Origin of the sequence: Streptomyces sp. 1114.5 (assembly GCF_003635085.1) — a bacterium.
Classification (GTDB): domain Bacteria; phylum Actinomycetota; class Actinomycetes; order Streptomycetales; family Streptomycetaceae; genus Kitasatospora.
In genome coordinates this window covers 1,143,866-1,200,985 of sequence record NZ_RBXE01000001.1, presented here as the reverse complement: position 1 = coordinate 1,200,985, position 57,120 = coordinate 1,143,866, and the positions used below count along the sequence as shown (strand labels likewise).

General features: G+C 73.2%; 52 protein-coding genes (2 of these 52 only partly in view). 33 read left to right on the top strand and 19 right to left on the bottom strand.

Translation table 11 applies throughout. From position 1 onward, the window contains the following. Positions 1-700 carry the start of a metallophosphoesterase gene (locus BX285_RS39115; RefSeq protein WP_310794178.1) on the bottom strand. 734 nt of this gene lie to the left of the window's left edge, so 700 of the gene's 1,434 nt are visible here — the first part of the coding sequence; its start codon is at positions 698-700; the stop codon falls past the left edge of the window. A gap of 196 nt (positions 701-896) precedes the next feature. Then, on the bottom strand, positions 897-2,054 hold the full coding sequence (locus tag BX285_RS05145) for a LacI family DNA-binding transcriptional regulator (RefSeq protein ID WP_097236877.1): 1,158 nt from the start codon (positions 2,052-2,054) through the stop codon (positions 897-899). A gap of 347 nt (positions 2,055-2,401) precedes the next feature. Between BX285_RS05145 and hisC the strand changes: the two genes are divergently transcribed. The 5 genes from hisC (at position 2,402) to BX285_RS05120 (ending at position 7,906) form a co-directional block, all read left to right on the top strand. Further along, a complete protein-coding gene (gene hisC, locus BX285_RS05140; protein WP_097236876.1) occupies positions 2,402-3,481 on the top strand; it encodes a histidinol-phosphate transaminase in 1,080 nt (359 codons plus the stop codon). Positions 3,482-3,768: 287 nt separating this feature from the next. Then, complete coding sequence (locus BX285_RS05135; RefSeq protein ID WP_183107004.1) at positions 3,769-5,229, top strand: efflux RND transporter periplasmic adaptor subunit; 1,461 nt, start codon at positions 3,769-3,771, stop codon at positions 5,227-5,229. Between the two features lie 2 nt (positions 5,230-5,231). Beyond that, the gene (locus BX285_RS05130; protein ID WP_097236874.1) at positions 5,232-6,035 is read left to right on the top strand and encodes an ABC transporter ATP-binding protein; all 804 of its coding nucleotides are present in this window, start codon (positions 5,232-5,234) and stop codon (positions 6,033-6,035) included. Further along, positions 6,032-7,246 (top strand): ABC transporter permease, encoded by a 1,215-nt coding sequence (locus BX285_RS05125; protein ID WP_097236873.1) that lies wholly within the window; start codon positions 6,032-6,034, stop codon positions 7,244-7,246. The genes BX285_RS05130 and BX285_RS05125 overlap by 4 nt, the downstream gene beginning before the upstream one ends. 15 nt (positions 7,247-7,261) lie before the next feature. Further along, entirely contained in the window at positions 7,262-7,906 is a 645-nt protein-coding gene (locus BX285_RS05120; protein WP_097236872.1) for a DUF5666 domain-containing protein, read from the top strand. Positions 7,907-7,962: 56 nt separating this feature from the next. Here the strand turns inward: BX285_RS05120 and BX285_RS05115 are convergent, their stop codons facing one another. From BX285_RS05115 to BX285_RS05100, 4 genes are all read right to left on the bottom strand, one after another. Further along, complete coding sequence (locus BX285_RS05115) at positions 7,963-8,967, bottom strand: NADPH:quinone oxidoreductase family protein (protein ID WP_121174569.1); 1,005 nt, start codon at positions 8,965-8,967, stop codon at positions 7,963-7,965. A gap of 29 nt (positions 8,968-8,996) precedes the next feature. Continuing rightward, the gene (locus tag BX285_RS05110) at positions 8,997-9,356 is read right to left on the bottom strand and encodes a MerR family transcriptional regulator (RefSeq protein ID WP_097236870.1); all 360 of its coding nucleotides are present in this window, start codon (positions 9,354-9,356) and stop codon (positions 8,997-8,999) included. A gap of 93 nt (positions 9,357-9,449) precedes the next feature. Continuing rightward, positions 9,450-10,019, bottom strand: coding sequence for a DUF6529 family protein (locus BX285_RS05105; protein WP_121174568.1), 570 nt, complete (start codon positions 10,017-10,019; stop codon positions 9,450-9,452). Between the two features lie 5 nt (positions 10,020-10,024). Then, entirely contained in the window at positions 10,025-10,624 is a 600-nt protein-coding gene (locus BX285_RS05100) for a hypothetical protein (protein WP_121174567.1), read from the bottom strand. 139 nt (positions 10,625-10,763) lie between these two features. Between BX285_RS05100 and BX285_RS37105 the strand changes: the two genes are divergently transcribed. Next, positions 10,764-11,297, top strand: coding sequence for a hypothetical protein (locus tag BX285_RS37105; protein ID WP_259470437.1), 534 nt, complete (start codon positions 10,764-10,766; stop codon positions 11,295-11,297). Positions 11,298-11,399: 102 nt separating this feature from the next. After that, positions 11,400-11,792, top strand: coding sequence for a hypothetical protein (locus tag BX285_RS05095; protein WP_097236867.1), 393 nt, complete (start codon positions 11,400-11,402; stop codon positions 11,790-11,792). A gap of 90 nt (positions 11,793-11,882) precedes the next feature. Here the strand turns inward: BX285_RS05095 and dmpI are convergent, their stop codons facing one another. Continuing rightward, positions 11,883-12,065 (bottom strand): 4-oxalocrotonate tautomerase DmpI, encoded by a 183-nt coding sequence (gene dmpI / locus BX285_RS05090; RefSeq protein WP_097236866.1) that lies wholly within the window; start codon positions 12,063-12,065, stop codon positions 11,883-11,885. A 108-nt stretch (positions 12,066-12,173) separates the two neighbouring features. Then, complete coding sequence (locus BX285_RS05085) at positions 12,174-13,073, bottom strand: LysR substrate-binding domain-containing protein (RefSeq protein WP_121174566.1); 900 nt, start codon at positions 13,071-13,073, stop codon at positions 12,174-12,176. 241 nt (positions 13,074-13,314) lie between these two features. Here BX285_RS05085 and BX285_RS05080 point away from each other — a divergent pair, with 241 nt between their 5' ends. From BX285_RS05080 to BX285_RS04975, 22 genes are all read left to right on the top strand, one after another. Then, positions 13,315-14,133: a hypothetical protein gene (locus BX285_RS05080; RefSeq protein WP_183107003.1), complete on the top strand. Its 819-nt coding sequence runs from the start codon at positions 13,315-13,317 to the stop codon at positions 14,131-14,133. Between the two features lie 163 nt (positions 14,134-14,296). Further along, positions 14,297-15,604: an aspartate--tRNA(Asn) ligase gene (gene aspS / locus BX285_RS05075; RefSeq protein WP_097236863.1), complete on the top strand. Its 1,308-nt coding sequence runs from the start codon at positions 14,297-14,299 to the stop codon at positions 15,602-15,604. A 22-nt stretch (positions 15,605-15,626) separates the two neighbouring features. Then, the gene (locus tag BX285_RS05070) at positions 15,627-15,899 is read left to right on the top strand and encodes a hypothetical protein (RefSeq protein ID WP_097236862.1); all 273 of its coding nucleotides are present in this window, start codon (positions 15,627-15,629) and stop codon (positions 15,897-15,899) included. Positions 15,900-16,211: 312 nt separating this feature from the next. Beyond that, positions 16,212-17,000 carry a response regulator transcription factor gene (locus BX285_RS05065; RefSeq protein WP_257032498.1) on the top strand — a complete coding sequence of 263 codons (789 nt, stop codon included), beginning with the start codon at positions 16,212-16,214 and terminating at the stop codon, positions 16,998-17,000. 12 nt (positions 17,001-17,012) lie between these two features. Next, positions 17,013-18,527 (top strand): cell wall metabolism sensor histidine kinase WalK, encoded by a 1,515-nt coding sequence (locus tag BX285_RS05060; RefSeq protein ID WP_220783897.1) that lies wholly within the window; start codon positions 17,013-17,015, stop codon positions 18,525-18,527. A 198-nt stretch (positions 18,528-18,725) separates the two neighbouring features. After that, the gene (locus tag BX285_RS05055; RefSeq protein WP_121174564.1) at positions 18,726-19,682 is read left to right on the top strand and encodes an LAETG motif-containing sortase-dependent surface protein; all 957 of its coding nucleotides are present in this window, start codon (positions 18,726-18,728) and stop codon (positions 19,680-19,682) included. Positions 19,683-19,920: 238 nt separating this feature from the next. Next, positions 19,921-20,310 (top strand): Uma2 family endonuclease, encoded by a 390-nt coding sequence (locus BX285_RS05050; protein ID WP_121174563.1) that lies wholly within the window; start codon positions 19,921-19,923, stop codon positions 20,308-20,310. After that, the gene (locus BX285_RS05045; protein ID WP_259470436.1) at positions 20,303-21,667 is read left to right on the top strand and encodes an EF-hand domain-containing protein; all 1,365 of its coding nucleotides are present in this window, start codon (positions 20,303-20,305) and stop codon (positions 21,665-21,667) included. Before BX285_RS05050 ends, BX285_RS05045 begins: the two co-directional genes overlap by 8 nt. A gap of 437 nt (positions 21,668-22,104) precedes the next feature. Beyond that, positions 22,105-23,649 carry a cytochrome ubiquinol oxidase subunit I gene (locus BX285_RS05040; RefSeq protein WP_121174562.1) on the top strand — a complete coding sequence of 515 codons (1,545 nt, stop codon included), beginning with the start codon at positions 22,105-22,107 and terminating at the stop codon, positions 23,647-23,649. A 42-nt stretch (positions 23,650-23,691) separates the two neighbouring features. Then, on the top strand, positions 23,692-24,726 hold the full coding sequence (gene cydB, locus BX285_RS05035; protein ID WP_121174561.1) for a cytochrome d ubiquinol oxidase subunit II: 1,035 nt from the start codon (positions 23,692-23,694) through the stop codon (positions 24,724-24,726). Positions 24,727-24,730: 4 nt separating this feature from the next. After that, a complete protein-coding gene (cydD, locus tag BX285_RS05030; protein WP_121174560.1) occupies positions 24,731-28,249 on the top strand; it encodes a thiol reductant ABC exporter subunit CydD in 3,519 nt (1,172 codons plus the stop codon). Between the two features lie 228 nt (positions 28,250-28,477). Then, positions 28,478-30,145, top strand: a complete 1,668-nt coding sequence (locus tag BX285_RS05025) for a GAF domain-containing protein (RefSeq protein ID WP_259470673.1) — start codon at positions 28,478-28,480, stop codon at positions 30,143-30,145. Positions 30,146-30,383: 238 nt separating this feature from the next. Further along, positions 30,384-30,797, top strand: coding sequence for a DUF1508 domain-containing protein (locus BX285_RS05020; protein ID WP_121174558.1), 414 nt, complete (start codon positions 30,384-30,386; stop codon positions 30,795-30,797). Beyond that, positions 30,787-31,191 carry a hypothetical protein gene (locus BX285_RS05015; RefSeq protein ID WP_097236853.1) on the top strand — a complete coding sequence of 135 codons (405 nt, stop codon included), beginning with the start codon at positions 30,787-30,789 and terminating at the stop codon, positions 31,189-31,191. The genes BX285_RS05020 and BX285_RS05015 overlap by 11 nt, the downstream gene beginning before the upstream one ends. A 340-nt stretch (positions 31,192-31,531) precedes the next feature. Further along, a complete protein-coding gene (locus tag BX285_RS05010) occupies positions 31,532-32,566 on the top strand; it encodes a PstS family phosphate ABC transporter substrate-binding protein (protein WP_097236852.1) in 1,035 nt (344 codons plus the stop codon). A gap of 136 nt (positions 32,567-32,702) precedes the next feature. Further along, positions 32,703-33,299 carry a hypothetical protein gene (locus tag BX285_RS05005; RefSeq protein WP_147465115.1) on the top strand — a complete coding sequence of 199 codons (597 nt, stop codon included), beginning with the start codon at positions 32,703-32,705 and terminating at the stop codon, positions 33,297-33,299. A gap of 218 nt (positions 33,300-33,517) precedes the next feature. Beyond that, positions 33,518-36,166: a hypothetical protein gene (locus BX285_RS05000; protein WP_147465114.1), complete on the top strand. Its 2,649-nt coding sequence runs from the start codon at positions 33,518-33,520 to the stop codon at positions 36,164-36,166. Between the two features lie 154 nt (positions 36,167-36,320). After that, complete coding sequence (gene pstC, locus BX285_RS04995) at positions 36,321-37,352, top strand: phosphate ABC transporter permease subunit PstC (protein WP_121174555.1); 1,032 nt, start codon at positions 36,321-36,323, stop codon at positions 37,350-37,352. Positions 37,353-37,417: 65 nt separating this feature from the next. Then, on the top strand, positions 37,418-38,671 hold the full coding sequence (gene pstA / locus BX285_RS04990; protein ID WP_097236848.1) for a phosphate ABC transporter permease PstA: 1,254 nt from the start codon (positions 37,418-37,420) through the stop codon (positions 38,669-38,671). 38 nt (positions 38,672-38,709) lie between these two features. Continuing rightward, the gene (locus tag BX285_RS04985; RefSeq protein ID WP_257032495.1) at positions 38,710-40,530 is read left to right on the top strand and encodes a phosphate ABC transporter substrate-binding protein PstS; all 1,821 of its coding nucleotides are present in this window, start codon (positions 38,710-38,712) and stop codon (positions 40,528-40,530) included. A 38-nt stretch (positions 40,531-40,568) separates the two neighbouring features. After that, positions 40,569-41,462 (top strand): class E sortase, encoded by an 894-nt coding sequence (locus BX285_RS04980; RefSeq protein WP_257032494.1) that lies wholly within the window; start codon positions 40,569-40,571, stop codon positions 41,460-41,462. 23 nt (positions 41,463-41,485) lie between these two features. Continuing rightward, a complete protein-coding gene (locus BX285_RS04975; protein WP_097236845.1) occupies positions 41,486-42,400 on the top strand; it encodes a phosphate ABC transporter ATP-binding protein in 915 nt (304 codons plus the stop codon). 19 nt (positions 42,401-42,419) lie between these two features. On the opposite strand, the gene BX285_RS04970 is transcribed toward BX285_RS04975, so the two are convergent. After that, positions 42,420-43,265: an HAD family hydrolase gene (locus BX285_RS04970; RefSeq protein WP_097236844.1), complete on the bottom strand. Its 846-nt coding sequence runs from the start codon at positions 43,263-43,265 to the stop codon at positions 42,420-42,422. 146 nt (positions 43,266-43,411) lie between these two features. On the opposite strand from BX285_RS04970, the gene BX285_RS04965 reads away from it, so the two are divergent. Continuing rightward, positions 43,412-43,609, top strand: coding sequence for a hypothetical protein (locus BX285_RS04965; RefSeq protein ID WP_097236843.1), 198 nt, complete (start codon positions 43,412-43,414; stop codon positions 43,607-43,609). 5 nt (positions 43,610-43,614) lie between these two features. Here BX285_RS04965 and BX285_RS04960 read toward each other — a convergent pair whose 3' ends face one another. Both BX285_RS04960 and BX285_RS04955 read right to left on the bottom strand, forming a co-directional pair. Beyond that, on the bottom strand, positions 43,615-43,869 hold the full coding sequence (locus BX285_RS04960; protein WP_097236842.1) for a response regulator transcription factor: 255 nt from the start codon (positions 43,867-43,869) through the stop codon (positions 43,615-43,617). Between the two features lie 69 nt (positions 43,870-43,938). Beyond that, on the bottom strand, positions 43,939-44,172 hold the full coding sequence (locus BX285_RS04955; protein WP_147465113.1) for a hypothetical protein: 234 nt from the start codon (positions 44,170-44,172) through the stop codon (positions 43,939-43,941). Positions 44,173-44,473: 301 nt separating this feature from the next. Here BX285_RS04955 and BX285_RS04950 point away from each other — a divergent pair, with 301 nt between their 5' ends. Both BX285_RS04950 and BX285_RS04945 read left to right on the top strand, forming a co-directional pair. After that, complete coding sequence (locus tag BX285_RS04950; protein ID WP_257032493.1) at positions 44,474-45,532, top strand: helix-turn-helix transcriptional regulator; 1,059 nt, start codon at positions 44,474-44,476, stop codon at positions 45,530-45,532. A gap of 136 nt (positions 45,533-45,668) precedes the next feature. Next, positions 45,669-46,136: a hypothetical protein gene (locus tag BX285_RS04945; RefSeq protein WP_097236840.1), complete on the top strand. Its 468-nt coding sequence runs from the start codon at positions 45,669-45,671 to the stop codon at positions 46,134-46,136. Here BX285_RS04945 and BX285_RS04940 read toward each other — a convergent pair. The 8 genes from BX285_RS04940 to BX285_RS04910 form a co-directional block, all read right to left on the bottom strand. Beyond that, positions 46,078-47,178, bottom strand: coding sequence for a GNAT family N-acetyltransferase (locus tag BX285_RS04940; protein WP_121174553.1), 1,101 nt, complete (start codon positions 47,176-47,178; stop codon positions 46,078-46,080). The two genes, BX285_RS04945 and BX285_RS04940, sit on opposite strands and share 59 nt — an antisense overlap. A 34-nt stretch (positions 47,179-47,212) precedes the next feature. Further along, positions 47,213-48,421, bottom strand: coding sequence for an insulinase family protein (locus tag BX285_RS04935; RefSeq protein ID WP_121174552.1), 1,209 nt, complete (start codon positions 48,419-48,421; stop codon positions 47,213-47,215). Beyond that, entirely contained in the window at positions 48,418-49,620 is a 1,203-nt protein-coding gene (locus BX285_RS04930) for an insulinase family protein (protein WP_183107002.1), read from the bottom strand. Before BX285_RS04930 ends, BX285_RS04935 begins: the two co-directional genes overlap by 4 nt. Next, complete coding sequence (locus tag BX285_RS04925; protein WP_121174550.1) at positions 49,617-50,885, bottom strand: MFS transporter; 1,269 nt, start codon at positions 50,883-50,885, stop codon at positions 49,617-49,619. The genes BX285_RS04930 and BX285_RS04925 overlap by 4 nt, the downstream gene beginning before the upstream one ends. Continuing rightward, entirely contained in the window at positions 50,878-51,666 is a 789-nt protein-coding gene (locus BX285_RS04920) for a hypothetical protein (RefSeq protein WP_121174549.1), read from the bottom strand. The genes BX285_RS04925 and BX285_RS04920 overlap by 8 nt, the downstream gene beginning before the upstream one ends. A gap of 15 nt (positions 51,667-51,681) precedes the next feature. After that, entirely contained in the window at positions 51,682-52,434 is a 753-nt protein-coding gene (locus BX285_RS04915; protein ID WP_097236835.1) for a hypothetical protein, read from the bottom strand. Between the two features lie 163 nt (positions 52,435-52,597). Further along, positions 52,598-52,729 (bottom strand): hypothetical protein, encoded by a 132-nt coding sequence (locus tag BX285_RS38125; protein ID WP_257032492.1) that lies wholly within the window; start codon positions 52,727-52,729, stop codon positions 52,598-52,600. Positions 52,730-52,976: 247 nt separating this feature from the next. Then, a complete protein-coding gene (locus BX285_RS04910; RefSeq protein WP_121174548.1) occupies positions 52,977-55,598 on the bottom strand; it encodes an RICIN domain-containing protein in 2,622 nt (873 codons plus the stop codon). 238 nt (positions 55,599-55,836) lie between these two features. On the opposite strand from BX285_RS04910, the gene BX285_RS04905 reads away from it, so the two are divergent. Further along, a protein-coding gene (locus BX285_RS04905; RefSeq protein ID WP_259470435.1) for a non-reducing end alpha-L-arabinofuranosidase family hydrolase crosses the window boundary here: on the top strand, positions 55,837-57,120 show its 5' portion. Its footprint extends 1,143 nt past the window's final position; 1,284 of the gene's 2,427 nt are visible here — the first part of the coding sequence; the start codon lies at positions 55,837-55,839; its stop codon lies beyond the right edge, outside the window.

Below are 57,120 nucleotides of genomic sequence, written 5' to 3'. Positions count from 1 at the left end.
CCTGGTGGTGCAGTTCGGCGCGCAGTTCTTCGAGGTAGCCGTGCACGTCGCCGACGACGTAGACCGGGCCGGGCGGCTCGCCGGGGCCGGGGGCCGGGTACGGGTAGGTCGGGGCGGTGGGGTCGGGCAGCGGCGGGCCGAGTTCGATGGTCGGCGGGTCGTCCCGGTCGGTGGGGGCGGTGTGCGCGGCGTGGTCGCCCAGGTCCGCGGGGTCGCCGAGGTCGGCGAGCTGGAGGGCCGGGGAGGGCTGGTCGGGCAGGGTCGGTTCGTATCCGCCCTGTCCCCGGTTCTCGTACCCGCCCTGCTCCTGGTTCTCGTACCCGCCCTGCTCCTGGTTCTCGTACCCGCCCTGCTCCTGGCCTTCGTAACCGGCCCGGTTCTCGTACCCGGGGTGTTCCTGCCCGTCGTAGCCGCCCTGCCCCTGGTGCGAGAAGGCCGGGGTGTGGTCGGCGTTGATCCCCTGGGCGTGGACGGTGTGGCCCTGGCCGTCGGCGCTCCAGTGCTGTTCGAGGTAGCGGGCGCCGCCGTAGCCGCTGTAGGTCTCGGCGTCGTAGGAGTCGGGGTCGTACGGGGGGCCGGGGTAGCCCGCGGCGGGCTCGGGTTCGTAATAGGTGCCGTACGGCAGCACATCGAGGTCCGGCTGGTGGCGGGGGCCTGAGTGGGGGTGCTCGGGCCCGGGGAAGCGGTCCTCGGGTGTCATTCGCCCATCATAGGAAGACCACTCTCCCGCCGTCGTCACCTGGTGGGCATCCAATCCTCCGGAGCGTCAGCCGGGCGTCCGCTCAAGGTCCGTTTTGTCCCGGCTCGGTAGGTTCTCGGCAGGTCTTGCCGGGTCTCGGCCTGCGTCGTCGGTCCTCAGCAGTCCTCGGCCCGCCTCCGCGGTGCGGCCGCGCGGTCTAGACCTCGCCCGGGGGTCGGGGCGGGCTGACGGTGGTGCGCGGGCTGCGGCGCTGGGAGGAGGCGCGGACGATCAGCTCGGTCGGCATCAGGGTGCCCGGCGGAGGCCCGTTGCCGGCGGTGCGGAAGCGGGGCGGGAAGAGCCGGGCGATGTCGACGCCGGTGCCGGAGTCCACGCCCTCGATCGCGTCGATCAGCAGGTTGACCACGGTGGTGCCGATCTTGCGCGGCTTGAGCGAGAGGGTGGTGATCGGCGGTTCGGTGGACGCGTAGACGTCGCTCTCGCTGCAGCAGACCAGCAGCAGGTCGTCGGGCACCCGCAGGCCGTACCGGCGGGCGGCGGCGAGCAGGTCGGTGCCGTTGGGGTCGAAGAGGCCGTAGACGGCGTCGGGCCGGTCGGGCCGGGCGAGCAGCCGGTCGGCGGCGACGGCGCCGGCGGCCGGGTCGTGCGCGGGGTAGGCCTCGTAGACCGGCTCCTGGCCGACCTTGGCGCACCAGCCGAGGTAGGCCTCGGTGGAGAGCCGGGTGTAGGTGTCGGTGCTGGTGCCGGTGAGCAGGCCGATCCGGCGGGCGCCGGCCTCGGAGAGGTGGTCGAGGATGCCGAGGACGGCGGCCTCGTGGTCGTTGTCGACCCAGGCGGTGACCGGGCAGTTGCCGGGCTTGCCGTCGCTGACGACCGGGACGCCGGACCGGTAGAGCTCGCTGACCAGCGGGTCCTGGTCGGGCGGGTCGATGACCACGGTGCCGTCGAGGGCGATGTTGCCCCAGACGTCGTGGCGGGAGGAGGCGGGCAGCACCACCAGCGCGTAGCCGCGGCCGAGGGCGGCGCTGGTGGCGGCCCGGGCCATCTCGGCGAAGTACGCGAACTCGGTGAAGGTGAAGGGCTCTTCGCCGTAGGTCGTGACGGTCAGCCCGATCAGGCCGGACCGTCCGGTGCGCAGGGTGCGGGCCGCGGCGGAGGGGCGGTAGCCGAGGCGTTCGGCGACCTCGCGCACCCGGCTGCGGGTCTCGTCGGGCAGGCGGCCCTTACCGTTCAGCGCGTCGGAGACGGTAGTGATCGACACTCCGGCGGCTGCCGCCACATCCCGGATGCCGGCCCGCTCCAGACGCCGTGAGGCGGTGGGTCGCCGACCGCTCTGGTTGGCTGCTGCTGTCATGGCGGACCGATCGTATGGCTCCTGACAAGGGTCTGTGACCGGCGCATCGGGAGCCTTCGGAGATACGTTTCTCCAAGAGTGAGCCGGGGTGCGCCCCTTCGATACCCGTCCGAAACCTGGCCTCTTACCTCTGACATGTGCCAAAGGAACCGGGCAGAATGGCTGATCTGCGCCTGTAACCCGACCGGGCATCTCACTCCTACGGGTGAGGGCGGTCGGTATCGTGCAAGGCACCCGACCGGGGTGGTCCGGGGCGAGTCAGGAGGTCCCGGACACGGAGGGCGAACCCGTCCGTGGCGGGCGAGCGCTCCGGACAGCAGTGCAACTTCTGGAAACGGAGTACGACCGTGAGCAGTGGTACGTCAGCGCAGGGACCGCGGCTGCGGCCGACCCTGGACGGCATCCCCACCTACAAGCCCGGCAAGCCGGCCGGCGCCGACGCCTACAAGCTGTCCTCGAACGAGAACCCGAACGACCCGCTGCCCGGTGTGCTGGAGGCGGCGGTCGCGGCGGCCGGCTCGTTCAACCGCTACCCCGACATGGGCGTCAGCGAGCTGACCGAGGTGCTGGCCGAGCGCTTCGGCGTGCCCGTCGAGCACATCGCCACCGGCACCGGCTCGGTCGGCGTCGCCCAGTCGCTGATCCTCGCCACGGCCGGCCCGGGCGACGAGGTGATCTTCGCCTGGCGCTCCTTCGAGGCGTACCCGATCATCACCCAGATCGCCGGCGCCACGCCCGTCCCGGTCCCGCTCACCCCGGCCGGCGACCACGACCTGGACGCGATGCTCGCCGCGATCACCCCGAACACCCGGCTGATCTTCGTCTGCAACCCCAACAACCCCACCGGCAACGTGATCCACCGCGCCGAGCTGGAGCGCTTCCTGGCGGCCGTCCCCGGCGACATCCTGGTGGTCGTCGACGAGGCCTACATCGAGTTCATCCGCGACCCCGAGGTCCCCAACGGCATCGACCTCTACCGCGACCGCCCGAACGTCTGCGTGCTGCGCACCTTCTCCAAGGCGTACGGCCTGGCGGGCCTGCGGGTCGGCTTCGCGATCGCGCACGAGCCGGTCGCGTCCGCGCTGCGCAAGACCGCCGTCCCGTTCGGCGTCAACCAGCTCGCCCAGAACGCCGCCGTCGCCTCGCTGCGCGCCGAGGAGGCGCTGCTGGAGCGGGTGGACGCGCTGGTCGAGGAGCGCAACCGGGTCGTCGCCGGGCTGCGCGCCCAGGGCTGGGAAATCCCGGACTCGCAGGCCAACTTCGTCTGGCTGGGGCTCGGCGAGCGTTCGGCGGAGTTCGCGGCGGCCTGCGCCGAGGCGGGCGTGATCGTCCGGCCGTTCCCGGAGGGCGTGCGGGTGTCGATCGGGGAGGCCGAGGGCAACTCGATCTTCCTGTCGGTGGCGGAGGCGTTCCGCAAGGCGCTCTGAGGTTCATCGCGCAGTCGGTTGCAGGGGCGTGCCGTCGGACGGTGCGCCCCTGTGGCGTTCGTCGGGAAGGCGCGGGCGCTCCCCGGGCCCCGGGCGCTCCCCGGGAGCTCCCGGATGGCTGTAGATCGCTGGGAGTGCGCTGGGAGTTCGGCCAACGGCCGGCCACGGAGCGGCCAAGCAGGCCGCGCAGGGCGGCTGTTCTGCCCGGAATGCCCGGATCCGGCCGTCCAGTCTCCTCCCAGCCCGCGCCCAGGACTCCGCAAGAGCTCCCCGCGAAGCTGTCCGCCATGAAGGTGCTCCCACGGCGGCGCGGTGCCGTCCTCGTCAACTCCGCGCTCGGTGTGGCCCTGCTGGGCGGCGCGGCCCTGGTGTACACCACGGTCAGCGGAAGCTCCGGTCCGGCGTCGGCCAAGCCCACGACCCGTACCGCGACGGTCGCCAAGGGCACGGTCCTGGCCACCGTGTCCGGGACGGGCACCCTGGTGTCGCCCACCGACGCGGCCCAGGACTTCGCGACGGGTGGCAGGCTCACCGCGGTCAAGGTCGCGGTCGGGGACGCCGTCAAGAAGGGCCAGGTGCTCGCCACCGTCGACACCACGGCGGCCCAGCAGCAGGTGGACGCGGCCCAGGCGGCCCTCACCACGGCCAACGCCAACCTCGCCAAGGCGCAGGCCGGAGTCACCACCACGACCACCGAGCTGCTGCCCGTCCCGGCCTCCGGCGGGACCGGCAGCAGCGGCGCGGCCGGCAGCGGCTCCGGAAGCGGCTCCGGAAGCAGCGCGGCCGGCAGCGGTGGGTCCGCCGGCGGTGGCGGACGCGGGGCGGGCGGGAGCAGTACGCCCGCCCCGCAGACCACCACCATCACCACCACCAAGGTCGACGACGCGGCCGTGGCCCAGGCCCAGCAGCAGGTCGCCACCGCGCAGACCAACCTCTCCAACGCCCAGGCGGCGCTGGCCGGGACCACCCTGACCGCCTCGGTGGACGGCACGGTCGCCTCCGTCTCCGGCAAGGTCGGCGACACCGTCGGGGCGGGCGCCTCGGGCTCCTCCTCGTCCTCCTCGTCCTCCTCGTCCTCCGCGGGCAAGTCGAGCGGCACGAGCGCGGGTTCGGGCGCCCCCAGCGGCTTCATCGTGCTGACCAACCCGACCGGGATGCAGGTCACCGCGAACTTCTCCGAGCTCGACTCGCTCAAGCTGAAGAAGGGCGAGGCGGCCACCGTCACCCTGAACGCGCAGTCCGACACCAAGCTCAACGCCAGCGTCCTGTCAGTCAGTTCGCTGCCCAGCAGCAGCGGCTCCGGTGGCGCGGTCGGCTCCTCCGCCGTCCAGTACGCGGCCGTGCTGCAGCTGAGCGGCGACACCAGCACCCTGCGCACCGGCCTCAGTGCCACCGTCCAGGTGATCACCGGCGAGGCCGACAACGCGCTCTCGCTGCCCACCGCCGCCCTGTCCGGCACCGGTACCTCCCGCACCGCGACCGTGGTGCACGAGGACGGCAGCTCCGAGCGGATCACCGTCGGCGTCGGCGTCGAGGGCGACAGCACGGTGCAGGTGGTCTCCGGGCTGAAGGAGGGCGACAAGGTCGAACTCCCCACCACCAGTGGCACCAACGGCTTCCCGAACGGCTCCTTCCCGGGCGCGGGCGGCAACCGCGGCGGCGCGGGCGGCGGGGTCTTCCCGGGCGGCACCGGTGGCGGCGGTGGCGGTGCGGGTGGCGCCGGCGGCGGCCGGGGCGGTCGGGGCTGAGCATGCGTCACGTCATCGACAAGCGCGTCCCCGCGACGCCCGTGCCGGTGATCCGGATCCGCCGGCTCACCAAGTCGTACGGGCACGGCGACGCCACCGTGCACGCGCTGCGCGGCCCGGACGACCCGGAGACCGGCGAACCGCAGGGTGTCAGCCTGGACATCGAACAGGGCGACTACGTCGCCGTGATGGGCAGTTCGGGCTCCGGCAAGTCCACCCTGATGAACATCCTCGGCTGCCTGGACGTCCCGACCTCCGGCCGCTACCTGCTGGACGGCGTCGACGTCGGCCACCTGGACGAGCAGCAGCTCTCCCTGGTCCGCAACCGCAAGATCGGCTTCGTCTTCCAGTCCTTCAACCTGATCCCGCGCACCACCGCCCTCGCCCAGGTCGAGCTGCCGCTCGCCTACGCGGGCGTGCGGGCCGCCGAGCGGCGGCGCCGGGCGCTGGCCGCGCTCTCGCTGGTCGGGCTCGGCGAGCGCTCGGGCCACAAGCCCAACCAGCTCTCCGGCGGCCAGCAGCAGCGCGTCGCGGTGGCGCGGGCCCTGGTCACCGCCCCCGCGATGCTGCTCGCCGACGAGCCGACCGGCAACCTCGACAGCCGCTCCACGGAGGAGGTGCTGGCCCTGATCGACGGGCTCAACACCACCGGTCGCACCGTCGTGCTGATCACCCACGAGGACGAGGTCGCCCGGCACGCCAAGCGGGTGCTGCGCCTGGTCGACGGGCAGATCGTGAGCGACGTCCGGCAGGCCCCGGTGGAGGGGCCGCCCCCCGCCCTTCGTGACCTGGGAGTGTCCGCGTGATCCTCTGGCAGACACTCCGCTTCGCGGTCGGCGGCCTGGCCGCCAACAAGGTGCGCTCCGCGCTCACCATGCTCGGCGTGCTGATCGGCGTCGCCTCGGTGATCCTGCTGCTGGCCGTCGGCAACGGCTCGTCCGTCGCGGTCAAGGACTCGATCACCTCGCTCGGCACCAACTCGCTGACCGTCAGCGCCGGTTCGGCGGCCGGTGGTTCCCGGGCGGCCTCCTCGGTGAAGAAGCTCACGGTGGCGGACGCCAAGGCGCTGGCGAACGACGCCGAGGCCGCCTCCGCGATCAAGTCGGTGGCGCCGGTCGTCACCACCAGCGGCACGGCGCTGTACGGGAACATCTCGTACAGTCCCGGCTCGATCGTCGGCACCTACCCGGCGTACTTCGAGACCGCCAACCAGAAGGTCGCCCACGGCGAGTACTTCACCAACGACGACGTGCTCGGCTCGCGCAAGGTCGCGGTGCTCGGCGCCACCACGGCCAAGCAGCTCTTCGACACCGCGGACCCGGTCGGCAGGACCGTCGTGCTCGGCGGCACGCCGTTCACCGTGGTCGGCGTGCTGCAGGCCAAGGGCGGCAGCGGTTTCACCGACCCGGACGACGTGGTGATCGCCCCGCTGCCGACGGTGCAGAACGCCTTCACCGGCTTCGGCCCGGTCAACCAGATCCTGGTGCAGGCGGCCTCCGCCGACACCACCACGGCCGCCCAGGCGGAGATCACCCGGGTGCTGCTCGGCACCCACGCGATCGCCGACCCGAGCAAGGCCGACTTCCGGATCACCAACCAGGCCTCCCTGCTCACGGCGCGGGAGAGCACCACCAAGACCTTCACCGTGCTGCTCGGCGCAGTAGCCGCGATCTCGCTGCTGGTCGGCGGGATCGGGATCACCAACATCATGCTGGTGACGGTCACCGAGCGGACCCGTGAGATCGGCATCCGCAAGGCGCTCGGCGCGCCGCGCGCGGTGATCCTCGGGCAGTTCCTCACCGAGTCGACGCTGCTGTCGGTGATCGGCGCGGGGCTGGGAGTCGCGGCCGGGATGATCGGCTCGCACTTCAGCATCGTCGGCATCAAGCCGGTGGTGATCCCCGAGTCGGTGCTCGGCGCGTTCGGCATCGCCGTCGCCATCGGGCTCTTCTTCGGCAGCTACCCCGCCAACCGGGCCGCCTCGCTGCGGCCGATCGACGCCCTCCGGCACGAGTAGGACACACACCACGCCATGAGCAGCAACGAGATCGCCACGGTCAGCAGCACTCACGCCGAGCAGGTCGCCCTGCTCGCCACCCCGCCGGACGCCCGCGACGTCAGCGCCGAACTGGCCGCGCCGCCCCGGCGCAAGCTCCCCTGGATCAGCCTGGTGCTGGCGGGCGGGGTGATCGCCACGGGGGCGTTCGCGGGCGGGGTCTGGTACGAGCAGAACAACGGGTCGGGCGGGAAGTCCTCCCGGCCGGCGGCTGCTGCGGCCGGTGGCCAGCGGCAGGGTGCGGGCGGCGGCGGGTACGGGCAGGGCGCGGGTGCTCAGGGCGGGCAGGGCGGCCGCCGTGGGGGCCAGGGTGCCGGGCAGGGCGGCCAGGGCTCGGGCCAGGGCGGGCAGCCCGGGTTCGCCCGGGGGACGGTCAAGGCCGTCGACGGGAACACCGTCTACCTGACCGACGCCAACGGCAACACCGTCAAGGTCACCACCGGCGACGCGACGAAGGTCCAGCTCAACAAGGAGGGCAAGGTCGCCGACCTGCAGCCCGGCCAGAGCGTGACCGTCGTCGGCACCCCCGACGCCAACGGTGGCTACACCGCGAGCCAGTTGGTCGAAGGCAACGCGGCCGGCGGCTTCGGCGGCGGCAACCGGAACCCGAACGGCGGCTGACGGACGAACCGCGAGGGCGGCCCCTTGCTCCTTCGCAAGGGGCCGCCCTCGTGTGCTCAACGCCAGGGGTCGAGGGCGAGCTTGCCCTGGGTCCGGCCGGCTTCCAGTTGTTCCAGCACCTTCGCGCCCTCGGCCAGTGCGTGCACCCGGGGCGTTCCGGGTGGGTACACGCCGTGGGCGATGAGGGCTTCGATCTCTCCGATCAGCGACCGGTACACGGCCGGGGCTGCGACCGCCAGTGCTCCGATGTGCAGGCCCTTGACCTGGACCGGGTGGGTGAAGACCAGGTCGTGCGTGGTCAGGGTGGCATCGCCGGACGCGGCACCGAACACGACGATGCGGCCGATGATCGGCTTGGTGACCGACAGGCTCGTCGTGAACGTGGCCCGCCCCACCGACTCCAGGACGAGGTCCACGCCCCCGGTCAGGCGGGTGATCTCCGCTGCCAGATCGGGTCGCCGGCTGTCCAGGACCTCGTCGGCGCCGAGCGCCCTGACGGTGTCGTGCTTCGCCGGCGAGGCCGTGGCGATCACGCGGGCACCGTAGTGGCGGGCGAGGCGGACGGCGGCCTGCCCGACACCTCCGGCCGACGCATGCACCAGGACGGTCTCACCGGCCTTGATCTCGCCCAGCGGCTTCAATGCCGCCAACGCGGTGGCCCAGTTGAGCACCAGGCCGAGGGCTTCGGCGTCGCTCCAGCCGGACGGCACGGGCAGCACGCCTGCCGCCGGCATCGTCATGTACTGCGCGAAGGCCCCCGGGCCGGCTCCGACCACACGGGTGCCGAGCGGCAGCGGAACCTCCACCCCGGCGCCGACCCCCACGATCTCGCCGGCCGCCTCGAAGCCCGCCACGTAGGGCGCCTGCGGGCCGCCACCGTACGTGCCACGGGTCTGCATGACGTCCGCGAAGTTGACCCCGGCGGCGCCCACCCGGACCAGGTACTCGCCGGGCCCCGGAGCGGGGCGGGGGTGATCGGTGGAGAGGGCCAGGTCCTGCGGTCCCCCGTGCGATCGCTGGACCATTGCTCGTACGGTCTGCTGCTGCTCGTCGGTCTCCATGGACCGAACGTACGAACCTGACACTTGCGTCAAGGGCAAGCGGCCGCTCGCAAGTAGGCGTCGAGGGCCGCCTGCTGGTCGCTGAGGACGGCGATGCGGGCGGCGAGCCGATCGCGGAAGCTCTCCACCTCGTGCAGGAACTCCGTGCACACCGCATCGCTGCCGGTCTCTGACCCGTCGGTGAGGCTGGGCAGGATCTCCCTGATCAACCGCACGGGCAGTCCGGACTCCAGCAGCGAGCGGATGACGAGCACCCGGTCGATCGTGGACCGGCAGTAGTCGCGGAACCCGTTGTCGAAACGGCCGGGGACGATCAGGCCCTCGTCCTCGTAGTGCCGTAACGACCTCGCGCTCACGCCGCTGACTCTGGAGGCTTCACTGATCTTCACGCCAGGAGCAACGCCCGCGCAGACGCCGATCTTCCGGCGCGGAAAGGCCCCCTTGCGAGGAGCAAGGGGGCCTTTTCCCGGCATCGGGGCCGCTCAAAGACCGGGCACGGCATAGCCGTTGAGGCGCCAGAGGGCGGCGCTGTACCAGAGCAGGGCGATCAGCACGATGAGCGCTCCGCCCGCCGTGGGCAGGGCCCAGCCGGGGAGCCTGCGGTGGCGGACCACGATGACCTTGGTGATGAACGCGCCGTAGAGGAAGCATCCGGCGAACGAGTGCAGGGCGATCCGGCTGTCCGTCACCTGCACGCCGTAGGCGTTGATGCAGTGGTAGGCGATCGGGAGGGAGAGCAGGAACGCCACCACCCCGACCACCCGGTGCCCGGTCCGGACCGGCCGGGGTGCGGCGCGCACGCCGGGCAGCCGGCCGTACATCCAGAGCCCCAGCAGGAGTTGGACCAGGGCGAGGCCCAGCAGGGCGGTGCCGAGCTGGGCCTTGAGCAGGTTGGCGTCGTCGAAGCGGCGGCCGAAGAGGCTGCTCGTGTAGTCGGGGGTGTGCGCCCGGCCGTACCAGAAGAGACCGGCCGTCACCGCCACCGGCAGGAGCATCCACAGGACGCCGCGGGCCCGTCGCCGGGAACGGAGCGGCCGTTCGACACCGTGCATCGGGGTCAGTCGCCCTCGACCTTGTCGCCCGCGACGTTGACCACGTACCACTTGGCACCGAAGGCGCTGGACTCCTCGCCGTTGGTGTCGCCCTTCGCGGTGTCGCCCTCGAAGTAGTAGAGCGGGTGGCCGTTGTAGACGACCTGGGACTTGCCGTCCTTGCGGGCCGTGGTGGAGAGCTTGGTCTGGTCGGCGCCGTTGGCGGCGGTGGGGGTACCGTTGGTCAGCAGCGGCGGCCAGGCGGTGGCGCAGGCGTCGTAGCAGGTGGAGGTGGGCGAGGTGTCGGCCTCGAACAGGTAGAGCGTCTTGCCCTGGGAGTCGACCAGGATGTTCTGGAACTTGCCGGCGGTTGCCGCCCCGATGGTGGCCCCTCCGCCGGGAGCCCCTGCGGTCGGGCTCGGGCTGGTGCTCTCGGTCGGGCTCGCGCTTTCCGTCGGGCTCGCGCTTTCCGTCGGGCTCGCCGCGGCGGACGGGCTGGCGGAGGTGGCCGCGGGGGACGGGCTCGTCGTGGCCGTCGTCTTCTTGCTGCTGGAGCAGCCACCGCAGGCCGCGGCGATCAGGGCGACGGCGGCGACCGCGGTGGTCAGCGTGCGGGCAGTTCTCATGGCTTCTCTCCAGCGGGGGTGGGGATGGTGTGCCCCCACTTCAGCCTGTACGGGCTCGGCCGCTTCACGAGGCACGCCAGTCGGGTGGCCAAGTACACCCGTTTTGCTGGGTGATCGTCATGCTGTAGATCTGACGATCATGACAAAAGATCAGGTCAGTAGGCTCATCGGCGGCGGCTTCGGCCTCGCCTTCATCCAGATGAACGCAGCGACCTTGCCGACCGCCGTCGCCGTTCCGCTGCGCATGCTCGCCATCCTGGCGTTCCTCCGGATCGTGTTCGCCGGCCGGCGGGCCGCCGTACCCGCGGCCGATGCCGACAGACCGCCGAGCGGCACGGGCTTCGGGCGCGGCTACTGGTACGTGGTGGCGGTCGAAGCGCTCGCGCTCGGGGCCGGCCTGTTCGTGATCAGCAAGGTGCTGCACACCCCGACCGCGAGCGTGGCCTGGATCGCCCTCGTGGTCGGCGTGCACTTCTTCGGCCTCGCTGCGGTCTGGAAGCGGCCCGCGCTGCACGTCCTCGGCGCGTCGATGGCGGTCTGCGGCGTGGCCGGCCTGGTGCTGGCCGCCTGCGGCGTCGCCGCGCCCGTCATCGCCGTGGTCTCCGGGGTCGTTCCCGGGGTGCTGCTGCTCGGCTCGGTCCTGTGGTCCGGCCGCCCGGCAGCTGCTCGCTAGCCGAGTGTGCCTGGACCCACCCCCGCGTACGGCTGGACCCGTACCGGGCGCGCCGTGCGCTCCGTAACGTCGTAGCCACAACGACACGGAGGGAAGCGAACCATGGCTACCACGACGACCACCCGGGACGGCTTCACCACGGTGAAGAAGTGCATCCTGCTCTTCGGCGCCGCCGGCGCCGTCGTCCTCGGCACGGTCGCCGTGATGGCGGCCACCGGGCACGAGGCGAGCTCGTTCATGTGGTTCCGCGGGGCGATCCTGCTCGCGCTGACTCCGCTGCTCCACCGGATGGCCGGCCGCGCTGCCGGGGGCTCCTACCGGGACTTCGACCGGCTGCGGACCGTCTCCACGATCATGCCGATCGCCCTCATCGGGGTCGATCTGATCCCCGGCCTCTGCCCGCCCTGGTACGCGGTCCTGCAGGGCCTCTCCGCCCTGGCCCTCGTCGCGGTCGCGGTCCTCACCCGGACGTCGGCCTTCCCCCGGCAGCCCTGAGGAGAGCCCCCGGCCCGCGCGGGAAGTCGGACCGGCCGACTTCCCGCGCTGCGGCGGTGCGGTACTGCGCTACTGCGGTACTGCGGGCGGTCAGCGGTCGGCGGTGAGCTTGCCGGCCGCGCCCCAGCTCTCCGGCTGGTACTCCTGGATCCACACGAACACGCTCTCGGCGGGGACCTCCAAGGCCTCCACGAAGGCGTCGGTGACCTTCTTGACCAGCTCGCGCTTCTGCTCGACGTTGCGCGGGCCCTGCTGGATGGTGACGATCGGCATCTTCGGCTCCTCGACTCGGTTCCTCTGGTCGTTCCGCCGGTTTTCCGGCTGGGACCAGTCCACTCGATCGGGGCCCTTCGACCCAGACCCGATTCGCTCTCACAGCGATCACGAATCCTGATCGTCGCAGGTCAGGCCGGATGTTTGGCGGCAGGCCTCGACCAGCAGCCGGGGGAGCGGGGCGGAGCGCCGGACGGCGAGCGAGGTCGGCAGGGCCAGCGGGGTGCGGCAGGGGCGGAAGGCGACCCGGCGGGCGTTGATCATGCGGGCGTTCGCGGCGTACACCACCGTCCACATCGGGGTTCCGGTGCCGATCGCGGCCAGGGTGTCCTGCAGGGTGCTGTGCGCCGGGCCGAGGACCGGCCGGAAGCCGGCCTGCCGGCAGGCGTCCGTGACCAGGTCCACCAGGGCGGGGTGGTTGCGGCGCTCGGTCAAGCGCAGCGGGAGGTCCGCGAGCTCCGCGAGATCGACCTCCGGCCGCTCGGCGAGCGGGTGCCGGGCGGGCAGGGCGAGCAACAACTCGTCCTGCCAGATGGGCAGGAAGCGCAACTCCGGGCTGCTCTCGGCGATGGCGCCGCGGACGAAGGCGGCGTCGAGACGGCCGTCCGCGAGCCGGGCCAGCCGCTCCCGCACCGGGGCGGCGTGCAGTTCGACGTGCACGCCGGGGGCCCGGCGCTGGTAGGTGTCGAGGATCAGGTCGAGCCGTTCCCCGAGCCCGGTGATGGTGCCGAGCCGGAGCACGGCGGGGGCGGCCAGATCGGCGGCCAGGGCGCGGGCGGCGTCCTCGGCGGTGAGGACGTTCCTGGCGGCGGGCAGGAAGCGCTCCCCGGCCGGGGTCAGCCGGACGTACCGCGGCGACCGGTCGAACAGCTCGACCTTCAACTCCCGTTCCAGGGACTTGACCTGCTGACTGACGGCGGGCTGGCCGAGCAGCAGCCGCTCGGCCGCCCGGCCGAAGTGCAACTCCTCGGCGACGGCGACGAAGCAGCGCAACTGCCGTAGCTCCATGCGGTCCCCCTGCTCCTGTGCCGATGCCCCATGGTCTCGCAGGCGCGGGGCCCGTCGTCCCAGGGGCCGCTTCCCTTCCGCCCCCCTCCAGCCCCCCTCCCGCCTCCCTGCCGCCTCCCGATTTTCCTCTCGATTCACAAGCCTTGTCCCTCCCTTCCCGTCTTGGCGACGATCGGCTCGCCGGCAGCCGACCGCTGCGCACCTCGACGTGCTGCGACCACTCAGGAAGGACCGACCGGGCATGGTGACCGTTCTCCACAGTGACGACCAACTCCTGCGTGCCGAAGTCGATTTGGCCACGACCGCCGAACGGTCGCCCGCGGCCCCGCTGCCGGGCCTGCCGACCGACCTGCCGTCCGACCTGGTCGACGCGCTCGACGTCCGGCCCGGCGACCGGGTGTTGGAGATCGGCCCCGGCGACCTCACCGCCCTGCTCCGCGACGCCGCCGACCGCGAACCGACCGTCGTCGGGCCGTCCGCGGCCGAAGGTCACACGGCCGGAGCGCCGTACGACCGGATCATCGCCACCTGCGCCGTCCCCCGCCTCCCCCTGGCCTGGCTCGACCAGTGCGCCCCCGGCGGCCTCATCGTCGCCCCGGTCGGCGGCGCCGTCGCCCGGCTGACCAAGCGCCACGACGGCCGGGCCGCCGGCCGCTTCCTCCACCACCAGGCCGCCTTCCCGCCCCTGCACCGGGACCCGGCCCCCGCGCCCGCCGCCCCCGATCCGCAGGCCCGCCGCCGCACCACGGAACTCGACGCCCGCGCCCTGGACCACCCCGGCTTCGCCTTCTGGGCCGGCCTGCGCCTCGCCCCCACGATCACCCGCAGCGGTCACACCCTCCACGACCCCACGAGCGGCTCCACCGCCCGCCCCGACGGCCCCGCCGCCGTCGCCCTCAGCGGCCCGCGCGACGTCTGGTGTCTCGTCGAGGCCGCCCACCGCAACTGGCTCGCCCACAACCGCCCCCGCCCCGAGTGGTTCGCCGTCGAAGCCGGCCCCGAAGCCCAGTACGCCGCCTACACCGCCCCCAACGGCACCACCACCCGCTGGGTCCTCTGAAGACCCGTATGCGCAGGAAGTCGGGCCGGCCGACTTCCTGCGCGGGGAAAACCGGACGACCGGGTGGAGCTTGATCGCCTAGGGTGGGCGCTGTCCCCCGGGCGGCCGTTTACCGCTCGTCGTCGGCGCGACCAACGCGCCCGCAACCCAGGGAGTTGCCGCCATGACGCGCACCCTTGTCGCAGACCTCCACGCACGCGTCGGCGAGACGGTCACCGTCTACGGCTGGGTGGACACGCTCCGGCGGCAGCGTCGCCTCCAGTTCGTGCTGGTCCGGGACCACACCGGGATCGTGCAGGTCACCCACGTGCGCGGTGGAGAGCAGGACCCCATCGAGGCGGCGTTCGAGCGGGTGACGGTCGAGTCGGCCGTGAAGATCACCGGTGAGGTGGTCGCCAGCCCGCAGGTGAAGCTCGGCGGCCTGGAGATCGTCCCGTCCCGGGTCGAGATCGTCTCGCTCGCCGAGCCGAAGCTGCCGATCGACGAGAAGACCGGCATCGACCAGCGCCTGGACTGGCGGTTCCTCGACATCCGGCGCCCCTCCCAGCACCTGGTCTTCGACGTCCAGACGACCGTCGAGCGGGCGATGCGGGAGCTCGCCGCCGAGGAGCGGTTCACCGAGCTGCACACGCCCAAGCTGATGGGCACCGCCTCCGAGTCCGGGGCGGAGGTGTTCGAGGTCGGGTACTTCGGGCGCACCGCCTACCTCGCCCAGTCGCCGCAGTTCTACAAGCAGATGGCCATCGCGGGCGGCATCGACCGGGTCTTCGAGATCGGGCCGGTGTTCCGGGCCGAGCCGTCGTTCACCTCCCGGCACGCCACCGAGTTCACCGGCGTCGACGTCGAGATCGCCTGGATCGACGGCGTCGAGGACGTGATGGCCTTCGAGGAGCGGATGCTGCACCGCGTCCTCACCGCGGTCGCTGAGCAGCACGGGGAGGCGATCGCCGAGCACTTCGGCACCCGGGTCGTGGTCCCGGAACTGCCGTTCCCGCGGATCACCATGGCCGACGCGCTGGCCCGGCTCCGTGCCACCGGCTGGGACCGGGAGGGCGTCAAGGACGACCTGGACCCGGAGGGCGAGCGGACGCTGTGCGCGCTGATCGCCGCGGAGACCGGGCACGAGTTCGTGTTCGTCACCCGTTTCCCGGCCGCCGTGCGGCCGTTCTACCACCTGCGGCCGGAGGACGACCCGACCGTCACCGAGTCCTTCGACCTGCTGTGGAAGGGCGTGGAGATCACCACCGGCGCCCAGCGCGAGCACCGCCACGACCGGCTGGTCGCCCAGGCCCGGGAGAAGGGCATGGACACCGGGCCGCTCTCCGGCTACCTGGACTGCTTCCGCTACGGAACCCCGCCGCACGGCGGCCTCGGGCTCGGGCTCGGCCGGCTGCTGATGCTGGCGCTCGGCCTGCCGTCGATCCGGGAGGCGACGTTCCTGTTCCGGGGGCCGCACCGGCTGGAGCCGTAGGGTCTCGGTCCAGTCCACCGACATGCCCGAAACGTGGGCGTCCGAGAACGGCGGCTACGTCCAGATCAACTGGACCCCGCCCTTCAACGTCGGGGAGACGCAGCACCTGATCAAGCTCGGCCGGATGTGGTCCGCCCCCGGTGACAGCGGGGGCGCGGTCATCTACGGGACCAAGGCCGTCGGCACGCTGGTCTGCGGCAGCCTCACCTCGCCCTTCAGCTACGTCCAGCCGCTCTCCACGGTTGCCCAGGACTTGCACGGCGACATCTCCACGGTCTCCTGGGCCCAGTGGTGATCACTTCGAACCGCGGGTGAGTGACGCGTAGCACCAGCAAGGCGCAGGAAGTCGGCCCGGCCGACTTCCTGCGCCTTCGCATTCCCGGGCAGTGACGCACCTCATACCGGGCGCGGCGCAGGGCGGGCAAGGTCTCCAGGGGGCGCGTTGGGCGTGTTCACGCCCGTGCGCACACCACCGAGCGCCCGTCCAAGGGCTTGTCGCGGCAAAACCGACCGATAAGGTGTTAATCCAACATTCATCCATGCCGCATAGCCTCCGAGGGCTAGCCTCATGCTCAACGTCCCCGTCCGACCAGGAGGCGAAAGCCCCGTGCAAGGCACTGTCACCACACCAGGCGGCTCCACGGTGGCCGGGGGCCAGGGCGAGGCGTTCCTGCTCGTCGTGGACGACGAGCCCAACATCCGCGAACTGCTCGCGGCCTCGCTGCGCTTCTCCGGCTTCCGCGTCGCCTCCGCCGCCAGCGGCACCGAGGCGCTGGAACTGATCGCCGCCGAGCGCCCCGACCTGGTCGTGCTCGACGTGATGCTCCCCGACCTCGACGGCTTCACCGTGGTCGAGAAGCTGCGCGAGCGCACCAACCGCGGCCAGATAGCCGGGCCGGCCCACGGGCACCCCGGCGACCACCTGCCGGTGCTCTTCCTCACCGCCAAGGACGGCGTCGGCGACAAGGTGCAGGGCCTCGCCGCCGGCGCGGACGACTACGTCACCAAGCCGTTCAGCCTGGAAGAGCTCATCGCCCGGATCCGCGCCATCCTGCGCCGGGCCGGCGGCCCCGCCGAGGACGGCCGACTGGTCGTCGCCGACCTCAGCCTGGACCCGATCGCCCACGAGGTCACCCGCGCCGGCACCCCGGTCGCGCTCTCCCCGACCGAGTTCAAGCTGCTGCACTACCTGATGGCCAACGTCGGCCGGGTCGTCTCCAAGGCGCAGATCCTCGATCACGTCTGGGCCTACGACTTCGGCGGCGACCTCTCCATCGTCGAGTCGTACATCTCCTACCTGCGCCGCAAGCTCGACTCCGGCCCCGCGCACGGCCCCAAGCTGATCCACACCGTGCGCGGCATCGGCTACGCGCTGCGCCGCCCCCCGCAGGGCTGACCGGTCCCGCACGTGTTCGCCCGGTTCACCTCACGGCTCTCCCTGCGCGCCCGGCTGCTGGTGCTCGCGCTCGCGCTGGTCACCACCGGACTCGTGGTCAGCGACACCTTCGTGCTCGGCACCGTCCGCGCCCAGCTGGTCGAGCAGCTGGACGAACAGCTCCAGCGGTACGGGCTGCCGCTGTCCCGCAAGCCCCCGGTCCAGGTCGCCCCGCCGAGCGCCGGCAAGCCCGCCGTCAGCACCGGCCGGCGGGTCAGCCTGCCCAGCCAGTACCTGGTGCAGTACCTGTCCGCGGACGGCAAGGTGCAGACCGTCATGCGCCAGCCCGTCTCCGACAGCGACCCGGCCCCCCAGCTGGCCGGCCTCGACCCGACCCGCACCGCCCCCGACGTCCCCTTCGACCTGCCCGACCAGCGCGGCCACCACCGCTGGCGGGTGCTCGTCCTGCCGCTCCAGGCCCCCCGCGGACAGGCCACCGGCCCCAGCGCGTACGCCGCGCCCGCGATCACCCCGGCCTACGTCATGGTCGCCGTGTCCCGCGAGGACATCGACGCCACCCTCGGCAAGCTGAACAACTCCTTCCTCGCCATCGGCGGCGCCGTCCTGGTGCTGAGCGCCGCCCTCGGCTTCTTCGCCGTACGGGCCGGGCTGCGGCCGCTGCGGCGGATCGAGGCGGGCGCCGCCCGGATCGCGGACGGTGAACTCTCCCACCGGATGCCGGAACTCTCCCGGGGCACCGAGGTCGGGCGGCTGTCCATCGCCCTCAACGGGATGCTCACCCAGATCGAGGCGGCCTTCGCGGCCCGCGCCGAGTCCGAGGCCCGGATGCGGCGCTTCGTCGCCGACGCCTCGCACGAACTGCGCACCCCGCTGGCCGGGATCCGCGGCTTCGCCGAGCTGTACCGGATGGGCGCGCTGCCCACCGAGGCGGACGTCAAGCGGACCATGACCCGGATCGAGAGCGAGGCCGACCGGATGGGCGCCCTGGTCGAGGACCTGCTGGTGCTCGCCCGGCTCGACGAGGAACGCCCGCTCGACCTCGCCCCCATGGACCTGCGCACCCTCGCCGCCGACGCCCTGCACGACCTCACCGCGCTCGACCCGAGCCGCCCCGTCGCGCTCACCGGCCCCTCCGGCACGGGCGCGCCCGGCGCGGCGCCCGTCCTCGGCGACGAGGCCCGGCTGCGGCAGGTGGTGACCAACCTGGTCGGCAACGCGGTCAAGCACACCCCGTCCGGCACCCCGGTGCGGATCGGGGTCGGCGCCGGGGCCGACGGCATCTGCCTGCTGGAGGTCGCCGACACCGGCCCGGGCCTCACCGAGGAACAGGCCCAGCAGGTCTTCGACCGCTTCTACCGCGTCGACGCCTCCCGCAGCCGCGACAACGGCGGTGGCGCCGGCCTCGGCCTCGCCATCGCCACCGCCCTCACCCGCGCCCACGGCGGCACCCTCACCCTGCACACCGCACCGGGCGAGGGCGCGACCTTCCGGGTCGAACTGCCCAACCACGGCGAACGAGCCTCCTGAGGGCCGGTGCTCGCAGGTTTTCCGGGGAATTGTCGACTCGTCAATTCTGCTGACCGACCCGGCAATTCCGGGGCTCGCACTTTGCCGGAATCCGGCATGGAGCGTCAAGAATGCGTGTGCCTATGATCGGCAGTGCCCGGCCGTCAAGATCCTTACGAGCCGCGGCTTTTGCATTCTTCGGACCCGAAAGGGGTCATCGTGAAATTCCGCCGTTCGCTGGTCTCGGCCGCCGTCATCGCCGCCGTGATCTCGCCCGCAGCCGTACTCTCCGCGGCACCCGCCTTCGCGGAGTCGGCCCCGACGGCGCAGACCCGCAACGACAGCGGCTCGATCGCCGAACTGGAGCAGGCCGCCGCCGACGCCGTCAAGGCCTACGAAACCGCCAAGGCCCACGCGGCCGAGCTCAACACCGCGTTCAGCCACTACACCGACCCGCAGCCGCTGCGTGCCGCGTTCACCCAGGCCCAGGCCGCCGCCAAGAAGGCCGCCGAGACCAGGGCGGCCCTGGACAAGGCCGCCGGGGAGGCCGCCGAGGCGTACGGCCGGGCCAAGGACGAGGACCTGGAGAAGGCCAGGCAGCAGATGCTCAAGGCGTTCGACGCCGCCAACGCCTCCCACGACGCGGAGACCCAGGCCAAGGCCGCGGTCGAGGCAGCCGAACGCGCCCTGGACGACGCCCGGATCGCCGCGCTCCTCAAGGTCACCCAGGCCCACCAGGCCGCCGACGCCGCGGCCGCCAAGAAGGCCGCCGCGGACAAGGCGCTCGCCGACGCCCGGGCCGAGGCCGCGAAGCCGGTGGAGAAGCCGGTGGAGAAGCCGGCCGAGCAGTCGGTGGAGCAGCCCGCCGCCGTCACCCCGGCCACGGACACCACCAAGGCCACCGGCGCGACCACCGCGACGACTGCCACCACCGCGACGACCGCGGCGAAGAAGTCGACCACCTCGACCACCACGCAGGCCACCACCACGCAGGCCACCACCACGCAGGCCACCGCCGCGGGCTCGGCCACCACCGGCTCGGCCACCGAGCTCGCCGAGACCGGCTCCAACCCGGCCACCCCGTACCTCGCCCTCGGCTCCGGCCTCGCCCTCAGCCTCGGCGCCGCCGCCCTCTACGTCTCCCGCCGCAAGCCGGCCACCCGCTCCACTTCCTGACCCACCCCGGTTCGCGCCCGCTCGGGAGGAGGCCGCGAACCCCCACACCGCACCCGAACCGCAGGGCAGGCACTCCCGGCCGCCCTGCGGTTTCGGCATTTCCGGCCCCGAAACCCCCAGATCGAGTGAACCTACTGCCGATCACCCGGTCGGCCCCTCGGTCGTGTGCGACCGTGCAGCCATTGCTTGTGCGGACTCGCACGGGCTGATCACACTGGACGGGAAGAGGGGTGTCCCCATGAGCGCGGTCGTTGCTGAGGCGGCCTTCGTGAACCTGGACCAGTTGCCATGGCAGGCGTGGAAGTCCATGGATGTGCCCGAGGGCTTCCGCGCGGAGATCATCGAGGGGGCGATCACGTTGTCACCCACCGACGGAGTTCGTCACTTCACTGTCAACAGGCGGCTGGGGCAGGATCTGTACGACTATCTGAAGGGCACTGGCTATGCGCCGGGGCAGGACGGCAATGTCATCGCCGGTCTCAAGGTGCTCATTCCGGATGTCTTCGTGGCGCCGAACGATGTCGATGAGATCGAGCACCCCGAGGGCGTAGGGGTGCCGGCGATCCCCGAGGGCCCCGCCAAGGGCTTCGTGATCGGTCCGGAGATCACCGGGGAGCGTCGTGGCTGACCCCGCCGTGTCGTTCAAACGGGATCTGTCCGAGTGGCGGATCGTCATGGTGGCGTGGCGGTTGTTGGCGCTGCAGGCGGCGGATCCGGTGGTGGGGGCCGGGATGGCGGAGCACTCCACGTACCGGGCGCATCCGTGGCGGAGGGTGGAGCACACGTTGGGGAGCGGGCGGCGGCTGTTCTACCAGGACGCGGAGACGCTGCGGCGGGAGGTCGCGCGGCTGGAGCGGGCGCACAAGCGGATCCGGGGCACGACGCCGGACGGGCGGCCGTACGACGCGCGGGATGCCGGGACCAGGGCGTGGGTGCTGCTGACGCTCTTCGAGTGCGTGGTGGCGATGCGCCGGCTGGGCGGCGACGGCTATGACGCTGTCCAACTGGAGGATGCCTACGCGGAGTTCAAGGAGTCGGTCGCCGCATTCGACCTGCCGGAGGGCGAACTGCCGCCCACCGCCAAGGACTTGCCGGCCTACTTCGCCCGATATGCCCGCGAGCGGCTGGAGTTCACCGAGGCGGCGCGGTACCTGATGGGGGACCTGCTGCGGGAGGCGCCCCGGCCGCGGCGGCTGTGGTTCCTCGGGGACGCCGGGTGGCGGGTGGTGCGGGCCCTCGCGGCCCGGGTGGTCACCGAGCTGACGGTGGCGGACCTGCCGGCGGTGGTGCGGGAGCGGTTCGGGCTGGTCCGGACCCGGCGGGGCGCGCTGCTGTCCTTCCTGCTGCACCGCGGCGCGGGCGCGCTCGTCCGGCTGCTGCCGGACCGGCTGCGCTACCGCTCCCCGGAGGAGCGGCGCCCGACCGGCCGCCACCGTCCGCACCGACGCGACACCCGGGGTTCCCGGCTGGACCGCTTCTTCCGTGAGGTGCTGGACCAGACCGGCGACGGTTTCATCACCGTGCACGACCTGCGGGCGATGGCGCACAACGTGTGCTGGCAGCTGGAACTGGACGAGGCTGCCGAGGCCCGGGTGTACGCCGCCTTCGACGGCTGGTGGGAGCAGCTGCGCACGGTGATGGACGCCAACGGGGACGGGAAGGTCAGCCGGGAGGAATTCGTGGCGGCCACCGTGGCGGGGTGCGACCGGGACGGGGCGTACCTGGAGCAGGGGCTGCTGCCGGCGTTGGGCGCGGTGTTCACCGCGGCCGACGCCGACGGCAGCGGGTTCCTGGAGTTCGACGAGTACCGCACGGTGTTCGGCGGTCCGCGGGTGCACCCGGTCGAGCTCTCGCACGGTTTCCGCCAGTTGGACACCGACGGGGACGGGCGGATCACCCGGGAGGAGTTCCTGTGCGGCTTCACCGAGTTCTTCACCGCCCGCACCGACTCCGCCTCGGGCACCCAGCTCCTCGGCCGCGCGTAGGACGGCCGCGCGTAGCACGGCCGGGCACGGGACGCCCCCGAAGCACCCCCGCCCAGCACGTCCCGCTCGCCGATGCGAGCGGGGCGTCGGTCTGTCAAGCGCCGGTTCGGCCAAGAAGCGCGCCCCGTCCGCCCGGTCGTTCGTTGCCCCGGCCGGGGGGTTCCGCAGACTGTGCGCACCGCACCGCACCGCACCGCACCTGCGCCGCACCCGCACCCCGTGACGCAGCGCTCCGCATCCTGTGACGCACCGCACAGGGCTCTCCATCCCACCCCACCTGCTGTTCCTCCGTAAGGATGGTGGATACTGGCCCTTGTGAACGTGTTCACGTTCACAAGCGGGCAAGCGTGCGCGGCTTGGCGGCGCTCCACGGCTAGAGAAGAAGTTTGTCCGGAAGGTGCCCGTCGTCACACGGGCAGGTTGGGAGAGAGGGCGACGTGGAACTGGCAATCGCTCACGAGACCATCGCGCGATGGCAATTCGGCATCACCACCGTCTATCACTTCCTCTTCGTTCCGCTCACGATCAGCCTGGCCGCCGTCGTGGCCGGCCTGGAGACCGCTTGGGTGCGGACGAACAAGGAGAAGTACTTCCACGCGACGAAGTTCTGGGGAAAGCTCTTCCTCATCAACATCGCGATGGGCGTCGTCACCGGAATCGTCCAGGAATTCCAGTTCGGCATGAACTGGTCCGACTACTCCCGCTTCGTCGGCGACGTCTTCGGCGCGCCGCTCGCGATGGAGGCGCTGATCGCCTTCTTCTTCGAGTCCACCTTCATCGGCCTGTGGATCTTCGGCTGGGACAAGCTGCCGAGGAAGATCCACTGCGCCTGCATCTGGATGGTCGCGCTGGGCACCGTGCTCTCCGCCTACTTCATCCTGGCCGCCAACTCCTGGATGCAGCACCCGGTCGGCTACTCGATCGACCCGGTCACCGGCAAGGCCCAGCTGACCGACATCGCCAAGGTGCTGTTCCAGAACACCACCCTCACCGTCGTCGCCCACACCCTGACCGCCGCCTTCCTCACCGGCGCCGCCTTCATGGTCGGCATCTCCTCCTTCCACCTCTGGAAGGCCAAGCGCAAGCCGGAGGGCGCCGACGCCAAGAAGACCGCCTCGATGCGGACCTCGCTGCGGCTCGGCCTGGTGCTCGCCGTCGTCTTCGGCGCCGGCACCGCGCTCAGCGGCGACGAGCTCGGCAAGGTCATGTTCGAGCAGCAGCCGATGAAGATGGCCGCCGCCGAGGCCCTGTGGGACACCCAGGCGCCCGCGCCGTTCTCGATCTTCGCGGTCGGCGACGTCAGCAAGGGCCACAACTCGGTCGAGCTGGAGGTCCCCGGGATACTCTCCTTCCTCGCCCACAGCGACTTCAGCTCCTCCGTCCCCGGCATCAACGACACCGCGGCCGCCGAGGCCGCCCAGCACGGCGGCAACCCCAAGGACTACATCCCGAGCATCTTCGTCACCTACTGGGGCTTCCGCCTCATGATCGGCTTCGGGATGACCTCCTTCGTGGCCGGCCTGATCGGGCTCTGGACCACCCGCAGGAAGCTCTTCCTGCGCCCCGAGTTCCGCACCGGCGACACCGAGGTGCCCCGGCTGATGCTCACCCCCAAGCGCGAACTCGGCCCGCTGCTGACCAAGTGGAGCTGGCGGATCGGCATCCTGACCATGGGCTTCCCGCTGATCGCCAACAGCTTCGGCTGGATCTTCACCGAGATGGGCCGCCAGCCCTGGGCCGTCTTCGGCCTGATGACCACGGCCAATGCCGTCTCCCCCAACGTCGGCGTCGGCACCCAGATCGGGGCGCTGGCCACCTTCACCACGCTGTACGCGATCCTCGCGGTCGTCGAGGTCCGACTGCTGGTCAAGTACGCCAAGGCCGGCCCGGTGGTGACCGAGCAGCCGCCCGCCAAGGACCCCTCACTGCGCGGCCCGTCCTCGGACGAGGACGCCGACAAGCCGCTCGCCTTCGCGTACTGACCACCGCCGAACCGGGGATCACTGGGGAACTGAGGATCTGACATGCAACTCCACGACGTCTGGTTCGTGCTGATCGCGGTCCTGTGGATCGGCTACTTCTTCCTGGAGGGCTTCGACTTCGGGATCGGCATCCTGACCAAGCCGCTGGCCCGCGACACCGCCGAGCGGCGGGTGCTGATCAACACCATCGGCCCGGTCTGGGACGGCAACGAGGTCTGGCTGCTGACCGCCGGCGGCGCCACCTTCGCCGCCTTCCCGGACTGGTACGCGACGCTCTTCAGCGGCTTCTACGTCCCGCTGCTGGTGATCCTGGTCTGCCTGATCGTCCGCGGCGTGGCCTTCGAGTACCGGGCCAAGCGCGACGGCGCCCGCTGGCAGCGGAACTGGGAGGAGGCCATCTTCTGGACCTCCCTCCTCCCGGCCTTCCTCTGGGGCGTCGCCTTCGCCAACATCGTGCGCGGCGTGGACATCGACGCGCAGAAGAACTACGTCGGCACCCTCGGGGACCTGCTGAACCCGTACGCGCTGCTCGGCGGCCTGGTCACGCTCGCCCTGTTCACCTTCCACGGCGCGGTGTTCGCCGCGCTCAAGACGGTCGGCGAGATCCGCGAGCGGGCCCGCAGGGCCGCGCTGCGGGCCGGGCTGGCGGCCGCCGTGCTGGCCGCAGCCTTCCTGGTCTGGACCCAGGCCGACAGCGGCAACGGCCGCAGCCTGGCCGCGCTGGTGACCGCCGTCCTGGCCCTGCTCGGCGCCCTGGTCGCCAACCAACGCGGCCGCGAGGGCTGGGCGTTCGTGCTCTCCGGGGCGACCATCGTGGCCGCCGTCGCGATGCTCTTCCTGGCGCTCTTCCCGAATGTCATGCCGTCCACCCTGAACGACGGCTGGAGCCTGACCGTCAGCAACGCGGCCTCCTCGCCGTACACGCTGAAGCTGATGACCATCGTGGCGGCGGTGTTCACTCCGCTGGTGCTGCTCTACCAGGGCTGGACGTACTGGGTGTTCCGCAAGCGGATCGGCGTCCAGCACATCCCGGCGGCCGCCCACGGCTCCGCCGCCACCCCGCTCGACCAGGCCTGACGCCGTGCAGCCCGTCGACCCCCGACTCCTCGGGTACGCCCGCGCCACCAGGGCCTTCCTCGCCGGATCCGTGCTGCTCGGCGCGGCGGGCGCGGCCCTGGTGGTCGCCCAGGCGAGTCTCATCGCCGAGATCGTCGTCCGCGCCTTCCAGCGCGGCGCGACCCTCGGAGAACTGACCACGCCACTGCTGCTGCTCGCCCTGACGGCCGTCGGGCGCGGACTGGTCGGCTGGCTCACCGAACTCACCGCGCACCGCTCCGTCGCCCGGGTGAAGTCCACCCTGCGGCGCCGGCTGCTCGACCACGCCACCGCGCTCGGACCGTCCTACCTGGCGGGCCGGCGCACCGGCGAACTCACCACCCTCGCCACCCGCGGCATCGACGCGCTGGACGACTACTTCGCCCGCTACCTGCCGCAGTTGGCGCTGGCCGTGGTCGTCCCGGTCATCGTGCTGCTGCGGATCGTCGGCGCCGACTTCACCTCGGCCGCGATCATCGCCGGGACGCTGCCGCTGATCCCGCTGTTCATGGTGCTGATCGGGATGGCCACCCAGGCCCGGATGGACCGGCAGTGGGACACCCTGGCCCGGCTCTCGCACCACTTCCTCGACGTGGTCGCCGGGCTCCCCACCCTCAAGGTGTTCAACCGGGCCCGCACCCAGGCCGCCACCATCGCCCGGATCACCGCCGACTACCGCCGGGCCACCCTGCGCACCCTGCGGATCGCCTTCATCTCCTCCTTCACCCTGGAACTGCTCTCCACCCTCTCCGTCGCGCTGGTCGCCGTCACCGTCGGCTTCCGTCTGGTGGACGGAACCCTCGACCTGGAGACCGGGCTGCTGATCCTGGTCCTGGCCCCCGAGGTGTACGTCCCGATCCGCCAGGTCGGCGCGCTCTACCACTCCAGCGTCGAGGGGCTGACCGCCGCCGACGAGCTGTTCCGGGTGCTGGAGACCCCGCTGCCCGCCGCCGGGACGGTGCCCGCCCCGGCCCTGACCGGGGCCGGGATCCGCGCCGAGGGGTTGGTCGTCCGGCACCCGGGGCGGACCGAGCCGGCCCTGGACTGCACCACCGTGGAGGGCACCGCGCCGGACGGCGCCGCGCTGACCCTGAAGCCGGGCTCCACCACGGCCCTCACCGGCCCGAGCGGCGCCGGCAAGTCCACCCTGCTGGCCGTGCTGCTCGGCCTCACCGCCCCCGAGGCCGGCACCGTCCGGATCACCGCCGCCGACGGGCGGACGTACGACCTCGCCGAGCTCGAACCGGAGAGCTGGCGCCGGCAGATCGCCTGGCTGCCGCAGCACCCGCACCTGTTCGCCGGCACCATCGCCGAGAACCTGCGGCTCTACCGGCCCGAGGCCGACGACCGGCAGCTGTGGACGGCGCTGCGGGCCGCGCACGCACTCGACTTCGTCACCGACCTGGCCGCCGAGCTCGGCGAGGACGGCAGCGGGCTCTCCGCCGGGCAGCGCCAGCGCCTCGCCCTCGCCCGGGTGCTGCTCGCCGACGACCGGCCGCTGGTCCTGCTGGACGAGCCCACCGCCAACCTGGACGGCGCCTCCGAGGCGGCCGTCGTGGACGCCGTCCGGGCGCTCGCCGAGGACCCGGCGCGCACCGTCCTGGTCGTGGCGCACCGGCCCGCACTGCTGGCCGTCGCGGACGAGCGGGTACGGCTGGCGGGGCCCGTCGTCACGGAACCCGCACCGGCTGTCGCTCCGCTCGCCCACACGGGACGGCCGACGTCCGCGCCCGTGGTGCCCGAGGAGCCCGAGGCCGAGACCGGCGCCGCGCCCCGGCTGGCGCTGTCCGTCCTGCTCGGCGCCCTCGCCCTGGGCTGCGCCGTCGCGCTGATGGCCACCTCCGGCTACCTCATCTCCCGGGCCTCCGAGATGCCGCCGGTGCTCTACCTGATGATGGCCGTCACCTCGGTGCGGGCCTTCGGGATCGGCCGCAGCGTCTTCCGCTACGCCGAGCGGCTGGTCTCGCACGACGCGGTGCTGCGCGCCCTCGGCCCCCTGCGGGCCGCCGTCTACCGGCGGCTGAGCGCGCTCGCCCCCGCCGGACTGCCCGCCTTCCGGCGCGGCGACCTGCTCTCCCGGCTGGTCGCCGACGTGGACGCGGTCCAGGACCACTACCTGCGCTGGCGGCTGCCCGCCGCCGTGGCGGGCGTGGTCGCGCTGGCCTCCACGGCGGTGCTGGCCGCCTTCCTGCCCGCCGCCGGGGCGGTGCTCGGCCTCGGGCTGCTGCTCGCCGGCGTGCTGGTGCCCGCCCTGGCCGCCCGCTGGTCGGCCGGCGCCGAGCGGCGCCAGGCCCCGGCGCGCGGGCGGCTGGCCACCGCCGTGGTGGACAGCCTCACCGGCACCGCCGAACTCACCGTGGCCGGCGCGTTGCCCGGCCGGCTGGCCGCCGTCCGCGCCGCCGACACCGCGCTGACCCGGCTGGCCGCCCGCTCGGCCGCCACCACGGCGCTCGGAACCGGGCTGATCGCGCTGCTCACCGGGCTGACCGTGACCGCCGCGGCGGCCGTCGGCGTCCAGGGCGTGCGGGACGGCGCGCTGGCGCCGGTCTGCCTGGCCCTGGTGGTGCTGACCCCGCTGGCCGCGTTCGAGGCGGTCACCGGGATGCCGCTCGCCGTCCAGGCCCGCCAGCGCAGCCGCGCCGCCCGGGCCCGGCTGGACGAGGTCCTTGACGCACCTTCGCCGGTGACCGAACCGTCGGAGCCGGCGGCCCTCCCCGAGCAGCCGCTGCCGGTCGCGGTGCGCGGGCTGACCGTACGCCACCCCGGGCAGGCGGTGGACGCGCTCGCCGGGGTCGACCTCGACCTCGCCGCCGGGCGTCGGATCGCCGTGGTCGGCCCGTCCGGCTCCGGCAAGACCAGCCTCGCCCAGGCGCTGCTGCGCTTCGTGGAGCCCACCTCCGGCGCCGTCACCTTCGCCGCCGGTCGTCCACAGGCTGTGGACAGCCGCACGCTCGACGGCGAGTCCGTCCGCCGGGTGATCGGGCTCTGTGCGCAGGACGCGCACGTCTTCGACAGCTCGCTGCGGGAGAACCTGCGGCTGGCCCGGCCGGGCGCGACGGAGGAGGAGCTGCGTGCCGCGCTCGCCGCCGCCCGGCTCCTCGACTGGACCGAGGGCCTGCCGGACGGCCTGGACACCATGGTCGGCGAGCACGGCGCCCGGCTCTCCGGCGGCCAGCGGCAGCGCCTCGCGCTCGCCCGGGCGCTGCTCGCGGACTTCCCGGTGCTCGTCCTGGACGAGCCCGCCGAACACCTCGACCTGCCCACCGCCGACGCGCTCACCGCCGACCTGCTGGCCGCCACCGAGGGCCGCACCACCGTGCTGATCACCCACCGGCTGGCCGGGCTGGACGACGCGACCGTGGACGAGGTGCTGGTGCTGGACGACGGCCGGGTGGCCGAGCGGGGCCGCTGGTCGGAGCTGGTCGCCGACCCGGACGGGCGGCTGCACGCGATGTGGCGGCGGGAGCGGGAGGCGGACGGGCTGCTGGGGGCCGTACCGGCATAGCCGCCGTCATGCGGCCGCCGCCGGTCGCGCCCTCCGAGCCGGTCGCGCCGCTCTTCGGCTGAAAAGCGTACAAACTAGGCTTTCTCCATGGACCCCACGCCGGACCTCCCCGAGACCACCCCCGAGCCGACGCCCCACCGGGTGCCCGAGATCGCCTCGCTCGGGCTGGACACCCTGGTCACCGAGGTCGCCGAGCGCCTGCAGTCCGCCGCCGCCGTCACCGACCGGATGCAGCGGCTGCTGGAGGCGGTGGTCTCCATCGGCGCCGGGCTGGACCTGCACGCCACCCTCCACCGGATCGCCACCGGCGCCGCCGAACTGGTCGACGCCCGGTACGCGGCGCTCGGCGTGATCGCCCCCGGCGGCACCGGCCTGGCCGACTTCATCCACGTCGGCGTGGACGACGAGACCGCCGCCGCGATCGGCGAACTCCCCGCCGGCCGCGGCATCCTCGGCGCGCTCATCGACCGCCCTGAGCCGCTGCGGCTGACCAACCTGGGCGCCGACCCGCGTTCCTCCGGGTTCCCGCCGCACCACCCGCAGATGAGGACCTTCCTGGGCGTGCCGATCCGGGTTCGCGAGGAGGTGTTCGGCAACCTCTACCTCACCGAGAAGAAGGGCGGCGGCGCCTTCACCCCCGAGGACGAGCAGGTGGTGCACGCCCTCGCCGCCGCGGCCGGCGTGGCGATCGAGAACTCCCGGCTGTACGAGGAGGGCCGCCGCCGCGAGCGCTGGATCGCCGGCGCCGCCGCCGTCACCACCGCGCTGCTCTCCGCCGAGCAGGCCGAGGCGGCCCTGACCGTCGCGGCCGAGCAGGTACGGGAGTTGGCGGACGCCGCGCTCGGCATGATCCTGCTGCCGACCGGCCCGGAGGGGGAGGGCGACGGCCAGATGCGGGTCGCCCACGCCTCCGGTGAGGTGGCCGAGTTCGTCCGCGGCGAACTGCTGCCCAAGGACAGCTTCGCGTCCCGGCTGCTGGCGGGGGAGAGCGTCTACCTGGACGACATGTCCAGCGACCCGACCGTGGTGATGCGCCTGGCCCGCCGCTTCGGCCCGTCCATGGCCGTGCCGATGGTCGCCGCCGGGCGGGTGCTCGGCGGGCTCTGCGTCTGGCGCCCGTGCGGGGCACTGCCGTTCACCGACAGCGAGAAGCAGCTCGCCGAGACCTTCGCCTCGCAGGCCGCGCTCGCCCTGCGGCTGGCCGAGGGCCAGCGCGACCAGCAGCGCCTGGCCGTCTTCCAGGACCGCGACCGGATCGCCCGCGACCTCCACGACCTGGTGATCCAGCGGCTGTTCGCCACCGGGATGATGCTGGAGAGCGCGGCCCGGCGGGCGGTCGTCCCCGAGGTCAGGTCCGGCATCGGCAAGGCGGTGGACGAGCTGGACGCCACCATCCAGGAGGTCCGCACCACCATCTACGCCCTGCAGCACGACAACCACGGCGACGCGCCGGACACCCTGCGCACCCGGGTGCTGCGGGAGGCCAGCCAGGCCGCGGCCGCACTCGGCTTCAAGCCCTCGGTGAGCTTCGTCGGGCCGGTGGAGAGCCTGGTCGGCGACCAGACCGGACGCCAACTGCTCGCCGCACTGCGGGAGATGCTCTCCAACACGGCGCGGCACGCGCGGGCCTCCCGGGTCGGCGTGGAGATCGACGCGACCGTCCACCTGGACGACGACGGCCGGCCGATGGGCGGCGACCCGGAGTCGCTGGACCGCGACGGCCGGCCGGGCGTGCTGCTGACCGTGACCGACGACGGGGTGGGCATCCCGGAGGGCGGGCGGCGCAGCGGACTGCTCAACCTGACCCGGCGCGCCGAGGTGCTCGGTGGGGACGCCTGGCACGAGCGGGGGCCGTACCGGAAGGGCGCGCTGGTGCGCTGGACGGCCCGGCTCTGAGTCCGGCTCTGAGCCCGTCTCTGAGCCCGGTTCCGGGCTCGGTTCCGGGCTCGGTTCCGGGCTCGTCGGAGGGGCCTTCGGAGGGGCCTTCGGCAAAGACATGTGAAAGTTAAACGAGAGAGAACTTCCCGACCAACAGCGCAAGTTGTGAACGTTCTGGGCTTTCGTCGGCTCTGTGTGCACACATAGCTTTGCTCCGCTCGGAGGGGAAACCGCAAGGTAACCGGACGGAGGGGCTGTGGACGCTTCCGGCCGCGGTCACACCGCAGCAGGGGCACGTCGAGGGGGGTTCCGCGCCGAACGGGCCGCGGACGGGCGCTACCGCTGGCAGCTCAAGGCGCCCAACGGCCGGGTGGTCGCGATCACCCCGGCCGCGTTCGAGTCGGCCGGCGAGGCCGAGCGCGGCTTCGACGGGCTGCGCGCCGGAGCGGACGAGCTGACCGCGCGCATCACCCACGTCCGGGACGGCATCGGCTGGGTGTGGGTCATCCCCGGCTCGCGCAACCTCCCCGAGGTGCGCTCCAGCCGGGCGTACGAGCGCTACGCGACCTGCCAGAACGCCTTCCGGCGTTTCGTGGTGCTGCTGTCCAAGCAGCCGCCGCGCGAACTGCACGAACCCGCGGGGCCGTTGAGACGCACCGATGGCCGCTGAGCGGCGCGGTCCGCGGCTGCTGATCGTGCCGGCGGGCGACCGCTGCGTCGGCTGGGCGCTGCGCGCCGCCAACGGCCGACCGCTCGGCGTCGGCGTACGGACGTACCGCAGCGAGGAAGAACTCGCCGAGGCCGTACGTGAGTTGCTGATCGAGCGGGCCGCGCTGCGGTGCTCGGTCGGGCAGTCCGAGGGGCGCCAGTGGGTCTGGGCCGCCCACCTGCCGGTGCGCAGCACCCGGCCGGGGGCGACCGCCGCCGTTCCGGTCGCCCGCAGCGCGCGCGGGTACCTGCGGCGGGACCAGTGCCAGGCCGGGATCGAGGGCTTCCTGGCCGGACTGCAGTGGGTGGGGCAGGAGTTGCGCCGGTCCGGGCGCGACGGTCACCGGCCGCTGTAGCCGTTTCCCGAGAGCCGTGCCGGGCCCTCCGTTCGTGCGTTTCCGGTGAAGCGCAGGTTTCCGGCAACACCCCGAGCAGCCTCCTGGAGAAGAACGTCGACGCCGCTCGGACACCCGCTCCCGCCCCTGCCGCGTCCACGCTGACCAGTGCCTAAACCTCGCTGAACCGATGAGTCGACATTCCGCTGCCCGGCTCGACCGCCCTTCCGGCGGAACCGGCCCGCCGGACAGGATCGGCACTGCCGGACGGGCCGCAGCGGACGCGGCCACCGGCCCCGAACTCCCGACCGGAGTACGGGTTTCACGCGATGGACGTCTCTCCCACCGGAGGAAGAGAAACATGCGTAGGACCGCTGCCAACCTGATTGCCGCCGCCGCGCTGGCGACCTCGGTCGCCACCGTCTTCGCCGGCACCGCCGTCGCCGACCCGGCGAGCCTGCCGAACGCCCAGGACATCGTGGGCGTGGGCTCCGACACCACCCAGGCCGTGCTGAACAAGCTCGCCGCCGACTACAACGCGACCGTGACCAACCCGAGCGCCCCGCACCTGTACAGCTGGGACGCCATCCCCGCCGGCACCATCACCACCAAGTCGGGCGCCACCCCGATCACCCGCCCGAACGGCTCCGGCGCCGGCATCACCGCGCTGAACGCCAACACCAGCGCCACCGTGGACTTCGCCCGCTCCTCGCGCGCCCCGCAGCCGACCGACCCGACCACCGACGACTTCGTCGCGCTGGCCAAGGACGCCGTCGCCTGGGCCGCCCCGTCCACCGGCAACGCCCCGGCGAACCTGACCACGCAGAACCTGAAGGACATCTACACCTGCACGGTCACCAACTGGAACCAGATCAACGCGTCGCTCCCCAACGCCACGATCAAGCCCTTCCTGCCGCAGACCGGCTCCGGCACCCGCTCGTTCTTCCTGACCACCATCGGTGGCGGCACCGCCGTCAACCCGGGCGCCTGCGTGAACAGCACCGTCCAGGAGAACGAGGGCAGCGACACCCAGCTCTCCGACGTCAACGCGCTGGTCCCCTACTCCGTGGCCCACTACATCGGCCAGGTCTACTTCGGCAAGGGCAGCGGCGCCGACGTCCAGGGCCCGCTGACCATCCGCTCCGTCGACGGCGTCGCGCCGGTCGACACCGTGAACAAGACCATCAGCTCCGCCTTCGCCGCCACCCCGTACTCCCGTGTGGTCTACAACGTCTTCCGGGACGCCGAGTGGACCGCCACCGACACCCACGGCACCACCCTGCGCGCCATCTTCGGCCGCGGCGGCTGGATCTGCACCAACGGTGCCGCCGACCTGAAGAGCTTCGGCTTCCTGCCGCTGTCCTCCTTCGCCTGCGGCAGCGTCACCCACTCCTGAGCCCCACTCCTGAGCCCCACCTGCACCACACCGGCGGCCGCGGGGCCTCACCCCGCGGCCGCCGGGCCGGCTCCGGCGCCCGACCGGCGAACCCCCGTCCCTCTACCAACCCTCCACCTCTCCCAAGGAGTTCGGCATGTCCAGAATGCGCGCCCGGCTGGCCTCGTCCGGTGCCGCCGTCGTCCTCGCCGTGACCGCCGCGGGCGGTGCGGCCGCCGCCGACACCACCCCCGTCACGCCGGCGGCCGGCCAGGCCGTGATCACCACCGACGTGAACTTCCTGTCGAACGCCGCGCTCAACGGCATCGTGGTCATTCCGCTCCAGCCCGCCAGCCCGTCGTACGACCAGACCGCCGGGCTCACCGTGACCTTCCCGGTGAGCGGTGGCGCCGCGAACATCCCGGCCTTCTACGGCGACGTGCAGTTCGGCGGCGGCCTGCTCTTCCTGAACCTCACCACCGGCAGGAGCGTGACCTTCAAGCAGCTCGACTTCTCCGTCGCCGACGGCTGGTTCACCGCCGTGCCGAACGGCTCCGGCACGCCCGTGCCGCTGCTGGACCCGGCCGGCGACAACGTGGTCAACCGCAACGGCCTGACCCAGAACCTGACCTCCTCCAGCTTCCAGCTGGACGCGGAGGGCGCGAAGTACCTCGACGCCAAGCTCGGCACCGGCTACTTCACCACCGGCCAGCAGATCGGCTCGCTCGCGCTGTCCTACACCCCGGCGCACTGAGCCCGGGCGTGCTCACCGCAGGCGGCGGGTCCGCCCCGCCGCCTGCGGAGTTCCCAACTCCGCTACGGAGTCGCCGCGTTGTGGTCTCGTACACCTGGCCGACCGGATCCCGCCATGTCCGGCTGGCCGAATGGTACGCACGGAATCGTCCGTCCCCCGCGCGCCCGACGCCCTCGCGCCGCCTCCCTCGGCGGCCCGCACCTCCCGGAGGCCAGGCCATGAGAAACCGCGTACCCGACCCGAGAGAGCGAGGGCGGTGGCGCCGTCGACTACCGGCCCTGGCACTCGTCAAGGCCGTGGTGGCGGCGCTCGCCGTGGTTCCGATCGGGCTGGGTGCGGCGCCCCAGGCGCAGGCCGACTCGGCCGTGACGGTGCCGGGCCCGAAGGTCTGGATTCCGGCCACCAAGTCGTACGGCCCGGCGGGCAGCGTGACCGTCTCCCAGACGGCCGACCTCACCAACCAGGTCCTGCAGGTCTCCTGGAGCGGCTTCACCCCGACCGTCGCGCTGGGCTCCAAGGCCCCGGTCGCGGTGGCGGTCAAGGAGTCGAACTTCATCCTCTACGCGGTGCGGGTCTACCAGTGCCGAGGCACCGACCCCGCGGTCACGGACTGCTACGGCAGCACGCTCTACGGCGGCGAGCGGTCGAAGGGCTTCGAGCAGCCGCCCCGCCCCACGCACCTGGAGACGCCCGAGTGGCCCACCAACCAGGTGATCGCCGCGACCGGGCCGGACGGCTCCGGCAGCGCCTCGATCGAGGTGTGGAGCGCCAAGGAGAGCGCCACGCTCGGCTGCGATGCGACCCACCCCTGTTCCCTGGTGGTCGAGCCGAACTACGGCGGTGACCCGCTGGACCTCTTCCAGGCCCACGACGGCGGGGCCGACTGCGAGTTCCACGACCTGGACGACGACCCGGACGGCTACACCGCCGCCGACGGCATCATGAAGCCCGGCACCGCCTTCCAGAACTGGAAGACCGGCAACCGCACCAGCGAACAGTGCGCCTGGCAGCACCGGACCGTGGTGCCGCTCAGCTTCGCCCCCACGGCGGACGCCTGTGCGGCGGCCGACCAGGCCTTCGGCGCGGCCGGGCTGGAGATGGCCAACCGGGCCGTGCAGCAATGGCGGGCCGGACTCTGCCTGGGCAGCTCGCCGATGACCGTCGGCTACGTCCCGGCCGGCGGCGAGCCGCAGGCCCGGGCGGCGTTCCTCGGCGGCAGCAGCACCACCGAGGTCGCGCTGACGGCGCTCCCGGACCGCTCACCGCCGCCACGCCCGTACGTCTACGCCCCCTTCGCCACCACCGGCATCTCGGTCACCTACCTGGTCGACGACCCGAAGACCGGCCGGCAGATCCGCGACATGAAGCTGAACGCCCGGCTGGTGGCGAAACTGCTGACCCAGTCCTACGCGTCGCCGGGCGCGGCGATCCCCTCCGTGGCCGGCAACCCGGTCTGCCTCTTCACCGACCCGGAGTTCAGGCAGCTCAACCCGGAGACCGACGCCAACGGCATCCACTGGCCGACGAGTTGCGGCGGGATCCTGACCGTCTACCCCGGCGTTCCCGGCGGCACCACCGACCTCACCTACCTGCTGACCTCGTGGGTGGCCGCGGACCCGGACGCGTACCGCTTCCTCGACGGCGAGCCGGACCCGTGGGGCATGCACATCGACAGCCTCTACCTGAAGCCGAAGTTCGCCGGCTACCCGACGGACGCCTTCCAGACCCAGGACTTCACCGGCATCGACCAGGACAGCACCACCGTCGACCTGCGGCACTGGAAGCAGTACGAGTGGAACCCGTCCCTCGACGGCATCGGCCGGGTGCTGCGCAACATGATGCAGAGCCAGCCCAACTGCCAGGACCCGAACATCGACCCGGTCAGCAACGGCCACAAGCCCTGCGCCGTGCAGGCCGTCGGCCAGCGCGCGATGCTCGCCGTCATGGACACCGCCCAGGCGAAGGCGTTCTCGCTGCCCGAGGCGGCACTGCTCAACCCGGCCGGCTCCTACGTGTCGCCCTCCACGGCCGGCTTCCAGGCCGCCGTCGCCGACATGCCCACCGACCCGGCCACCGGCGTCCAGCAACTGCCGTACGGCACACCCGACACCGCGTTCTCGCGCGACCCGCGCGCCTACCCGCTGAGCGTCGTCCAGTACGCGATGGTCCCCACCGGCGGGCTGCCCGCCGCCAAGGCGGCCGCGATCGCGCAGTTCCTCAAGACGGTGACCACCGACGGCCAGACCTACGGCATCGCGCCCGGCCGGCTCGCCCAGGGCTATCTCGCCCTCACCGGCGCCCAGCGGCAGCAGGCCCAGGAGGCCGTGCAGCACGTCGCCGCGCAGGACGGCAAGCTGCCCGGCAACCAGACCGCGCCGACGAACCCGGGCACCGACCCGGGCAGCACGGCGGGCGGGACGGACGGCGGTGCCTCGGGCTCGGGCGGTACGGGCGGCAGTGTCGGCGGTAGCGGCGTGGACGGCAACGCCGCCGGCAGCGGCCTCGGTTCGGCCGACGGGCTGTCCGGCGGCGGGCTCTCCGGGAGCGGGCTCTCCGGCGCCGGTTCCACCGGTTCCACCGGAACGGGTACGGCCGGCGGTGCGGCCTCCGGCGGTCCGGCGACGGCCGGGGGCGCCAAGCCCGGCGCGACCGCCGTCCCCTCCGGCGCCCCGCTCGCCGCGGCCCCCGTCGGCACCCCGGTGCCCGACCGGCCCGGCACCGCCCGGCTGCTGCTGCCCGTCGCGCTGATCGCCGGCCTGGTGCTGCTGGTCGGCGGCCCGGCCGCGCTGTTCCTCGGCGGCACCCCGGCCGGGGCGAAGGTGCTGGCCGGTGCCCGCACCCGTTGGTCGCGGCTGCGCCGCAGGTAGCAGGCCGTGCTCGGTGGGGCCGTTCCCTCCCGGCCCCGCCGAGCACGGCCCGGCCGCGCCCGCTCCTTCCCGAGGCCCCGCTCCTTCCCGAGGACCCGTTCCTTCCCGAGGACCCGTTCCCGAACACGCCCGTTCCGAGCACGGAGAGCACACCATGACATCCGCCGCCCAGCCCGCGGCACCGTACGCGGGGGCGCCACGCCCACCCGACCACGGGCCCGACCAGGACGTCCCGCGCACCATCACCGCCCCCGCGACCCCCGGCGACCGGGTCTTCCGCGGCGTGCTCAGGATGGCCGGCCTCTCGGTCCTCGCGATCATGGGACTGATCGCCTTCTTCCTGATCCTGCGCGGCACCGACGCGCTGCGCGCCGTCGGCTGGTCCTTCCTGACCGAGCAGAAGTGGCAGACCGCCGCGCACAACTTCGGCATCGCCGCCGTCCTGCCCAACGGCCTGCTGATCGCCGTGATCGCGCTGGTCATCGCCGTTCCGGTGGCGCTCGGCACCGCGATCTTCATCTCCGAGTACGCGCCGGTGCGGCTGCGCGCCGCGCTGATCTCGCTCGTCGACCTGATGGCGGCGATCCCCAGCATCGTGTACGGCCTCTGGGGCCTGTTCTTCCTCCAGCCACGGATCATCGGCTTCGTCCGCTGGCTGGCCAACCACCTGGGCGACACCGTCCCCTTCCTCAAGGTGCGGATCGGCGACATCGGCACCTCGTACACCTCGTCGACCTTCATCGCGGGCGTGGTGGTCTCCCTGATGATCATCCCGATCATCACCTCGCTCAGTCGGGAGGTCTTCTCCCAGGCCCCGCAGGGCGAGCGGGAGGGTGCGTACGCGCTGGGCTCGACCCGCTGGGGGATGGTCCGCACGGTGGTGCTGCCGTTCGGCAAGGGCGGGGTGATCGGCGCGGTGATGCTGGGCTTCGGCCGGGCGATGGGCGAGACCATCGCGGTCGCGCTGATCATCTCGCCGAACTTCAAGGCCATCACGCACATCCTGGAGAACGGCGCCAACTCGATCTCCGCGCTGATCGCGCTGCGCTTCGGCGAGTCCGACGCGCTGTCGCTCTCCGCGCTGATGGCCGCCGGCCTGGTGCTGTTCGCGCTCACCCTGCTGGTCAACGTGCTGGCCGGGATCGTCATCAGCCGCTCGCGCTCCGGCGCCGCCACGGCGGACTGAACCATGACCATCCGTCAATCGCCGCGTCAGGCGGTCCGATTCACGAATCGCGAAAGGGTCGCCCGATGACCACGCTCGACCTGCCGCCGGTCGCGGAGTCCGGGGCCGCCGACCAGCCCGCATCCGGCGCCACTGCCGCGTCCGTTGCTGCCGCCGCCGGTGCCCCGCGCCCCGAGCAGAAGCTCCGGATCGGCGGCATCACCCGCGACGACGTCCTCACCGTGGCGGGCTCCCTGGCCGGCTCGCTCGCACTGGACTGGGTGCTGTACGAGCGGGTGCTCCCGTTCAGCGGCGCCCTCGGCTTCCTGCTCTGCTGGTACCCGCTCTTCCTGGGCGGCTACTACGCGCTCGGCCGGCTCCAGTGGACCCCGATGATGGTGCGGGACCGGCTGATCGCCGTGGTCGCCTGGAGCGCCGGGCTGCTGGTGGTCGCACTGACCGTCGACCAGATCGGCTACGTCGCCGGTCGGGGCTGGGAAGCGGCCCAGCACCTCAATTTCTTCACCGAGGCGATGGAGCACACCGGCCCGCTCGACCCGCTCACCTCCGGCGGCGCGCTCAACGCCGCCGTCGGCTCGCTCGAACAGCTGGGCCTGGCCACGCTGTTCGCCGTCCCGCTGGGCATCGCGGCGGCCGTCTTCATGTCCGAGGTCGGCGGCCGGATGGCCCGCCCGGTGCGCACCCTGGTCGAGGCGATGACGGCGCTGCCGTCCATCGTGGCCGGCCTGTTCGTCTTCGGCATCGTGATCATCACCTTCGGCTTCGAGAAGAGCGGCTTCGCGGCCTCGCTCGCGCTCACCGTGATGATGATGCCGATCGTCACCCGGGCCGCCGAGGTGGTCATCCGGCTGGTGCCCGGCACCCTGCGGGAGGCCTCGTACGCCCTGGGCGGCAGCCAGTGGCGCACGGTGTGGAACGTGGTGCTGCCGACCGCCCGGCCCGGCCTGATGACCGCGGTGGTGCTCGGCATGGCGCGCGGCGTCGGCGAGACCTCGCCGGTGCTGCTCACCGCCGGCTTCACCCCGCAGTTCAACGGCAACCCCTTCGACGGGCACCAGGTGTCGCTGCCGCTGTACATCTGGAACTACGTCAAGCAGCCGTACGAGGGCATGATCGCGCGCGGCTTCGCGGCCGGCCTGACCCTGATGGGCGTCGTGCTGGTCCTCTTCGTCACCGCCCGGCTGCTCGGCGGCCGCCGGCCCGGGCAGCTGACCCGGGCGCAGAAGCGCCGGATCGACCGGGACGCCCGCCGCCTGGAGGCGGCCGCCGTCGACGCGGCCACCCGCCCGTACGTCCTCCGACCGCGGGCCCAGCACTGATGTCCCGCTCAACCACCCTCCGTACCAGAGGAGTTCCCATGTTCCGGGAGGCCGCAAGGCGCTCCATGGCCCGGCTGCTGGCAGGGGCGCTGTCCCTCTCGCTCGCCACGGCCTCCCTGCTGCTCGGGCAGGCCCCGGCCCAGGCGGCCTCCGTGTCGCTGAGCGCGGACGGCTCCAGCTGGGCCGGCCCGGCCATCGACCAGTGGCGGCAGGACGTGTCCCCGCAGGGCATCCAGATCAGCTTCAACCCGGTCGGCTCGGCGGCCGGCCGCACCCAGTGGTCCAACGGGCAGGACGACTTCACCGCCTCCGACGTGCCGTTCCGGTCCACGCCGGACACCGGCCTCGGCCAGAACGGCCACGCGAGCGGCGGTGGCGACCGGGAGAACCCGGTCTACGGCTTCTCCTACGTCCCGATCACCGCGGGCGGCACCACCTTCATGTACAACCTGGTCGTCGGCGGCAAGCAGGTCCGCGACCTGCGGCTCTCCCCGCAGACCATCGTGGACATCTTCACCGGCAAGATCACCAACTGGAACGACCCGAAGGTCACCGCCGACTACGGCAGGGCCCTGCCCAATCTGCAGATCACCCCGGTCGTCCGCTCCGACGGCTCCGGCGCCACCGCGCAGTTCACCCGCTGGATGGAGCACACCCACAAGGACCAGTGGGACGCCTACTGCACCTCGGTCAACGGCGTGAGCTGCGGCGACTACACCGAGTTCTTCCCGCCGTCCGGCCGGATGGTCGCCCAGAACGGCTCCGACGTCGTCGCCGGGTACATCAAGTCCCCGGGCAACCTGGGCACCATCGGCTACGACGAGTACGCCTTCGCCAAGCGCAGCAACTGGCCGGTCGTGAAGGTGCTCAACCAGGCCGGCTACTACGCGCTGCCGACCGCCTCCAACGTCGCCGTCGCGCTCACCGCCGCCCGGATCCGCGGCGTGGACGACAGCACCCCGCCCGACGACCCCAACTACCTGCAGCAGAACCTCGACGGCGTCTACACCATGAACGACCCGCGCGCCTACCCGATCTCCAGCTACAGCTACCTGATCGTGCCGCGCGCCGGCGCCGCCCAGCCCCCGCCGCCGCGCTTCAACAACGACAAGGGCTCCGCACTCAGCCGCTTCCTCTCCTACGTGCTGTGCGAGGGCCAGGGCAAGGCCGACGACCTCGGGTACTCGCCGATCCCGCGCGGCCTGGTCAAGGGCGGCCTGCTGCAGACCAGGAACATCCCCGGCAACGCCAGCCCGGTCAACCCGGACACCCTCTCCAACTGCGCCAACCCGACCTTCAACCCGGCCGGCGAACTGACCGTCCTCAAGAACGCCCCGATGCCCAGCGAGTGCGACAAGCAGGGCGCGCCGCTCAACTGCGTCGTCCAGGGCGGCAAGGCCACCCAGGCCGGTTCGGGCGGCTCCGGCACCGGCAATGGCGCCGGCTCCGGCGGCGCGGGCGGTGGCGGAGGTACGGCGGGCAGCAGCGGCAGCGCCGGGGGCAGTGGCTCCGGCGGCAACGGATCCTCGACCGGCGGCGCCGGTACGGGCGGCGCCGCGGGCGCAGCGGGCGGCGACCCGAACGCCACCGGCGGTGCGGCCGCCGGCGACCCGAACGCGCCCGGCGGCGCCGGGGACGGCACCGAGGAGGTCATCGACCCGCAGACCGGCCAGGTCGTCGCCCGCGGCCGCGGCGGCGCCACCGAGGTCGCGGCCACCGTGGTCGAGGTCAGCGGCAAACCCGAGGACTGGACGCTGGCCACCCTCACCGCGGTGGAACTGCTCGCCGTGGTGCTCGTCCCCCCGCTGCTCGGCCGGCGCCTGCTGCGCCGCCGCAACGGCTCGGGCGGCGCCTCGTGAGCGCCCCGGTGCTGGCGAAGCCGACGCCACAGTCGGCCGTGCAGCTTCCGCAGGCCGCTGCACAGCAGGTCGCTGCCGTCGAGGGCGCTGCCGAGGCCCCGGCCCGTGCCGCCGTTCCGGCCGGGCGGCGGCGGTTCCTCCAGGGCGCCTGGGCGGCCAGCCTGGCCGCCGCCCTCGTCCTGGGCTTCGTCGGCTACCTGTTCACGCTCTCGCACGTCCAGCAGCGGCACTACCAGTCGGCCGCGTACAAGACCTTCCGCGACCAGCTGGCCCGGGCCGTCGCCCCGACCGGCGCGGCCGCCGACGGCGACCCGGTCGCCCTGCTGGACATCCCGGCCATCGGCCTGCACCAGGCCGTGGTCGTCGAGGGCACCACCGGCCGGGACCTGATGCGCGGCCCCGGCCACCGCCGGGACACCGCGCTGCCCGGCCAGGGCGGCGTCGCCGTGGTCTTCGGCCGCGGCGCCACCTTCGGCGCCCCGTTCGCCGAGCTCTCCCGGCTGCGGGTCGGCGACCGGATCGAAGCCACCACCGGGCAGGGCAGGTTCACCTACACCGTCAACGCGTACGGCGACGGCGACCACCCGATCAGCGACCCGGCCCGCAACCGGCTGGTCCTGGTCACCGGCGACTCCGACTGGATCCCCGGCAGCACCGTGCTGATCGGCGCCCGGCTGGAGGGCGACCCCCAGCAGAACCCCGGCGGCCGGCCCGCGACCGTCCCGTACGACAAGGCGCTGGCCGCCGACAAGGGCGCGCTGGCCACGCTGCAGCTGTGGTCGCTCGCCCTGCTCGGCGCGGTGCTCGGCGCGCTGCTGCTGTCCCGCCACTGGCGGCGCTCGGCCGCGTACCTGAGCCTCGCGCCGGTGGTCGGCGCGCTGCTCTGGGCGGTCTACGAGAACGCCGCCGCCCTGCTGCCCAACCTCTACTGACGCGCGCCCGGAGGACCGTACCGATGACCGACGCACCACAGACCGACCTGGCCGACCCGGCCGCCGACACCCTCACCCTGCCCCCGGTCGCCCCGACCGCCTCCGAGCCCGGTGGACCCCAGCCGGGTGGGCCGCAGCCCGACGCGCACCCCGACGGCGGGCCGCTGGCCGGGCTGGAGACCCGCGACGTCTCCGCCTGGTTCGGCAGCCGCAAGGTGCTGGAACGGGTCTCGCTGGCGATGCCGGCCGGCGAGGTCACCGCACTGATCGGCCCGTCCGGCTGCGGCAAGTCCACCTACCTGCGGGTCCTCAACCGGATGCACGAGATGGTGCGCGGCGCCGCCCTCGCCGGCGAGGTGCTGCTGGACGGGGACGACGTCTACCGGCCCGGGCGGCGCCCCGCCGAGGTGCGGCGCCGGATCGGCATGGTGTTCCAGCGGCCCAACCCCTTCCCGACGATGTCCATCCAGGACAACGTCTCCAGCGGGCTCAAGCTGGCCGGGATCAAGGTCTCCAAGGAGGAGCGCCGGCACCTGGTGGAGACCAGCCTGCGCCGGGCCGGCCTCTGGGACGAGGTGTCCACCCGGCTGCACACCCCGGGCGGCGCGCTCTCCGGCGGCCAGCAGCAACGCCTGTGCATCGCACGGTCGTTGGCCGTCTCGCCGGACATCCTGCTGATGGACGAACCCTGCTCCGCGCTCGACCCGACCTCCACCCGGCGGGTCGAGGAGACCATCGCCGAACTGCGCGGGCGGCTCACCATCGTGATCGTCACCCACAACATGCAGCAGGCCCAGCGGGTCTCGCAGAGCTGCGCGTTCTTCCTGGCCACCCACGACACCCCGGGCCGGATCGTCGAGGCCGGGCCGACCGGGCAGATCTTCGGCAGCCCGCACGACCAGCGGACCTCCGACTACGTCAACGGCCGCTTCGGCTAGGGAGCTTGGGTCTCCCCGGTCACGCCAGGCCGAGCAGGTCCTCCACCACCGCCGCGACGCCGTCCTGCTCGTTGCTCACCGTGTGCAGCGACACCGCCGCCAGCACCTGCGGGTGCGCGTTGGCGACGGCGTACGCGGTGCCGGCCCAGGCCAGCATCTCCAGGTCGTTCGGCATGTCGCCGAAGGCCACCACCTCGCTGCGGTCGATCCCGTGCCCGGCGCACCAGCGGGCCAGCGTGCTGGCCTTGGTGACGCCGGGCGCGCTGATCTCCAGCAGCGGGATCGGCGCCGAGCGGGTGATCTCGGCCAGGTGCCCGGCCGCCTCCCGGGCCTCGACGAGGAACTTGTCCGGGTCCAGGTCCGGGTGCTTGGCCAGCAGCTTGAACAGGCCCCGCACCGGCCCGCCGGCCCCCAGCAGCTCCTCCGCCGAGCCGACCGCGTGCTCCAGGTCGTCGCCCCACATCGGCACCGCGTAGCCGGTCTCGCGGGCCCAGCCGTCCGGGTACTCGAAGGCGAACGCGGTGCCGGGCAGCTTGGCCCGCAGCGCCTCGACCACCGCCAGGGTGGTCTCCGCCGGCAGCGGGAAGGACTCCAGCAGCTCGCCGCGCCGCACGTCCACCACCGCGCCGCCGTTCGAGCAGATCGCCACCCCGTGACCGCCGATGTGCGGGCTCACCTGCTGCATCCACCGCGGCGGCCGCCCGGTCACGAACACCACCTGCACCCCGGCCGCCTCGGCCGCCGCCAGGGCCGCGGCGGTGCGGTCGGTCACGGTGCCGCCGGAGCAGAGCAGGGTGCCGTCCAGGTCGGTGGCGATCAGGCGGGGAGCGGTACGGGGTTCGGTCACCGGTCCATCTTCGCCCATCGCCGCCCCCGGGTCACCGGTCGGTCGTCCGGGGCTCGATCCGGCCCTTCCTGCACCCATTCCGGCCGATCGACCCCCGCCCCGGGTGTCCGGCCCCACCCCGCCGGGCAGGAATTCCCACGGCAACCCCGTCGGCAGGAAGAGCCATGCCCACACGCCAGCTCCGCGACCAGCCGCCCGCGACCACCCACCCCGACCCCCAGGCCCCGGCCGCCCCCGACACCTCCCGCGACCCGGTGCTGCTCGGCGACGTCCTCTTCCACACCCTCGCCGACCTCGCCCGCCGCACCGACCCCCCGACCCTCCCCGCCCTCCCCACCCAACGCACCCGCCCCCACCCGTGACGCCCCTACGCCGGCCTGTGGCCGGAAGCGGTGGTGGGCGGAGTGGGGCGGTAGCCCAGTTGGGCGGCGAGGACGGCGAGTTGGGTGCGGTTGGCGGTGCCGGTCTTGGTGCGCAGGTGCCGCAGGTAGGTGTCGACGGTGTGCTGGCTTATGCCCAGTCGGCGGGCGATGCCCCGGTAGGTCTCACCTCCCGACAGGAGGACCAGTACCTGCTGTTCCCTCGGGGTGAAGGCGTGTGGCGCCTCGGTGGTGCGGGCCATGAGCGGACTCCTGGGGTCGGGTAGGACCGGGTCGGGTCGTGCGGACGTGGCGGGCGGGGCCGGGCCGGGTCAGCCGCCCCAGGAAGTGTCCTTGCGGTGAGGGCGCTCGGGGCGGTGCCGGCCGTCCTGGCCGTCGGGAGCGGGCTCGGCGGCGACGGTGGTGGCGGTCGCTGCCGCGGCCGCCCGGTTGACGGTGGATCCCGCGTCCGGAGCCGGCGCGGCCGCGGCAGCGGGGGCGGCCGGGCAGAGGAGGAGCAGCCCGGCGGCCACTGCGAGTCGGACGGGAAGGGACGGTCGCGCCATGGTGGTTCTCCTGTTCTCTCCCGGACCTGTCGTCCGGGGGTCGCCGGCTGTGGACGAACAACAGCCTGCCCCCGGCCCGGCCCCGTACGGCGCCACGCTCCCCGTCAGCAAACCCCCTGACAGCAAGAAGCCAGGCCGCATAAGGGGCGCTTCGTGACAGAGGAGGCACCGCCGCGCGCGGCCTGCCCCACGGGCACCGCCCGGCGCGCCTCCGTGCCGCGCGCCCCCCGGTGCCGCAGGCTGATCGACTGAACCGGACGGCTCTCCAAGGGGCCTGACAGATCGGTGGGGGGCAAGGCCATTGGGACCGAACGAGACGCTGGACGACGTCCAGGAACTGCAGGACTCCGACATAGCCGTCTACGGCTGGGTCCTGGAGCACGAGACCGCCGACACGGCCGCCATCGCCGCGGCCACCGGGGTCAGCCGGGAGGCCGTCGTCGCCGGCATCGGCCGCCTGCTGCGCGTCCGGCTGCTCCAGGGCAGCCCGGACGGCCCGTACGGGATCACCGCGGTGCCGCCCGACACCGCCGCGGCCCAGCTCAGCGCCCCCGTGGAGGCGCGGATCCGCGACTGCCGACGGCAATTAGACGTCATCGAAAGGGAGTTGAACCGCTTCACACCGTCCTACGACCGGCACCGCTCCCGGTTCGGGGCGGTGGAAGTCCTGGCCAACGTCCACCTCGTGCGCAGCGCCCTCAACCGGGCGTCGGAGCGCTGCCGCCAGGAGGTCCTGACCAGCCAGCCGGGCGGCGGCTCCCGGGCCCCCGAGGCGATGGAGGAGGCCCTGGGCCGCGACCGGGCGATGCTGGAACGCGGCATCCGGCTCCGCACCCTCTACCACCACACCGCCCGCTTCAACGGGCCCAGCCAGGCGTACGTCGCCGCGGCCTCCGCCCTGGGCGGGGAGTACCGCACGGCGCACGAGCTGTTCGGCCGGCTGATCGTCTTCGACCGCGAGATCGCGTTCATCCCGGCCCAGGACGACAGTTGGGGGGCGGTGGTGATCCGCGAGCCGTCCACCGTGGCCTACTTGTGCGAGATCTTCGAGCAGACCTGGGACCGGGCCACGCCGTTCACCACCGCGGCCGGCCGCCAACTCGAAGAGGTCTCGCGGGAGATCGACGAGACGATCGTCCGGCTGCTCGCCGCCGGCCTGAAGGACGAGGCGGTGGCCCGCCGCCTGGGCATGTCGCTGCGCACCGCCCGTCGGCACATCGCCGACATCATGGACGAACTGGGCGCCGGGAGCCGGTTCCAGGCCGGTTTCCGGGCCGCAGCCCGGGGGCCGCTGGACAGGGAGCCGCCGGACGGGGCTCCGTTGGGCGGGACGTCGACCGAGCTGGCCGCCGCTCCCTGAAGACCCCCACCCGACCAGGTCCGGGAACGGATAATCGTGACTGCCCCCGGCCGGCCGGAACGGGAATGCTCGGGGCGGACGCGACGCAGCCCCGGACGGTCCGGGCCGCGCCGACACCACACGCACCGGGGGGCCCATGAACACCGCGCCATCGGCGACCGGCGACATCCCGCCCCACGTGCGGGAACTCGCCGGGTTCCTCGACGTACTGGGCCGCGGTGACGGCCCCGGCATCCTGTGGCCCGAGGAGGAACGCCCGGCCGACGGCCGCCCGGACGCCGTCGCCGCCCTCACGGCGGAGGCCCGCGCGCTCGAACGGCTGACCGGCACACCGGTCACCATCGAGACCCACCGCGCGGACGAGGGGGGAAACCGGCCGATGTCGGCCGGGTCCGCGGGCCGTCTCCTGGTGCGCCACACCGCCGGGGCCGGGTCCTGGACGCTGCTCACCGGAACCGGCAGGGCCGCACAGGACAGCTTCCGCTGCCGCCTGCGGTCCGACGAGGTGCTGTACGTGCCGCCCGGCTGGCGGTGGCACGCCCACCTCACCCCGCATGCACGGCTGACGCTGACCAGGCTCGGTCCGCCCGCAGCCCACCGGTGAGCCGGCGGCCGTCGTCCCGGGCGGCGAACAGCTCCTGACGGCCGAACCGGGCCTGGGTGAGGACGCCGCGCAGCCGGGCGTCCTGGGGCGCCTCGGTGGCGACCAGCAGCTCGACGCCGATGCCGAACGCCCAGCGCGCCAGCAGTTCGACGCCCCGCGTCGCGAGCGCCGCAGCCGGCCCGCCCGGGGCGAGGACGGCCCGCAGCTCGGCGCGACCGGCCCCGGGGGCCTGGTACTCCAGGGTCAGTTCGGCCGCCACCTGGCCCGCGGCGCCCACCACGAGCACGTCGGCGCGCTCGCCGGCCAGCCAGCGGGCCGGTGCCCGGGCGCAGTGCCGGGCGAGGTCGTCCCGGTCCTGCAGCGCGCCCGGTGCGCCGACCGGGGTGTGTCCGTGCAGCGCGGCGAGGGCGGCGACGTCGTCCGGGCCGACCGGGCGCAGGGTGACCATCGTGTCGGTCAGTTCGCCGTTCGGCAGGTCCGGCAGCCGTCGGGGGGTGGGGGCGTCGTCGGTAGGCAGCCGGGACCAGAGTGCGGCGGCGTGCCGCTCGGTGCCGGCTCCCGGCAGGACGGCGCGGAGCTCCCCCTCCCGGCGGAAGCCGGCGGCCAGCGCCACCCGCTGGCTGCGGACGTTCTCGTCCCGGATGAACAGCTCGACCCGGTGGAGGCCCCGGGCGAAGCACAGCTCGGTCAGGGCCCGGGCGAGCGTCGTCGCCACGCCGCGGCCCCGGGCGGCCGGGGCGACCCAGAAGCCCAGTTCGGCGCTGGAGCGGCGGCGGGTGAGGTGGACGACGGCACCGGCCAGCAACTCGTCGCCGTCCGGGTCGGCGACGGCGTAACCGAGCCGGTCGGGGTTCTGCCGGGCCCGGGACGCAGCCGAGGCCAGCAGGGCCCGCATGGTCTCGGCGGTGGCGACGCCCGGGGTGCCGGACATGAAGCGCACGGTGTCGGGGTCGTTGCCGTTGGCCACGAGGACCGGCACGTCCGAGTCCCGGTAGGGACGCAGACGCAGCCCGCGGGCGTCGAAGGTGCTGGGGAAGTCCACGGTTGCTCCGATTCGTCTTCGTCTTCGGGTTCGGCTAGGAGAGGGGGTGCCGGGCCAGGCACTCGGGGGTGCCGTCGGTGACGCGCCAGAGCGCGATCCGTTGCCCGCCGCACGGGGGCCCGGGGAAGGTGCAGCGGTCGGCGGCGTCGCCCACCCGGCCGAGGGGGGTGGCCAGTTGCCACTGCCGGGCGGCCTCGCGGGCGCTGCGCAGTCGGCTGGTGAGCGCCGCCACAGAGGTGCGCCAGTCGCCCGCGAGCAGCTGGGCCAGGTGTCGTTCGAGCGGGGCGGCGAGGTCGGCGGCGCGCCACACGACCATGTCGACGCGCTCGGCCCGGCCTTCGACGGTGGTGCGGCCGAGCGGCCGCAGGCCGTCGCCGGCCAGGTGGCCCACGATCGGACCCCGGCCGTCCAGCAGCGCGTCGAGGGCGAGCGACGGGGTGCCGCGCGGGCGCAGCAGGGTCACCGCCACCAGGCCGTCCAGTCCGTGCAGGCCGTCCAGGTCGCCGTGCTCGCGGAGCCCGTCGGGCACGGCGACGGCACCGCCGGAGGCCCGGGACGGCCCGCCGGCCGGCCGGTGGCGGTCGAGGGCCGCCCGCACGCCGTCGGCCGCGTCGGGCGGACCGGCGAGGAAGAGCCGGGCGTTGGCGCCCGAGTACCCCCGCTCGACCACCCCGTGCACGTCCGTCGGGGTGATCCGGCCGACGGACCGCGTGGTGGTGCGGCCGATGGCGTCCAGCCCCGGTTCGTCGGCCGCGGCGGCGGCGAGCACGGGCCCGAGCCGCAGGACGGGCCGGTGGTCCATGCGGCGGGTCTCCAGGAGCACCGCGTTCCGTTCGCCCTCGAAGACGTCCGGGGTGGTGCGGGGGCGGTGCCCGGACGCGATGCCGAGGAGGCGGCGCACCAGCCGTCCCGGGTCGTCCGGGTCGCCCGTGCCGCGGAAGGTGGTCCGGTCGATGCCGGTCACTGCGTCCAGGGGGATGCCGCCGAGGTCGTCGGAGCCGTCGGGGCCGTCGGGGCCGTCGGCCGAAGGGTCGGCGAGCACCTGGAGGTGCTCGGCCAGGTGGGCGGTGCCCTCCCGGCCCGCCGGGTCGTCGCGGGAGCCGCAGCCCACCACGAGGGCGGCGCCGATCGAGCGGGCCCACGGCAGGGCCTCCCACTCGACGCGGAGCCCGCCGGCGTCGAAGGACTCGACGGAGTCCGACGCGGGCCCCGGTACCGCCGGGGCCGCTTCCGTACCGCTCACCGGATCTCCTCGTAGGCTGCGGCGAGTTGCCGGCGGTGGTGCTCCTCGAAGGGGCCGACCGCCGCGACCGCTGGGGGCAGCGGGGTGAAGGACAGGCCCGGCAGGACGTCGAGGTCCGCCACCGCCGCCAGCCGCTCCCGGATGCCGCGCTGTCCGAGCGCGTGTCGGCGGAGTTCGTCGGCGGGGCCGTACGGGCCGTCGAGTTCGGCGAGCAGCCCGGCCCGGCACCGCCACCGCGCCGAGCGGGTCTCCTCGGAGCCGGCGCCGTCCGCCAGCCGGCGGAGGGCCGCCGTCAGTACGCGCAGCGCCGCCGCGGCGTGCTGCGGCGCCACCGTGGCGGTGGCGCTGATCGAGGTCAGGCCGTGCTGCCGGGCGCAGGCGGCGGTGAATCCGTAGGCCAGGTGGTGGCGGTGGCGCAGCTCGCGGTGGAGCCGCCCGTCGGTGCCGTTGCCCAGCACCTCCACCAGGAGGTCGAGGACCCCGGGCGGCGGGGCCTGCACGGGCAGGCGGACCGCGACCCGGGCATCGCTGTCGGCACGGACGGCGAGGTCGAGCCCGCCGTGCCACCGGGGTGCGTCGCCGTCGGCGAGCCGCACCGGCCCGGGCGACGGCCGGTGGCCGCCGTCCGGGGCCGTGGTGGCGTCGTACACCTGCGCCCGGGACACCAGCAGGTCGACCGACCGGGCCAGGTCGGCGGGCGTCACGCCGGCCGCGGTGCCGCGGGTGGTGGCGCCCCCGGCGTCCCCGGCGTCCCCGGCGTCCCCGGCCCGCTCGTCCCCGACGGGCCCCCAGGAAGCCCGTTCCAACTGACGCCTGACCAGGGCCAGCAGGGGCGCACCGTGTCCCGCGTCGGCCGCCGCCAGCCGGGCCCGCAGGCGGGCGAGCAGGTCCTCCCCGGCCGGACCGGCGGGCAGCCGGGTACCGCGCAGGTCGTGGACGACCGAGGCCAGGTCGGCGGGCCGGGGTGACCAGTACGCGAAGGACGAGCTGTGGTCGTCCAGGTGGTGCCGGGTGCGCCAGCCTTCGGCGGCGGCGCGCGCCGCGGCACCGCCGCACCGCGGTTCGTTCAGCACGGCGGCCAGCAGTGCGGCCAGGCCGGCCCGGCCCGGCGGGTCGTCGAGATGCCCCGCCGGAAGGTCCACGATGACCGCACCACCGGGACGGACGGCGGCCGCGGCACGAGCCCGGGCCGTACTCACCGGGCACCTCCCCCGGTCGGCAGCGCCACCCGGCCGGGGGAGCCCGCCGTCCGGGACGGCCCGTCGGCCCGCAGTGCCCGCCAGGCCCACGGGATCGCGGCCGCGGTCGCCAGCACACCGCCACCGGCGACCACCGCGAGCACCGGCAGCCACTGGGTCAGCAGGGCCGCGGCCCCGATGCCGGCGAGCTGCCACGTCGCCTTCCAGGCACGGCGGACGGCGGTGACGCGCCCGCGCAAGTGCCGCGCGGGGCGCTGCTGGCAGTGCAGGGTCGGGCCGATGACGATCAGGTACGCGTGCACGCCCAGCAGCAGTCCGGCGAGGACCACGCACCACACGGCGCCGTCGGCCGCGAGCCAGGCCACCGCCAGGGCCACCGGCGCGGTGCCGAGGACCGCGACCACGAACAGGGTTGCGGCCGGCACCTCGCGGCGGATCCGGGCGAGCACCAGGGTCACCGAGAGGCTGCCCAGGCCGGCGCCGAGCCCGAACAGCCCGGGGGCCTGCTTGAGCGCGGTCGCGCCGAAGTGCATCAGGACGAGTTCGCTCGCTGCGCCGAAGCACAGGTTCCAGGGCGCCTCGGCGGCCACGGTTGCCCGCAGCACCGGGTCGGTGCGGACCGCGGTCAGCCCCTGCCACAGCTGGGTGCGGACCTGCCCGAGCCCGGGTGCGTCCGCGTGGGCGGCGCTGCCGGGGGCCTTGGGCAGCATGCACGCGGCCGCCACCAGGTAGGAGAGCGCGTTGATCCACACGACCACGGTGATCGAGGAGTGCGTCAGCAGCGTGGTGCCGAGCAGCGGTCCGGTGGTCACGGACGCTCCGGCCGAGACGTTGAGCAGGGAATTCGCGGCGAGCAGCCGGCCGGCGGGCACCACGTCGGGGAGCATGCCCAGGAATGCGGGGACGCTCAGTGCGGAGAGCACCTGGAGCAGGACGAGGTGCGGGTAGACCCAGCCCAGCCGGTGCGGGTCGATGCCCAGCGCCAGCGACGCGGCCACCGCGAAGGCGGCGAGGTCGACGGCGATCACCAGGCGGCGGCGGTCGAAGCGGTCGGCGAGCACCCCCGCGAAGGGGGCGCAGACGATTTGCGGCACGAAGTTCATTCCGAGGGCGAGGAGCCCGGCGACGGTCGAGCCGGAGACCTGCCGGATCCACAGCGGGAGCGCCAGGTACTGGACGTAGCCGCCCAGCAGGGACAGCGACCGCCCGGTCCAGATCAGCGCGAAGGCGCCGCCCAGCCGCGCGGGGACGGCGGCGCTACCCATCGGCCCGGCCGTCCCGGTCGGCCCGGTCGGCCTCGCGGCCGTCCCGGTCGGCTTCCCGAGCGAGCTGGGACTTGCTGCTGCGGTCCCGGGGCACGCCGAGCCGTACGTCCAACTCCCGTGCCAGCCGGTCGAGTCCGGCCAGCACGGCCGGGAGCGAAGAGTTGACCTCGATCTCGACGCAGTCATAGCGGCGGCGTTCGGCGCGGGGGGTGGTCGGGGCGCCGAACTCGACGTGGTCCAGGCTGCAGCAGACCTCGGTGCCGTCGGTGGTCCGCCCGTACCACTTGTACCTGCGCTGGACGGCTACGCCGGCCGGTTGCAGCGCCCCGGTGACCAGGCCGAGCCTCCGCACGTGGGCGACGGGCAGCAGCGAGCCGTCGTGGAGGCGGGCGCCGACCTGCCGGTGCGGTACCCGCTGGCGCAGTTCGAGGCCGTCGCGCCAACCCCGGCGGTGGATCGTCTGCTTGCACACGACGACGCAAGTATCGGACGGGGCGCCACTGTTGACGACGATGCTCAGCGAGTGGCCGGCGCGGGCGAGGCTGCCGGAGGCGTCGTCCAGGTACAGCACCGACTGCAGGTAGTCCTGCGGCTCGGCGGCCGCGGCGACGAGCTCGGCGAACACCGCCGTCCGGGCGAAGGCAGCCGGGTCCGCGGCGGCGGCCGGCGGGAGCTGCCACTTGCACTCGTGCTCCACACCGATGTGGATGTCGTCGCTGTGGATGCCGCCGATGCGGATGTCGTCGTCGCAGGGGGCGGTGGCCGCGGCTGCCGTCTCCATCGGGTGACTCACCTTTCAACAGGTCGGGGGTGCCGTCGGCGGCGGCATGGTGAACACGTCGACGTCGGCGGGGCTGGGCAGCTCCAGGGCGCTCACCACCGCCCGGCGGGCCTCCACCGCGCAGGCGCGCGGCGGCCGGAAGTGCCCGGACTTCAGGTTGGCGGTGACGAAGACCTGCTCCGGCGAGCCCGTCACCACCAGTTCCCCGGCCGCCCTGACCCTGAGCCGGTCGGGGACGAGCATGGGGTGCACGACGCGGGGCTCCCCGACCGGGCGGCCCGGCGCCCAGCCGAACATCACGTCCGCCAGCCGGTGGGGCTGCGGCCACACCCACAGGGCACCCTCGTCGTCGACCGCATAGAGGTAGGAGGCCCCGGTGGTGAGCAGCGCGAGCGCCTGGTCCCGGTCGCGGAGCCGAACGGCGCGCCGGCCCAGGGCCTGCAGGGCGGGCCGGTACCGCGCCTCGAAGAAGCGGCGGTCGAACTCGATCACCGTGGGGTCCACGGACACCGTCCGGTGGCACTGCTGCGGCGGTGCGGGGGCCGCGGCCGCGTCGAAGCGGCGCTGGATGGCGGGCAGCAGCTCGGCTATCCGGCTCCGCACGGGGGCGCAGCCGAGGTCCCGGGCGAGCAGGGTCCGCATCGAGACCAGTTCCTCGTACAGCAGGAAGGTGATGGCCTGCGAGTCGGGCCCGTAGCGGGCCGAGGCGGTCTCGCGCACCCGGGCGAAGCGCTCCACCACCGGATGGGGGTCCGACCGGACCGGCATCGTTCGCACCTCTCTCTGATCGACTGTCACCTGGCGCCTGACGCCGATCACTTGGCGCCGTTCACTTGGCGCCGATCACTTGGCTCCGGTCGCCCGGCGTTCGTGGCTCGGCCGGGAGCCCGGAGGCGGCGCGACACGGGCCGCGCCGCCCCCGGAGCCGCGATCACATGTAGTCGGAGAAGGTGGCCTGGGTCATCGACAGGGCCTCGGTCCCGTACTCGGTGGCGTCGAGCTCCACCAGGTCCTGCACGATCGCGTCGACGCGCAGCAGCTCGTTGTTGGTGATCTCGCTCATGGCATTCTCCCTCGGTCTCGGTTCGTTCGCCGGCAGCGTTCCTGCCGACACCAGGAACTCTGCCGAACGGCCGGACCGCGGCCCAGTCACGTCTTCGCGGGGGCGCGCTCCGGGTCACGGACCCGCGTGACCGCTGCCACGGGATGCCGGGAAGCCCGGGAAGCCCGGGGTACCACGGCAGTCCCGGGCAGCACAGCACTGCGGGGCCGCAGGCAGGAGTGCCTGCGGCCCCGCACGGGAGTCCGGATCAGGAAGGGTCGCCGTACTGCAGACCACGCCCGTTGGTGCCGATGTAGACCCGGCCGTAGGTGTCGGGATCGCCGGTGACGATGCCCGCACCGGCGAAGTTGCCCCACTGGTGGGCGTCGTCGTTGATGCGCAGCCAGGTGGCGCCCGCGTCGGTGGAGCGGAAGACGCCGGCGACGCCCTTGACGGTGCCGATCAGGTACAGGGCCTGGTAGGAGGCGCCCGGCGCGGCCTTGCCGAAGCCGACGGCGGAGGCGGACTGCACCGACCCGAGGGTGGTGAAGCTGCGGCCGCCGTCGGTGGAGTGGAGCAGCCCCTTGCCGCCGCCGGCGATCCACAGGTCACCCGCGACGCCGGGGACGGCGCTGAGCTTGCCGGCGGGCAGGTTGCCGGCGCGGGCGGCGAAGTTCGCGCCGCCGTCGGTGCTGGCGTAGAGCGTGCCGCCGACCAGCGAGTAGAAGGTGCCGGCGGAGGACCGGTCGGCGACGACCACGGCGTCGGTGCCCAGACCGTTGACCCTCGACCAGCTCGCCCCCCGGTCGGTGGAGCGGTACGGGGCCTGGCCGGCCTCGGTCCAGACGATGCCGGAGCCGTCCGCCGCGATGGCGATGTGGCCGCTGTCGGCGCTGGGGACCGGCTCCGCCTTGAAGCCGTTCCAGGTGTGGCCGCCGTCGGTGGAGAGGGCGCCGTCCTGCTCGCCGCCCCTGCCGACCCGGACCACCAGCGAGGGGTTGGCCTGGGCGAAGTCGACGGAAGTGCTGTTGTAGATCGTCGGGTTGACCAGCCGCCCGGACGGCTCCTTCTTCAGGTCGTCGTACACGAATCCGCCCTGGTCGCCCATCGAGGTGATGAGGGCCGTGGCGCCGGGCGGGGAGACCGCGTCGTACAGCGCGGTCTCCTCCAGTCCGCGGGCTCCGACGGTCCAGTGGCTGGTGCCGCCGTTGTCGGTGGCGTTGGCGTCCTTGCTGGCCCAGATGCCGTTGCCGGTGCCGTACAGCACGTGCCCGGAGTCGAACGGGTCGATGCTCAGGGCGGTCATCCAGTGCCCGATGCCGGTACCGAGGTACGGGGCGATGGAGGCGTCCCGCACCGACTTGTCGGCCTGGGTCTTCCAGGTCGCTCCGCCGTCGGTGGAGCGGTAGACCTCGTCCGCGGGCCACCAGCGGTCGAGGGTGGTGACCATCACCGTGGACGGCTTCTGCGGGTCGACGGCCAGACCGGCGAACCCGTAGTTGCCCTGGGACGGGGAGACGTTCTTCCACGTCCCGCCGTTCGTCGCGTACTTCCAGACCGCTCCCGCCGTCACGCCGTTGGGCCCGGGGTTGTTGGTGTACGTCACGTACAGCGAGCCGTCTGCGGAGAGCACGCCGTGCTGCGGCACGTAGCCGGTGGGCTGCCCGGAGACGGCCTGCCAGGTGGCGCCGCCGTCGGTGGAGCGGTAGAGGCTGGTGGACTTGTCGGCGACGCCGACGTAGACCGTGTTGCTGCCGGCCGGGCCGTAGGTCACGAAGGAGATGCCGGTGCCGAAGCTCGCCCCGTCCTTGACGGGGAACGAGGAGACCTGGTTCCAGGTCTTACCGGCGTCGGTGCTGCGCCACAGACCGTTCTTGCGGGTGCCCAGCAGCAGGGTGTCGTGGTTCGCGGGGTCGATCACCAGGCGTTCGCCCGCCCCGCGGCCGTCCTCGTTGCCGCCCAGCTTGAACGGCAGGTCGGTGCGCTGGAAGGTGCGGCCGCGGTCGGTGGAGCGCAGGATCGAGCCGTTCCCGGCCCAGTCGTTGGTGTAGGTGCCCGCCGCGAGGTAGAGCCGGTCGGGGTCGACGGGGTCGGTGGCCAGCGACTCGATGCCCAGCAGGTTCCAGTCCTTCCCGCCGACCCAGTCGGTCAGCGGGATCCACTGCTCGGCGCCGGTGTCCCAGCGGTAGGCGCCACCCATGTCGGTGCGCGCGTACAGCAGGCCCTTCTCCTTCTGGTTGAAGACCAGCCCGGTGACGTAACCACCGCCCGCCACCGGGGCGTTCTGCCACACGTACGAGCCGTTCCCGGAGGTCTGGGCCCCGCCCGACTTCACCAGCTTCCACTGCTGGTTGGCGCTGCCCTTGCCGGGCCACTGGATGACCTGCGTGCCCCGGTCCGCGGAGTACCCGAAGACGTCCAGCACCTGTCCGCTCCGGCGGGAGGTGAGGGTGACGGCGTCGGAACCGCTCACGGTGTCGATCCGCCACTGCTGGGAGCCCGAGGAGCGGTCCGTCTGCTGCTCGGCGGGAGCGCCCTGGCCGGTCGAGTCGCCGGTGATGCCCAGCACCTTGCCGCTGTTGCGGTTCACCAGCTCGTAGTAGCCGTCCCCGGTGGCCTTGAGCTTCCACTGCTGGTTGGCGGTGTCCTGGTCGGGCCACTGCTGGATGCGGGTGCCGTCGGCGGTGGCGCCGGCGTTGACGTCCAGCACCTGGCCGCTGCGTACGGAGACCAGCCGGTAGTAGGCGCCGTCGTCGATCGTCGCGGCCTGCGACTCCTCGTGCACGAAGAAGTACGACACGGCGGCGAGGGGCACACCGAGCAGCAGAGCGGTGGCGCCCGCACGACGGCGGTGACGCCCGCGTCGGCTGCCCTTCGGAGGAGTGCTCATGGGTAGACGTTCTCCTTGCGAACCGTTCACGGAAGAGGTGCGGGTCCGGCCGGCGGCACCGGCCGGATCCACCCCCTTGTGGTCACCGGATCCGCAAAGGTTGCCGCGAGCCGGCATTTCGTTTCCGGGTCGGCTCGACGAGACGTTCTTCCAGACCGCGGCAACCTTCCTGCGCGCGGCGGCAACTGACGGGCAACGAGGCCGATGTCGAGGCCCACCATGTCGGAGGGACAAGCCGTTGTCAGACCGGAACCGTGTTCATCGCCGCCGTCCGCCCACCCGCCGCGTCATCGCCGTCGCCGTGGCCCTCGCCGCGGTGGGCGCGGCCGTACCGCTGATCGCCCAGGCCGCGTTCACGTCGAACGCCGGCACGCCGACCACGCTGGGCGCGGCGGCGGCCGGCAGCGGCCGCTACTTCGGCACCGCGGTGGCCGCGGGCAGGCTCGGAGACTCGACCTACTCCACCATCCTCGACCGGGAGTTCAACACGATCACCCCGGAGAACGAGATGAAGTGGGACAGCACCGAACCGTCCCGGGGGTCGTTCAACTTCGGCCCCGGCGACACGATCGTCAACCACGCCGCCGCGCACAACCAGAAGATGCGCGGCCACACCCTGGTCTGGCACTCCCAACTGCCCGGCTGGGTCAAGTCCATCAACGACGCCGGCACCCTGCGCGGCGTGATGGACAACCACATCACCCAGGAAGCGTCCCACTACAAGGGGAAGATCTACGCCTGGGACGTGGTCAACGAGGCCTTCGCCGACGACGGCAGCGGCCGCCACCGCAGCTCCGTCTTCCAGGACGTCCTGGGCGACGGCTTCATCGAGGAGGCGTTCCGCACCGCGCGCGCCGCCGACCCCGGTGCCAAGCTCTGCTACAACGACTACAACATCGAGAACTGGTCCGACGCCAAGACCCAGGGCGTCTACCGCATGGTCAAGGACTTCAAGTCCCGCGGCGTGCCCATCGACTGCGTCGGCTTCCAGAGCCACTTCGGCGCCGGCGGCGCCCCGGGGAGCTTCCGCACCACCCTGGCCGAGTTCGCCGCGCTCGGCGTGGACGTCCAGCTCACCGAACTCGACATCGCCCAGGCGTCCGCCGACGCGTACGCCGACACCGTCCGGGCCTGCCTCGACACCCCGCGCTGCACCGGCATCACCGTGTGGGGCATCCGCGACAGCGACTCCTGGCGCACCGGCGAGAACCCGCTGCTGTTCGACAACAACGGCAACCGGAAGCCCGCCCACAACGCGGTGCTCACCACCCTGAACGCGAGCAGCGGCGGCACCCCGAACGGGGACATCACCTCCGGCGCGGTCTACACGCTCACCGGCACCGCCAGCGGCCGCGTCCTCGACGAACCCGCCGGCCAGAACGGCAACGGCACCCCGCTCCAGGTCTGGGACGCCAACGGTGACGCCGCCAACCAGCAGTGGCGGGCGGCCCGCAACGGTGACGGCACCTACACGCTGACCAACGTCGCCAGCGGCCGGGTCCTGGACGAGCCGGGCAACCGG

Coding starts and splice junctions, on each gene's coding strand:
- BX285_RS05145 (WP_097236877.1), bottom strand. CDS start 2,054: ATGACAGCAGCAGCCAACCAGAGCGGTCGGCGACCCACCGCCTCACGG.
- BX285_RS05135 (WP_183107004.1), top strand. CDS start 3,769: ATGAAGGTGCTCCCACGGCGGCGCGGTGCCGTCCTCGTCAACTCCGCG.
- BX285_RS05130 (WP_097236874.1), top strand. CDS start 5,232: ATGCGTCACGTCATCGACAAGCGCGTCCCCGCGACGCCCGTGCCGGTG.
- BX285_RS05120 (WP_097236872.1), top strand. CDS start 7,262: ATGAGCAGCAACGAGATCGCCACGGTCAGCAGCACTCACGCCGAGCAG.
- BX285_RS05115 (WP_121174569.1), bottom strand. CDS start 8,967: ATGGAGACCGACGAGCAGCAGCAGACCGTACGAGCAATGGTCCAGCGA.
- BX285_RS05105 (WP_121174568.1), bottom strand. CDS start 10,019: ATGCACGGTGTCGAACGGCCGCTCCGTTCCCGGCGACGGGCCCGCGGC.
- BX285_RS05100 (WP_121174567.1), bottom strand. CDS start 10,624: ATGAGAACTGCCCGCACGCTGACCACCGCGGTCGCCGCCGTCGCCCTG.
- BX285_RS37105 (WP_259470437.1), top strand. CDS start 10,764: ATGACAAAAGATCAGGTCAGTAGGCTCATCGGCGGCGGCTTCGGCCTC.
- BX285_RS05095 (WP_097236867.1), top strand. CDS start 11,400: ATGGCTACCACGACGACCACCCGGGACGGCTTCACCACGGTGAAGAAG.
- dmpI (WP_097236866.1), bottom strand. CDS start 12,065: ATGCCGATCGTCACCATCCAGCAGGGCCCGCGCAACGTCGAGCAGAAG.
- BX285_RS05085 (WP_121174566.1), bottom strand. CDS start 13,073: ATGGAGCTACGGCAGTTGCGCTGCTTCGTCGCCGTCGCCGAGGAGTTG.
- BX285_RS05080 (WP_183107003.1), top strand. CDS start 13,315: ATGGTGACCGTTCTCCACAGTGACGACCAACTCCTGCGTGCCGAAGTC.
- aspS (WP_097236863.1), top strand. CDS start 14,297: ATGACGCGCACCCTTGTCGCAGACCTCCACGCACGCGTCGGCGAGACG.
- BX285_RS05070 (WP_097236862.1), top strand. CDS start 15,627: ATGCCCGAAACGTGGGCGTCCGAGAACGGCGGCTACGTCCAGATCAAC.
- BX285_RS05050 (WP_121174563.1), top strand. CDS start 19,921: ATGAGCGCGGTCGTTGCTGAGGCGGCCTTCGTGAACCTGGACCAGTTG.
- cydB (WP_121174561.1), top strand. CDS start 23,692: ATGCAACTCCACGACGTCTGGTTCGTGCTGATCGCGGTCCTGTGGATC.
- BX285_RS05025 (WP_259470673.1), top strand. CDS start 28,478: ATGCAGCGGCTGCTGGAGGCGGTGGTCTCCATCGGCGCCGGGCTGGAC.
- BX285_RS05015 (WP_097236853.1), top strand. CDS start 30,787: ATGGCCGCTGAGCGGCGCGGTCCGCGGCTGCTGATCGTGCCGGCGGGC.
- BX285_RS05010 (WP_097236852.1), top strand. CDS start 31,532: ATGCGTAGGACCGCTGCCAACCTGATTGCCGCCGCCGCGCTGGCGACC.
- BX285_RS05005 (WP_147465115.1), top strand. CDS start 32,703: ATGTCCAGAATGCGCGCCCGGCTGGCCTCGTCCGGTGCCGCCGTCGTC.
- BX285_RS05000 (WP_147465114.1), top strand. CDS start 33,518: ATGAGAAACCGCGTACCCGACCCGAGAGAGCGAGGGCGGTGGCGCCGT.
- pstC (WP_121174555.1), top strand. CDS start 36,321: ATGACATCCGCCGCCCAGCCCGCGGCACCGTACGCGGGGGCGCCACGC.
- pstA (WP_097236848.1), top strand. CDS start 37,418: ATGACCACGCTCGACCTGCCGCCGGTCGCGGAGTCCGGGGCCGCCGAC.
- BX285_RS04985 (WP_257032495.1), top strand. CDS start 38,710: ATGTTCCGGGAGGCCGCAAGGCGCTCCATGGCCCGGCTGCTGGCAGGG.
- BX285_RS04975 (WP_097236845.1), top strand. CDS start 41,486: ATGACCGACGCACCACAGACCGACCTGGCCGACCCGGCCGCCGACACC.
- BX285_RS04970 (WP_097236844.1), bottom strand. CDS start 43,265: ATGGGCGAAGATGGACCGGTGACCGAACCCCGTACCGCTCCCCGCCTG.
- BX285_RS04965 (WP_097236843.1), top strand. CDS start 43,412: ATGCCCACACGCCAGCTCCGCGACCAGCCGCCCGCGACCACCCACCCC.
- BX285_RS04960 (WP_097236842.1), bottom strand. CDS start 43,869: ATGGCCCGCACCACCGAGGCGCCACACGCCTTCACCCCGAGGGAACAG.
- BX285_RS04955 (WP_147465113.1), bottom strand. CDS start 44,172: ATGGCGCGACCGTCCCTTCCCGTCCGACTCGCAGTGGCCGCCGGGCTG.
- BX285_RS04945 (WP_097236840.1), top strand. CDS start 45,669: ATGAACACCGCGCCATCGGCGACCGGCGACATCCCGCCCCACGTGCGG.
- BX285_RS04925 (WP_121174550.1), bottom strand. CDS start 50,885: ATGGGTAGCGCCGCCGTCCCCGCGCGGCTGGGCGGCGCCTTCGCGCTG.
- BX285_RS04920 (WP_121174549.1), bottom strand. CDS start 51,666: ATGGAGACGGCAGCCGCGGCCACCGCCCCCTGCGACGACGACATCCGC.
- BX285_RS04915 (WP_097236835.1), bottom strand. CDS start 52,434: ATGCCGGTCCGGTCGGACCCCCATCCGGTGGTGGAGCGCTTCGCCCGG.
- BX285_RS38125 (WP_257032492.1), bottom strand. CDS start 52,729: ATGAGCGAGATCACCAACAACGAGCTGCTGCGCGTCGACGCGATCGTG.
- BX285_RS04910 (WP_121174548.1), bottom strand. CDS start 55,598: ATGAGCACTCCTCCGAAGGGCAGCCGACGCGGGCGTCACCGCCGTCGT.